The organism is Aliivibrio fischeri ATCC 7744 = JCM 18803 = DSM 507 (genome assembly GCF_023983475.1).
Classification (GTDB): Bacteria; Pseudomonadota; Gammaproteobacteria; order Enterobacterales; family Vibrionaceae; genus Aliivibrio; species Aliivibrio fischeri.
Map to the genome: position 1 here is coordinate 919999 of NZ_CP092712.1, position 57671 is coordinate 977669.

Consider the following 57671-nt stretch of genomic DNA (forward strand, 5'->3'; position numbering starts at 1 on the left):
GTACATGCTTTCGCCCATTACGTTATCACGAGTAAGTGATACGTTTAGACGGTCATAGTTGCGTTGGTTTTGAACCATAGTAACGTCAACAAGCTTCTTCCACATTTCTGCGCAGAACTCATCGCCGCCTTGAAGTTTAACAACATAACCACGCGCTGTTACTGCAAACTCTTCGTCTTCGTCATACAGTTTTTTAGATTCACGGTAGAAACCTTCAAGATCAGACAGCTCCATAGAAACTTCGCCTTTCTCTTTTTGGATACGCTCAAGGTTTGCGATAAGCATACCGAACTGAGTACCCCAGTCACCGATGTGGTTAGCACGAGTAACGTTATGACCTAAAAACTCAAGAGTACGAACAACAGCATCACCGATGATGGTTGAACGTAAGTGACCAACGTGCATTTCTTTAGCAACGTTTGGTGCAGAGTAGTCTGCAACGATGTTTTGTTGTTCTTCTTTAGCAACACCTAAGCGTTCGTCAGCTAATGCTGCTTCTGCTTGTTTTGCTAGAAATTCTTCTGATAAGAAAATATTGATAAAGCCAGGGCCTGCAATTTCAGTTTTGCTAGCGATGCCATCAAGATCCAAAACATCCAGTACTTTCTGAGCAAATTCTCGTGGGTTTGTACCTAGTCGCTTAGCTACGCCCATTACGCCGTTAGCTTGGTAGTCACCAAATTGTGCTTTTGCAGATTGACGTACTGCGGCAGGGCTGCCTGCTGGCGCACCGGCTGCTTCTAACGCTTGAGAAACTTTGTCGTTAATAAGTGATTGAATATTCAAAGAGGTTATCCTTCATATCGCTGTTAAACAGGAATGCTATTGCATGGAAAGCAAAATAATCGCTAATAATAGCAATAAAACAGGGGATATTTAATAGTTTCTGTTATTTTTTATTGCAACTTAGGGGCTATTTTTCGAAAGGTTCTAAACATCAAGTAAAGAGGTTGATACAATTCGGTTTCTCTTTTTTACCGTTAGGTTGCCTTCATGTCATTACTATTATTAAAACAGCAACAATTAGAGCCTCAACAACTGATTAATGCATTACCTTCATTTATGGAGAAGATCCAAGCATTACTCGATGTACTAGAGATCGATTTAACTCAATATCAAGCGGATCACATTGCACTAAGAATCAATGATCGAGACGTGGCAGAAGCAGCTCATCAAGCGTGGCTACAACAAGCAGAAGAATGGTCAAATAATGAAATTAACGGCCGTCCTATTATTGCTTTGGGTTTTAATCAAGCGTTAACTATCAACGGTTGGTCTATTGAATGTTTAGAGTTGCCATATCCAGGTGATAAAAGTTATCCGCAGCAAGGGTGGGAACATGTAGAGTGGGTTATCCCATGTGATGTGGACTCTCAAGAAGCGTTTTTGGAATATGTATTTAAAACGTTCCCATCTCTAAAAGATAAGTGGGATAACTTGGCATCTATGGGCGTTAAAGTAAAACAGAGTTGTCCATCAGGTGATGCAGAGCGTATTGCAAATTACACCGTAGCATTCAAATACCAAGGAGTGTGTATAAAGCTTCATCCTCACAGTTTAAAAGCAGTTATTGAGAGTGAACAGGCATAAGATAAGCAGGCTTTAAAAACATAAAAGGCATCCAATCTAGAGTTTGGATGCCTTTTTGATTATGGAGTGAGTAGTTATGGCTTACATAATTCAGCAACCACTTTTAATCGACGCTCTGGTTCGGCAACAAATGGATTGCTTTCATCCCAAGCATAGCCAGCTAAAATGGCGCAGATCATTTGTTTAATTTTAGGATTCGGATTTTCATGAAAAATGACATCTTGGAATGTCCCTTCATACCATCCTTCTACGTAACAACGGAATGCATTCACTCCTTTCATTAAGGTATCGGAGTAATCTTGCTGCCAATTAACGTCTTCTTGATTAAATTGCTTAATTAATAAGTCAGCAGCGAGCTCTGCCGATTTCATTGCAATCGTGACACCAGAAGAGAACACCGGGTCCAAAAATTCACCGGCATTACCCAGTAAAGCAAAGTTTTTATCAAACAGCTTACTGACATTGGCAGAATAACCCATGATTTCACCACAAGGGTTCGGGTATTCAGCTTGGTTTAACAGATGCTTAAGATTGCTTTCTTCTTCTGCAAGTTGTTTTAATGCCGTTACTTTATTTTCTGAATATGCATCAAAGAATTCAGGCTCTCCAACCACACCAAAAGAGCAGGTCCCATTACTGAATGGAATTAACCAATACCACACTTGTGTATTTGTTGGATGAACAGAAACTAAGATTTTATTTCTGTCGTAGTTTTCGTCAGAAATATTGTCTTTGATGTGTGTGAAAATAGCACGGCGTGGTGGCAGACATGAAGGCTCTTCTAATTCCAATAATTTTGGTAGAACACGACCAAAGCCACTCGCATCAAGAATGAAATCAGCTTGAATTTGGTAAGGCGTTCCGTTTTCATCCAGTACCGATAACAGAGGCTTTTCTGCATTTACATTAACGTCAGTTATCTCATGTTGATAGCGAATTTCAACGCCTTGTTTTTTTGCACAATCAGCTAAAACTTTATCAAAATTGCCACGTTGTACTTGGAATGTGGTTCCTGCGCCGTCAGTAAATTTATCGGTAAAATCAAAAGAAGTAAAAGTGTCATTATAATGAAAAGCGGCGCCATCTTTGAATTGAAAACAAGCATCTTCAACTGCTTTTAGCATGCCTGCATTTTTAATGGATTCCATGCACGCAGGTAAAAGACTTTCACCGATAGAAAAGCGAGGGAAAGTCGATTTTTCAAGAATAATGCAGTTGATATTGTGTTTGTTTAATAGTGCAGCAGCAATAGAGCCAGAAGGTCCAGCACCAATAATAGCCACTTGAGTTGTTTGTGGTGATTGCACAAGCGCTCCTTTAAAGACAAAAGCACCACTTTAGGTGTCGGTAACCTAAAGTGGTGAGGATATTATTATATTTATAGGTGATTTTTATTTAAAACAGACTTACTTAGCTCGAAGTTCAAGTAATGTATGCCCTAAACCAATATTGTCAGTTTGCTCTGCTACAGCAAATCCAGCCTCTTCAATAATTTCTAAGAAATCACTGCAACGGTAGAAACGGCTATTACCATTGGCCAAACAAGTGAAATAAAGCGATGTCGCATTTAAGCTAAATGAAGCGGCATCGTATTTTTGCGCATCCCAAAATAGCTCTAAAATATATACTTTCGCGTCAGTGGACATGGCAGCACGAACACGTTTTAAAATGCTTAAAATTTCCATTGGTGAGAAACAATCTAGGAATTGGCTCATCCACCATACGTCTGCACCTTGAGGTAATGGTAGAGTCTTATCAAGCATATTAGTAGGGTGGCCATTAATACGGTCGGCAAAACCTTGTTCTTTGGCATTTTTTAACGCCATTTCGATTTGTTGTGGAAGGTCAATGATTGTTACTTCAACATCGTTATCGTAATTACAGCATTGCAGTGCCCATTTACCTGTATTACCGCCGATATCAAACAGGCGTTTTGGTTTTTGGCTTAATACTTTTTCTAATAAGATTGGGAACGAACGGTCAGAATAGAAGTGATCAAACTTAAACCAGCTCTCTTTGGCTTTTTCTGGTAATCGAGACAAACCTTCATAAATTGTTGGCCAGTCACCTAACTCTTTTAAGCCGGCAGGTGTTCCTTCTTGAATTGCTTCAGTAAGATGCATCATAGCGGCATAACAAACATCAGCTGTAAAATCTAAGTTAGCGTTCGTCATCCCATCGTGTAATAAGAAGTGACCAAGGTTTGCAAGAACATAGTTTGGTTTATTCCAAGTAACAATGTGCGCACTTAATGCCATATCAAGTAAGACTTTCACGCCATATTCAGATACACCGGTTTCTTGCGCTAATTGCTCAGCATCTAAACCTTGATCTTGAGCTTTATCTAAAGCCGCTAGAATACCAAGATCTCTAAGCGTTCGAGCTGTATGAAAAACAATAGGAGCAAACGAAAGTTTTTGAGCTTCTGTTTTTGCTTCTAATGCGTTAAATGGGTCATTTTTATATTGAGTCACAGAGATTAACCATAGTTGAAGATGATAAAATGATCATATCAGTGGTAATGAGTGAAACTTTGTTCAAAAGCAAGAAACCACTGATATATAAGAGAGAATGATATTAATCGATTATATTTGATACGGTATTACCGTTAAATTCGACTTTAAAAGTATTAAATCTATTTTTCCAATATAACCAATGATCGCTATTTAAATTAGGTGTTTTGTGTTCTGGTGGGAAGCCGATGGCATATTTCACGCCTTCTTTTGTCATGCCTTTCTTAACCACACCTTCTTTAATTCCTTGTTGATCAAGTGCACTCAATTTTTTTACTTCTGCAGTATTACACTCAGTACCAAAATAGTTACTTAAGTATTTTGCAAAATCAGGAGATGATTTGTGTTTATCTAAAATATATTCTCTGCCGCTACTATCAATTTTAAACGTAAGGCGTTTAGTGCTAACGTTGACAATATCAACTTGAGTACAAAGAGGAATCAATCCATCTTGTTGAAAATTAACAGAATAAAGTTTTGAACGAGCGTCATCAGGGTGAAGGTTCACAAGAGTATAAACGGGTTTATTGGTAAGGAATAAATCATCACCCGTATTTTTATCAGTAAGAGTCATGACACTCGCGCAACCCGATAAAAATATTAAACCGGAAGTCGCTAATAATGGTTTTAAAAATGACATGGTAGTCCCTTAAATTTCGCTATATATATTTATTTACCGTATGACTCGCATTATTGTATTTGCGCCAAGTCACTGAATTCATATATCCTATACGAGTAGGCTAACAAATTGTAATATTTTTACGACTAGATGGATATCATGACATACGCAAATTTTAATATTATCGATTGGCACGCAATTTCTGCAGGTTTGGATAGCAAAAATGCGTGGTTAGAATGGCGTGAAAATAATTTCACTTGGCCTGAAAATGAAAAAGCGCCAGTCGATAAAATACCAGCGATGGCTCGAAGAAGAATGAGCTCGTTAAGTAAATTAGCCGTGCAAACCGCATTAACATTAGCGGAAGAAAATGACATTGATTATTTGGTTTTTTCTAGTCGACATGGTGAGTTAACTCGAACCGTGGCTCTTTTAGAAGATATTTTGAATGGAGATGATGCTTCTCCAATGGCTTTTTCTCAATCAGTTCATAATACTGCCGCAGGTCTATTTACCATTACGGTCAAAAAAGCCATTCCAGTTACTTCTATTGCTGCTGGAGAGAATACCTTCCATTCTGCGGTTATTGAAGCCGCTGCGTACTTAGCTGAAAATCCAAATGATAAAGTACTTATCATCGATTTTGATGAGCCTTTGCCTTCTCATTACCAAGAGTTTGAAAAACAAAATTATCAAGGCTATGCACTTGGCTTAATAATGAGCGCTGGGGACGTTTTTTCTCTTCAATGGAACAATAAACCTACAATTAAATCTTCTGGATTGCCTCATGGGTTGCAATGTATAGCTAACTTAGTAGGATCACATTCTCAATGGATAACGGAGAGTTCTTCAAAACAATGGATATGGAATCGAAAATAGTCTTATGACTTTACTTCAACGCACTGATAAATACTGGCGAATTTTAGCTACCGGTTTCTGTTTCTCTTTGTTCGGGGTCGGTGCGCTTTGTTTGACATTTATTGTTTTTCCATTGCTTACATTTACTGCAAAAGATAAAAAACAACGTGAAGTTCGAGTGCAATCGATTATCCAACGTAGTTTTTTTATCTTTTGTAAAACAATGCACTATAGTCGTGCGATTAAGTATCAATTTGATGGTGCAGAGCTTCTTCAGAGTGACAGAAATTGCTTAATTGTCGCTAATCACCCAAGCTTAATAGATTATGTTTTAATTGCTTCACAATTGAAGCAATGCGATTGCATCGTAAAAGCAGCCTTATGGCATAATCCGTTTACACAAGGGATTGTCAGAGCGGCGGGGTACATTCCAAATCAAGAACCAGAAGCGTTTTTAGAAGAGTGTTCTGAAAAATTAAACTCAGGTAATGTATTGTTGGTTTTTCCTGAAGGAACGCGAACAACACCGGGTAAAAAATCAAAACTTCAACGAGGCGCAGCGCAAATTGCGGTTCGTAGTCAAAGTGATATTCGTATTATTCATATCACAGTAACACCCAGTTTTTTAACTAAAGAAGCAAAGTGGTATCAAGTTCCTGATGTTCGTCCTTTTTTTCATATACAAGTGAAAGAGAGAGTCGCCATCACTCCATTTATCGAAGACGCTGACGCTTCATCTTCAGCGGCTCGAAATGTAAATCGATTTTTAGATACAGCTTTGTATCCACAAAATGAAGTCAACACATCAAAAGAAAATAAGTAGGTCATTGATGGAAGTATTACACAACGAAATTAAACAATTAATTATTGACGCTCTTAACCTAGAAGATATCTCTGTTGATGATATTGAAACCGAGGCACCGCTATTTGGTGACGGCTTGGGCTTAGATTCTATCGATGCTCTAGAGCTAGGTTTAGCAATTAAGAAAAAGTACAACTTAGTGTTAGATGCTGACGATACTCAAACTCGTGAACATTTTGCGTCAGTAGCAAACCTAGCCGCTTACATTAATGCAAACAAAGCGTAAGAGAGTAAATAATGACAGACGTAAATAAAGAGCAAGTATTAGAGCAAGTAACTTCTGCATTAGTTGAACTGTTTGAAATTGATGAAGCAGATATTACCCCAGAAGCTCAGCTGTATACTGACCTTGATTTAGATAGTATCGATGCTGTCGATCTTGTTGTTCATTTGCAGAAAGTGACGGGTAAAAAAATTAAACCAGAAGAGTTCAAAGAAGTTCGTACTGTCGACGATGTAGTTAATTCTGTAGCTGCACTGTTAAAAGGCGAATAATGCGTTGGCTGACAGCGCTGTCAGCCATTGCACTCTTAGCATATCCGCTAGCGGTCTACTATGGTCTCCATTTTGGTGGAATAAAGACAGTAGCAGGCGTACTAGCGGTGTTGTTTTTAGTGCGTATGGTCGGTGGTAAACAAGTACCGATAAAAGAACTCAAATACATCGCTATTATCAGTGGTGGAGCGGGGATAATTCTTGCTTCTCTTGGTTGGATATTTAAAACCGAAGGCTGGTTTACCTTCTACCCTGTAATAGTCAATGTCGTTATGTTCGTTATGTTTTTTTGGAGTTTATTTCAATCCCAAAGCATGATTGAACGTTTTGCTCGTCTACAAGAACCTGATTTACCTGAAAGTGGCGTTAAGTACACCAGAACCGTAACTAAAATTTGGTGTGTATTTTTTATTATTAATGGCTCTATCTCTTTTTCTACCTGTTTCATGGATATGAAGATGTGGATGCTATACAACGGATTTATTAGCTACTTGCTTATTGGAACTTTGTTCATAAGCGAATGGTTAGTGCGCCAATGGATAAGAAAAAAAGAAGTATGAAAACAGTCTCTCTTTCGCAATTAGTATTACAAGATAAAACAGACCACATGGTGTGTTTTGATGAGCTGCACTCATATATTTCTTATTCTCAATTTCAAAAAGACGTTCAGAAAGCGTGTGCCTTTTTTCAGCAGCAACCTCACACTAAGTGGGCATTGTGTTTTGATGATAGCTATTATTTTGCGGTTACTTTTCTTGCATTAGCCCATGCGGGTAAACATCTTATTCTTCCTGGTAACCATCAACCAGCAGCATTGGCCGAATTATCTCAGCATTTTGATTCCTTAATTCATGATGACATTATCAAGGTGATGCCATGCAGTGAGCATGTTGCCTATCATGATATAAAAAGTGGCCATCTAGCTACATTATCACCACTTCCTCTTCATGAGGTTGCGCTTACTTTGTTTACTTCTGGCTCAACCGATACTCCCAAGCCCATTGCTAAAAACCTTCAATTGCTTGATAACGAAATTCAACAATTAGACAGTTTATGGGGCGAAAAACTCGGACAAAGTGACATTTACAGCACCGTATCACACCAACATATCTATGGTTTATTATTTAGGGTGCTATGGCCATTAACGGCTGGTCGTGCCTTTAGTCGCCATAACTTTATCTACCCAGAGCAAATTTTATCTCATCGACCTGATGATAAAAAAACGCTTATTTGTAGTCCAGCATTGCTTAAGCGCTTAGTTGATCATGAAGGACACAATACTTATCAGATGGTTTTCTCATCTGGTGGGCCGCTTGCTATTGAAGGGGCTGAGCAAAGTGAGAAAAAACTCTCACAGCGTCCATTTGAAGTTTATGGTAGTACAGAAACAGGTGGTATTGGCTACCGTCAGCAGTTTGAACCAAGCTCTTTATGGCGCTTTTTTCCTTCTCATCAAGCCCGTTTAAACATTGAGCATTGCTTAGAATTGCTCTCTCCCTTCATTGATGAAGAAGAGTGGTACGCGACCAGCGATTATTGTGATTTGCTTGCTAATGGTCAGTTTGTTCTAAAAGGTCGCGTCGATCGCGTGATCAAAATTGAAGAAAAGCGTCTCTCTTTAACGGAAGTTGAAAAACGATTAATGCAGTTAGAGTGGATTAATGAAGCAGCAGTGATCCCGATGGAAGAAGAAAAACGCACCGTATTGGGCGCAGTGATTGTTCTATCAGAAGCGGGAACTAAACTTATGAATCAAGGCTCTAAGGGTAAGTTCTGGTTGAGATTGCGTTCAGAACTACGAGAATGGTTAGAACCAGTTGGTATTCCTCGTCGTTTTAGAAATGTTAGTGAAATTCCATTAAATAGCCAAGGTAAACGTCAAATGCACGATTTAAAGCAGCTATTTAATGATGCGAATAATTAAAAAAGATTAGATTATGATAAAACGTAAGCCAAGTATCCTTACAACAAAAGATATCTCAGTAAATGAAGCGCAACCAAGTGTGCTTATTTCTATGCGTGTGGATGATGATATCTTAGATTTCACCGGACACTTTCCAAATCATCCTTTGTTACCCGGTGTTACTCAAGTTGATTGGGCTATTCATTACGCGAAACATTACCTTAATGCACATTCAAACTTTAAAGGAATGGAAGTGCTTAAGTTTCAAGAACCTATTTTACCGAATATGGAAGTAGAACTTGAGCTTAAATGGGATATTGAGAAGAGTAAGCTGTATTTTACTTACCGCTCAAATAAAGGCGATACAGTAAGCAATCACGCTTCTGGTCGTATTGTGTTAGGAGCGTAATCATGACTAACTTTCGCCCTTGTTTTTTAATTCCTTGTTATAACCATGGTAAAACCATTCCTGCCGTTGTTGAATCATTGATGTCGTATGGTTATCCAATGATCATCGTTGATGATGGCAGTGAGAATGAAACAAAGCGTATTTTAGAAGAAGTAACGCAACAGCATGAGTCAATTACCTTAATTACATTAGCTGAAAACCAAGGTAAAGGTGGTGCTGTGATTGCTGGTATCGAAAAAGCCTATCAGCAGAGTTACAGCCATGCGATTCAAATTGATGCTGATGGTCAACATGATCTCGAAGCGCTACCTAAATTAATTGCGGAATCTCAAGAACACCCAACGGCACTGATTTCTGGACAACCTATCTACGATGAGAGTGTACCTAAATCTCGTTTGTATGGTCGCTATGCTACGCATATTTGGGTGTGGATTGAGACACTTTCTTTTGCGATTAAAGACAGCATGTGTGGTTTCCGCTCTTATCCTATCGGTCCAACGATTAACGTATTAGAGCGAGCGGTTATTGGCCGACGAATGGATTTTGATACCGAAATCATGGTTCGTATGTACTGGAATGAAACCGATATTCGCTTTATCAATACTCGTGTTATTTACCCAGAAGATGGCATTTCTCATTTTGATGCATTATGGGATAACGTGAAAATCAGTTGGATGCACACCAAATTATTTTTTGGCATGTTGCCTCGTATTCCTTCATTACTAAAACGTAAACCTGTTCAAGAAGATCATTGGTCGTCTCATGCTGAGCGCGGTACGATTTTAGGTATTCAATTTTTACTTTGGATCTATTCAACGTTTGGTCGCAAAGTATTTTCGCTATTACTTAAACCAGTCATGGCTTATTACTACCTACGTGGTGGTTCAGTCAAAGACGCTTCAGATGACTTCATTCAACAGGTAAATGCTTATGCTCGAATTAAAGGCATTCAATTACCTGAAAAGCTAACCACTTATCGTCATTTGGTCTCTTTTGGTGAAACCATGTTAGATAAGCTTGCGGCATGGCGTGGTGATTTTTCAGATAAAAACCTAACGGTTCATGGTATTGAGCATTATCAAACATTAGCTCAGCGTGAAAAAGGTATTGTATTACTGGGTTCTCATTTAGGAAATCTAGAACTATGTCGTGCGCTTAGCCGTCGTCATACTCACCTGAAGATTAATGCGTTAGTTTTTACTGAGCATGCAGAGCGTTTTAATACGGTAATGAAAACCGTTAATCCGCAATCAGAAGTGAATGTTATTCAGGTGTCTAAAATAGGGCCAGATACCGCCATTTTATTACAGCAAAAAATTGATGATGGTGAGTGGATTGTTATCGTTGGTGATAGAACGTCAGTCACTAAAGAGAATCGAGTGATTTGGGCTGATTTTCTTGGTAAGCCTGCGCCATTCCCTCAAGGGCCATTTATGTTGGCTTCTATTTTAAAGCAACCAGTATATTTAATGTTTGGGCTTCGTGACGATACACAAAAAGATCCGTTGTTTGATGTGTACTTAGAACCGTTTTCTGAACAAATCATATTACCTCGTGGTAAACGAGAAGAGGCTTTGCAAGAAGTCGTACAAAATTATGCTCAACGCCTAGAGCATTTCACATTAAAAGCACCATCACAATGGTATAACTTTTTTAATTTTTGGCAGTTAACTGGAAAGAAAGATGACAACTAATTCAATTACATTTGGTAAAGGACGTCTGACAATTGAAGACGTTGTTGATATTGCAAATGGTGCAAATGCACAACTTAATAACTCTGATGAATTCACTGCCAAAATTGACCGTGGTGTTGAGTTTTTAGAGCGTTTATTAAAAGAAGAAGGCGTGATCTATGGTGTGACAACGGGTTATGGTGACTCTTGTACTGTAGCAATCCCAATGGATTTAGTGGATGAATTACCGCTACATTTAACGCGTTTTCACGGTTGTGGTTTAGGTGAAAATTTAGATGAACAACAAGCACGTGCTGTATTAGCGACTCGTTTATGCTCTTTATCACAAGGGGTATCGGGTGTTACTCATGATTTGCTTAATCAAATCGTCACTCTAATTAATCACGGTGTATCTCCACGTATTCCTCAAGAAGGTTCTGTGGGTGCCAGTGGTGATTTAACACCATTATCTTATCTTGCAGCTGCGCTTATTGGTGAGCGTGAAGTGATCTATAAAGGCGAAATCCGTGCAACTGCAGAGGTATTTAAAGAGTTAAATATCACACCAATCAAGCTTAAACCAAAAGAAGGTTTAGCGTTAATGAATGGTACATCAGTGATGACAGCATTAGCGTGTTTAGCGTATAAGCGTGCGGAGTACTTAGCGCAAATGGCAACTAAGATCACCGCAATGGTATCAGTAGGGATGCAAGGTAATGACTTCCACTTTGATGAAGCGTTATTTGCGGTGAAACCACATCCAGGTCAACAACAAATTGCGGCTTGGTTACGTTCTGATCTACACAACGAAACACCACCAAGAAACAGTGATCGTCTGCAAGACCGTTACTCACTTCGTTGTGCTCCACATGTAATTGGTGTACTTCAAGATAGCCTACCGTTCTTGCGTCAAATGATTGAAAATGAATTAAACAGTGCGAACGATAACCCAATTATCGATGGTGATAATGAGCGTGTTCTTCACGGTGGTCATTTCTATGGTGGTCATATTGCAATGGCAATGGACATGCTAAAAACCGCAGTAGCGAACATTGCTGATTTATTAGATCGCCAAATGGCACAGCTAATGGATTACAAATTCAATAACGGTTTACCATTTAACCTGACGGGTTCAACAGGGGCTCGTAAACCAATTAACCATGGCTTTAAAGCAGTTCAGATTGGTATTTCAGCATGGACAGCAGAAGCGCTTAAAGGAACCATGCCTGCAAGTGTTTTCTCACGTTCAACAGAATGCCATAACCAAGATAAGGTGAGCATGGGTACGATTGCCTCTCGTGATTGTTTACGTGTTTTACAGTTAACAGAGCAAGTGACATCAGCTTCATTATTAGCGGCAACTCAAGCGTTAGTATTGCGTGAAAAGCAAGGTGAGCTTGATGATACTCAGTTAAGTACAGAGCTTAAAACCATGCGTGATGCGGTATTAAGTGAATTTGCTTTTGTCGATGAAGACCGACCATTAGAGAACGATTTACGTAACTTTATGGCGAAGATTCAGCAACAGCACTGGACGCTATACTAAGGTTAAATGTTGTGACTAATACAAATGAAGCTAAGCCAGTGAATGTATTAAGCGCAGAAGTGATGATCACAACCGCCTTTCAGGATGCGGATCCGATGGGGGTTGTGTATCACGGTAATTATTTCCGATTTTTTGAAAAAGCACGTCATGAAATGCTTGAAAAAATCGGTTATAGCTATCGAGATATGATGGCGTCAGGCTATGTTTGGCCCATCATTGACACTCGTGTTAAGTACGTTAAATCCATTCCTTACGATCATAAGATCCGAGTGGAGGCGACACTAACGGAATGGGAAAACCGCATGCGTGTTGATTATGTTATTTATGATGCAGAAACCAACGTACGAATGACTAAAGCCCATACAATGCAAGTAGCGGTAAGCATAGAAACTGAAGAAATGTGCTTTGTTTCTCCTCGTGTATTTACCGATAAAGTAGAGGCTTATCATAATGCTTAATGTTAAACGTTATTGGTCATTATTGGTGACATCGTTTGTTATGCTTTTTAGCGTAAATAGCTTTGCATTTAGTGTTGATGACTTGCAGCAGCAACTCGCAAAATCGACGCTTGTTCGTGGTGATTTTAAACAAGTAAGAACTATGCAGATGTTTGCACAGCCACTATCGACATCAGGTACTTTTTTGTTGGATCATGAAAAGGGGTTATTGTGGCAACAAACAACGCCTTTTCCGATTGCGTTGACTTTAACGCAGAACAAACTTCGCCAATCCATTAATGGTGACACTCAAGTCATGACGGATTCAGATAATCCAATGGCGTTTTATTTTACTCGTCTATTTCTATCTTTATTTAAAGGCGATACGGAATCCATTAAAGCAAATTTCACTTTGCAATTAACGGGTGAAAAAGACGCTTGGACACTCATACTCACTCCAACCAAAGCCCCAATTGACAGCGTATTTAAAACCATAAAAATTGAGGGTAATGACTATTTAAATCGAGTGGTATTAAGTGAAGTGCGAGGTGACGTAACTGAAATGGTATTTACTAATCAGTCGACAGAACCTGCGACCTTAACAGAAGAAGAGTTACGTGTTTTCGAATTCTAATTGGATAAAGCCACGAGTTTTAGCTCTGGTTTGGGCATTGGCTCTATTAGGAATAGCTGGGGTATTTGGTTATCAATGTACAACCAAAGGTGCACTGCCAATAGAAACTAATATCTTGGCATTATTACCTGATAATCAACAAGATAAAGTTGCTCAGCAAGCGTTTGATAATATTGCTAACACCATGAGTGACAAAGTGGTGTTTGTAGTTAGCCAAACCCAAGGTGACAGTAAAAAACTGATTGAAGCGGTTGATCAGTTTAATGAAGAACTGGTTGCGTTACCTATGTTTGACTCGGTAACGGCAACGATAAGTCCTGAGCAACAACAAGCGTGGGGGAAATTTTATTTTCCTGCTCGCGCTCAGTTACTGACAGCACAGCAAACCCAACAATTAGAACAAGCACCAGAACAGCAAGTTCAAAAGGTATTACACGCACTATACAATCCTTTTTCAGGTGTGACGGGAGGGGAGTTAGAGAACGATCCTTTCTTGTTATTTCGAGATTATTTATCAGGGTTAACTCAAAGCTCAGGTAATGTTCAAGTAGAGAACGGCTATCTGATTGCCAAACACGATGATAAAGAATACGTTGTGATCACCGCCGATCTATCAGGATCATCATACCAACTCTCTTTGCAGCAGCAATTACCTCAACTATTGTCACTTGAAAGCAAAGTATCAAAAACATTCTCGGTTAATATTCAACATACAGGTGTGATCTTTTATGCAGCCCATGGGACAGAAAGTGCCAAAGGAGAGATCAGCACTATTGGTCTTGGGTCTCTTATCGGGATAATTGTTCTTGTCTTTTTGGTTTATCGTAGCACTTTGCCTTTGGCACTGGCTTTACTTTCCATTTCAACGGGACTTGCTTGTGCCTATGTATTGACGGTCGCTTTATTTGGAACGATTCACCTCTTTAGTTTGGTTTTTGGTGCCAGCTTAATTGGGGTTTCTATTGATTATGCATTTCACTTTTTAACCGATCGACTTCATGCGGGTAAAAAATGGAATTCAGTGGTGGGTATTCAACAGTTGTTTCCTGCCATTACCTTGGGATTAATTACCAGTTTAATTGGTTATTTAGGTATGCTTATTGCGCCTTTCCCAGGATTACAGCAATTATCCTTATTCTCCGCCATTGGTTTAACAGCAGCTTATTTTACCGTGGTATGTTGGTATCCAGTACTGGCAAGTAAACCAAATCAATATAACCGAGTACCGATGCAGCGAGCGCTGAGTCAGTGGCTCTTAGTGTGGCAACAACCGCTTATTCGATTAGTCTTACCATTAAGTTTATTGATTGCTGCAAGCTTTGGTGTCTATATGGCGAAATATGATGATGATATTCGTCAGCTTCAAGCTTTACCACATGCACTGCAACAGCAAGAGAGAGAGATAAAAGCGATTACAGGTGTCGGTGGCTCTCAGCAACTATTGCTTGTACGAGACAGTTCTGAAGAAGGATTACTGCAAAAGTTAGAAACCATATCGACTAAACTGGATAAACGTGGTGATTTCGGTGGCTATCAATCCATAAGCCGTTATGTACCGTCACAAAAAAGACAACAAGAAAATTACCAATTAGTTAAACTCCTGTATCAGCAACAATCTGAGTATTATCAAAGTGTCATACAGCAAAAAACAGCGCTGGATTTTTCACAACAATATCAGCCTTTGACTATAAATGGCTTCTTAGCGTCACCAATATCAGACACGGTTGGTTTTTTATGGTTAGGTAAAATCGATGGTGTATTTGCTTCGGTGATTACTTTCAATCAAGAAGTGAACAGTAGTGAGTTACAGGCATTTGCAGCGGATAATCACATTACTTATTTAAATAAAGCAGAAGAGATCTCTCGTTTATTTGCCGATTATCGACATCGTATTACCGAGCTATTATTGTTTGCTTATGCCGCTATTTTCTTACTGTTGTTACCTCGCTATAAAATGAAACAGGCGTTTTTAATTGTATTGCCACCATTTATAGCGGGTTGCGCCGGTTTAGCTGTAACCGTTTTAACTGGCGTACCGTTGAATTTGTTTAACTTACTCGCCTTGATGTTGATTTTAGGGATAGGAATAGACTACACCTTGTTTTTCGCAGAGCAGAATAAGCAAAGTGATGATTCACATAAAGAAAGCACGTTATTAGCGATTTCTTTATCTGCGTTAACGACGATTTTGTCATTTGGTTTATTGGCCTTGAGTGAAACCCAAGCGATTCATAGCTTCGGTATTACGGTACTAACCGGGATTATCGTTGCTTGGTTACTGGCTCCGTTAAGCCAACAAAATAAAGAGAGTAAAGGGCACATCAATACGTATTCGGAGAAAAAAGATGCATCATAAGGCCATAAAAGTCCACCATCTTATAGCGCTTGTTCTATCCTTTCTTTTGATGGGATGTGCAGCTAAGCCAATAAAGCAACCGAATCAAGTTGAAGTGTCACAAGGACAATTTGTTACTTTACCTCAGCCTGAAGAGTATGGCAGTGACTTATCACTTAGTCAGTTAATCTCAGTAGAATGGCAAGGAAAAAAGAATCAGCTTCCTGTTCAACTGCAACTGACAGGTAATGACTTGGTATTAGCTGGCTTTGCCTCATGGGGTTCTCGTTTATTAAGCTTAGATTATGATGGTCAAACGTTAGATACTTACGTAATGGCAGGGCTAAGTGACACACTACCACCGCCAGAACAAGTGCTATTTAATGTCATGATTACCTTGTGGCCACTGGAAGCATGGCAAGGAAGTTTAACTAGCATTGGCTGGCAACTAAACGAACATGACAATCATAGAACATTAGTGAATGAATCAGGAAAAACGATCCTTGATGCTCGTTATGATGACATCACAGACAAATTAAGTGGTGAAATTGTGTTAACAAGTCCAGACTTTGGTTATGTCATAAAAATTAAAACGTTCTCGCATTCAAATACAACAACTCAAAATAATAACGGATAAATTAAATGAGTGACTTTCCTTTATATATACATGCGTGTGGCTCACATTCAGCCATGGGTAAAGAGGTTGATGAAATCCATCAAGTATTGAGTGGAAATAAAGCACCATCAATGCATAAAGAGACTGGTTGGCTCAATGATGGTAAAGCAACAGTAGTTGGTAAGGCATTAGGTGAATTGCCTTTAGTTCCTGAGCATTTGTCTCATTGGGATACAAGAAATAATCAGCTAGTTCTGTCAGCTTTACAGCAAATCGAACCCCAAATTAAAGCCGTAAAAGAGAAATACGGTTCAGATCGTATTGCTGTTATTGTTGGCACAAGTACCTCAGGGATCTCTGATGGTGAAGTCGCTTTAAAAGAGAAGATGGAGCAAGGTGTTTTTCCTGCAGGTTATAGTTATAAACAACAAGAGTTAGGAAACCCTGCAGATTTTATTGCTCAATACCTTAATATCGATGGACCAACGTATGCTATTTCAACCGCTTGCTCCTCAAGTGGTCGTATTTTCTTATCAGCAAAGCGTTTACTAAAAGCAGGGTTTGTTGATGCAGTAATTATCGGTGGAACAGACAGTTTATGCCGTTTAACGCTTAATGGATTCAATAGTCTAGAAGCATTATCAAATGAGTATTGTTTGCCGTTTAGTCCTAATCGAAAAGGGATAAACATTGGTGAAGCGAGTGCGTATATGTTGTTAAGTGCAGAGCAAAAAGACTCTGATGATCCAATTGCTCTACTAGGAGCAGGAGACAGTTCGGATGCTCACCATATTTCAGCGCCACACCCAGAAGGGAAAGGAGCGATTGAAGCGATGAACAAAGCACTTAATGATGCAGGGTTAACGCCAGAAGATATTGGTTATATCAATGCTCATGGAACTGCTACGCCGTTGAATGATGCGATGGAATCTAAAGCGGTTCATGCTGTATTTGGTGATTCTGTACCAGTGAGTTCAACAAAGCCGTTAACGGGTCATACATTAGGTGCCGCAGGTATCATTGAAGCAAGCATTTGTTGGCATATTTTAAAGTATAATTTACCGCTACCTAAGCAGATTAATGACGGACAGCAAGATGATGCACTGGCTGATATTCAGCTTGTGGTTGATCAACCACTAAGAAAAAAAGCCGTTATTAGTAATTCATTTGCCTTTGGCGGTAATAACATCAGTTTAATTTTTGGATGTATTTGATGAGTAGTATTCCTCCTTTAATCGACCTTTTGCCCCATGATACTCCATTAGCTCTGGTTGATGAGTTGATTGAGGTAAATGACTTATCGGTTCATTGTCAGGTGACAATCGGTGAGAATAATGTATTTTTTAATCATGAGACGAAAACCGTTCCCGCTTGGGTTGGTATTGAGTTCATGGCGCAAAGTATTGCGGGTTGGTCTGGCTATCATGCGTGGAAAAAAGGCAATAAGTCACCAATAGGCTTTTTGCTTGGCAGCCGTAAATACCAAGCTGAGTGCAGCGAGTTTCAACAAGGCGACACACTCGACATTTTTGCAGAGCAAGTACTAGAGAATAATGGCATGGCCGTATTCAGTTGTTATATTGAGTACAAAGGACAACAGTTGGCATCGAGCCAATTAAACGTGTTCGTGCCAACAGAAGAAAAATTAGAAGAGCTCTTAACGCCAAAGCAGTAACGCAGTAGTAGAGGACATCATGAAAAGACAAGTATTAGTGACAGGCGCCAGTAAAGGCATTGGTCGCGCAATTTCAGAGCAACTAGCAAAGGATGGCTTTTATATTGTTGTTCATTATATGAGTGATAAAGCTGGCGCAGAGACAACGTTAGCAGCAATTCAAGAGCACGGTGGTGAAGGGCGCTTAATTCAGTTTGATATTAGTGACCGTCCACAATGTAAAGAGGCACTTGAGAGCGATATCGAAACTCATGGTGCATATTATGGTGTGGTAAGTAATGCCGGCATTACTCGTGATACCGCTTTCCCTGCGATGACAGAAGAAGAGTGGGATGGCGTAATTCACACCAATTTAGACAGTTTTTATAATGTACTTCACCCTTGTGTTATGCCGATGGTTCAAAAGCGAAAAGGCGGTCGAATTGTGACGCTTGCATCGGTGTCAGGCATCATGGGTAACCGCGGTCAAACGAACTACAGCGCAGCAAAAGCAGGCGTCATTGGTGCAACCAAATCTCTTGCTTTAGAGCTAGCAAAACGAAAAATTACAGTAAACTGTGTTGCACCTGGCTTAATTGATACAGGCATGGTTGATGAGCATGTAAAAGAGCACGCATTGCCACAAGTACCACTTCGTAGAATGGGTGAGCCAGAAGAAGTCGCAGGTTTAGTAAGTTACTTAATGTCAGATGTTGCGGGTTATGTGACTCGCCAAGTAATTTCAATTAATGGTGGTCTAGTATGAGTCGTCGCGTAGTTGTAACCGGTATGTCAGGTGTTACCGCTTTAGGTAGTGATTGGAACACCGTAGGCGAAAACCTACGTAAATGTGAAAATGCCACTCAATACATGCCAAGCTTTGAAGTCTATGACGGCCTTAATACGAAGCTAGCAGCACCTATTGATGACTTCACGCTACCAAAACATTATACCCGTAAGAAAATTCGCTCTATGGGACGTGTTTCTTTGTTATCTACCGTTGCTTCAGAGCAAGCCTTAGAGCAAAGTGGTCTTATTGGAAATGACATCTTAACCAATGGTCAAACCGGCATTGCCTTTGGTTCCTCAACTGGTTCTACCGATGCCGTTGGTGCCTTTGGTGTGATGCTGAATGAGAAATCAACTCGCGCTATTACGGCAACAACCTATGTGCAAATGATGCCACATACCGCAGCGGTTAACGTCGGTTTATTCTTTGGTTTACGTGGTCGAGTTATTCCAACCAGTAGCGCATGTACCTCAGGAAGCCAAGCCATAGGTTACGCTTATGAAGCGATCAAACACGGTTATCAAACGGCAATGGTTGCAGGTGGTGCTGAAGAGTTATGTCCAACAGAATCAGCGGTATTTGATACTTTATTTGCAACAAGTTTAAAAAATGATGCGCCAAAAACATCCCCAAGTCCATATGACCAAGATCGTGATGGTCTTGTTATTGGTGAAGGTGCTGGTGCCTTAGTTCTTGAAGAATATGAACACGCTAAAGCTCGTGGCGCAACGATTTACGCAGAGCTAGTTGGTTTTGCAAGTAACTGTGATGCAGCCCATGTAACACAACCACAAATGGAAACCATGCAACTGTGTATGGAAATGTCATTAAAAGATGCCAACTTAGCGCCAGAGAAAATTGGTTATGTTTCAGCGCACGGTACCGCGACAGAACGTGGTGATATCGCAGAAAGTACAGCAACAGAGAACGTATTTGGCTCATCGATGCCAATCAGTTCATTGAAGTCTTATTTTGGTCATACATTAGGCGCATGTGGTGCGATTGAAGCGTGGCTATCCATTGAGATGATGCGTAACAATTGGTTTAGCCCAACATTGAACTTAAATAATGTAGATGAGCGTTGCGGTAAGTTAGATTACATTACAGGCACTGGTCGTGAAATTGAGTGTGATTACATCATGAGTAACAACTTTGCTTTTGGTGGTATTAATACATCACTTATCTTTAAGCGTTGGACTGAAGAGTAGCGCTGCCTAAATAACAAATAATAAAAAACCGGTGAAGAAATTCACCGGTTTTTTTGTGTCTTTAAAAAGCAAAGCTAAATTAGTTTACCCAGTCACGTAGTGTGAAAGTTAGCTCGTGCTCTTGGCCTTTAAGGATAAGACCTTCTTTAGTTAGTGTAATGTCACTCCAAGTAGATAGAGTGCTAGACACAGCTTGTTCTGTAGTCATCACATCACCCATACACATTTTCATTGTCATTCCCATTTTCTCAATGCGGAATTGACCTTCTTCATTTAGCTCAGCTTGGCCAAAGAAGTTGTTACAGCCAGCATTACCATTTGCTGTCATCTTTTCGCCGATTTCAAGACGTGGAGCTTCCATTTTTTCTGGAGTAGTGATGTCTTTACCATCAACTTGAGTTAACTGCCAGTTGTGGTGTTGAAGCATGTCTGCAGAGATTTGTGCGTCAGTGTTGTTATCACCATTGCTTGCACAAGCAGCCATTAATACAGGAAGAGATACAGCAACTAATAATTTTTTCATTTTAACTCCTAGAGAGATTTATTAGGAACTACCTAATATTCAATTCATTTTAGTATAAAAATTTAAAAATGCCTAATGTCAAAAGTACGTAAAAAACGGTGTTCAATTAGTTTGTGTTTTAAAAATAAGAATGCGATATGAGCAGGATTTCAATTATATTTAAGATGAATAGGTAGAAGGTAGGGGAGGAAAAGGAAAAAACAAAGTACCAGATAGATTAAAGCCCCGATACTGGTAATATCAGGGCTTTAAAGGGTTTGTTATTTCAATTGGTAAGAAAGAAATAGCAATAATGCAAAAGAGTAAAACAGACTCGAATTAGATGCGGATGAAGTCCATGTGCTCAACTTTAGGCTTAAACGCGTGACGTTGAACGTCTTGCGGTTTAACCTTAACAACAGCGCCATCGATTACTAGCTCAATTGCTTCGTAAAATGCTGGCTTGTCCATTTGGTTGATCACTGCGTCATGGTCTAGTGCGATAGAAACTGGCGCTTCTGTACCACCATAAACGATTGCTGGGAATTGGCCAGCGTGACGAAGGCGGCGGCTCGCACCCTTACCTTGTTCAGTACGTACTACTGCTTCAAATTTCATAGTCTTTACTCTCAAATAGTAAAATAAATAAATGCCGTTAAGCTTAGCGACCTAACTTAACAGACTTTTCGTTTCGAAAAACGAGCGCGGATAATAGCATTCACTCGGTTAACTCACAACCTATTTTCGTGAATTTACCAAGAGAATTTGCTAATCTGGCTCTTAAAAACCGATACTATCAAATCAAACGGAGTTGATATGAAAAAAATAGCGATATTGGGTCTATTTTCTTGTTCTTTAATGGCCAATGACTTTTCTGGCGAGATAGAGCAGCGACAAAATAATTTTCAGCACTTAGATGCAACCGCCGATCAATTGGATTACGCGTTTGATAATGAAGTGGTGGATTGGGATAGAATTATACCATTAGCTAAGAGCGCCTATTTAACGGTACAAGAGCAAAAAACACTGTTTCCAGAAGGCAGTGCAGATAACAGCCGAGCAAGAACCAAAATTTGGCAACAAAAGCCAGAGTTTGAAGAAAAGTTCACGGTACTTGCAGAGCAGTTTCAATTATTAGATAAAGCGGCGAAAAATAAAGATGAACAAGCAGCAAGGGAAGCACTCAGTGGCGCTTATTCTCAATGCCGCTCATGTCATATGAGTTATCGTTCTCTATGGTAAGCGTGTTTTAAAAACGTCTACTCTTCAAATATTTTGTCGCGAATGGACCAAAACTTACCTTGTTTACGAGCAATCACAAAGCTAGGTGGACGAAAACGGTGTTGGTTATTCGCGATTTTTGTTGCCGCAGTTTCTTCAAATGGACGATGTCTATCAACAAGATGCGGACGAACAAAACTCTTTAAGAATAGCTCTTTCTGCTTTTTGGTGGCTAATTGCCACACTTCATGAATTTCAGAATCATCATCCCCAAAATAGGTGACTTTTATTTGTGGTTTATTAAATTGGTTTTTTCCTGCGGTTAATGTCAGGTCGATACAATTTAAGATCCGTGCATCTTTTAGTTTTAGGGCTTCTTTCAGCTTCTTATCTGGGTCAACTAAAATGGCATCGCATTCATGGCATACACGAGCTGCTATATCATTATCAGCGCCGCATTCATTACAATATTTAGCTCTAAAACGATAACCGCACTCTTCACGTGTGCCTTCATCATCTTCAAAATAACCTTGGCAGCGACGGCCAAAATGCTCAAGTAAAAAGCCGTTACTGTCTAACTTACCCCAGAAATTATTATTAAAGCCGCAAGCTGGGCAGGGGATAGTAATGATTTCACTGCTGCTATCGGGTTTAGGGTCGCCAACTTCTGGCTGATATAAATCATAACAGTTGCCTGCATAATCTAAGACCGTACACTCGATTTTACCTTCAGCAAGACGAAGTCCACGACCGACAATTTGTTGGTATAAACTCACTGATTCTGTTGGACGCAAAATTGCGATCAAATCAACATGAGGCGCATCAAAGCCGGTTGTTAATACCGACACATTCACTAAAAATTTCGTTTCTTGGTTTTTAAACCGTTGAATGATGGCATCACGATCAGCCAATTTAATATCACCAATAACCAATTCAGACTCGGTTGGTGGCAATAAAGAAAGGATCTCTTGAGCATGACGAACGGTAGCAGCAAAGATCATCACGCCTTTTCTGTCTTTAGCGTATTCCACAATTTGCTGAACAATTTGTGGGGTCGCACGTTTGGATTCTTCAATCACCAAATCCAACTCTGACTCTTTGTATTTGCCCGTAGAAGCCGGTTTTAACTGTGAGAAGTCATAACTTAATACCGGCGCATCTAAGAGTTTGGCTGGCGTTAAGAATCCTTCATCTAATAGATATTGAATAGGGAGTTCAAAAATACAATCACGGAAAAAGCGAGGCGTATCGGTTTTTACCTGCCCACGAGTGTGATACTGATAAATCCAACCAATCCCTAAACGGTAAGGGGTCGCGGTTAAACCAAGCACCTTGATACCTGAATTTTGAGTTTGTAAGTGCTCAATAACTTTGCGGTAACTGGTGTCTTTGTTATCTGGCACACGGTGGCACTCATCAATAACCAATAACGAAAATTGATCTTTAAATTCATCAAGATTACGAACCACAGATTGCACAGAGGCGAACACCACTTGTTTATCGGTTTCTTTTCTTCCTAAGCCTGCAGAGAAAATAGCACCTTCTAGACCATAACCTTCATATTTCGCATGGTTTTGTTCAACAAGCTCTTTAACGTGAGCAAGTACCAACACACGACCTTTCGCTATTCGTGCTAGTTCTGCAATCACCAAACTTTTCCCTGCACCTGTAGGCAGTACAAGTACCGCCGGCGTCGTATGTTTTCGGAAATAATGGATAACCGCTTTAACAGAATCTTGTTGGTAAGGTCGTAACGTATACATGGATATATAAACAGTAGTTAAGGCAAAAAGGCATCATATCAGAATATATAAGATTACTCTTTGTTTTCTTGCTAAGATTAAAACCGTTCTTATATATTGCATTGGTTATTCAACATTAACAAAGGAAGTTTATTAAATGTCAGTGCTTAAACGCATTCATGTCACTCTATTTTTTGTCGCTATTCTTGCTGGGTGTGGTTCGCTTCCTAATGAGGTTGAACACACTAATGAATCAGTATCAGCACCATTAAGCAGCACACTTTCTGAGTTAAGTTCCGCTTACCAACCTCAACCATCAACATCAGAAACCAGTGCAGTGTTGCTGCAAGATTCTGGTTGGGATGCATTAGCGCAACGTTTGGCATTAATTGAGACAGCAGAGCACAGCATTGATATTCAATATTATATTTGGAACTCAGATGCCTCGGGTCATTACCTTGCAAGTCGTCTATTAGCGGCAGCAGATCGTGGTGTTAAAGTGCGTGTCATGTTGGATGATATCAATCTCAATGAACGTGAAGATCTACTTGTTGCGTTAAACGCGCATCCTCACGTTGAGATCCGAGTATTTAACCCCATTCCCACTCGTCGTGGCGTCACAAAGTGGGTGAACTTCTTAGGGGATTTTTCTCGTTTAAATCGTCGTATGCACAATAAATCATTCACTGTAGATGGCGTGTTTTCTATTGTTGGTGGACGTAATATTGGTGATGAGTATTTTGATCTTTCTAATGAGATTAATTTTCGTGACCGTGATGTGTTAGTTCGAGGGGCCGTTGTTCGTGATATACAAACCAGTTTTATCGAGTATTGGGACAGCCGTTGGTCTTACCCTGTGGATTTATTAGCAAAAGAAGCTTCGCAAGAACCACTCTTACAAAAACAACCAGTGTTAGATGAGATTGATGCACCTGTTTATAAAAACTACCCAGCGTTACCAGAGGGAAATAAAACAGCGCATCAATACTTAACTAATCTAATGGATAAAATGACTTGGGTTAATGCTAAGTTCGTATTTGATCGCCCAGTACCGCTTGATAAAGACAATACCGATGAGCCAAAAGAGACCGCAAAAGCACTCGGAAAATTAGCCAGTGAATCGAAGAAAGAGATCTTATTAGAATCAGCGTACCTTATTTTTGATGATAACCAACTTAAAGGATGGCAAGCGCTGATCAATACAGGCGTTGAGATAAAAGCACTTACCAACTCAATGGCATCGAATGATTTAACCACTAATCACTCAGGTTACGCAGGTCGCCGTAAAGACATGCTTGAGCACGGCATCCAACTTTATGAATTAAAGCCAGAAACCGCTCTGTGTGAAGAGTCGACCAAAGACGTTTCTAAATGCGCACCAACATTACCTTATGGACTTCATGCCAAGTCCGCTGTTTTTGATGACAAAATCGCAAGTATTGGCTCTTTTAACTTCAATTTGCGTTCAACGTACTTGAATACAGAATCGATTTTAATTATTGAAAATCAAAAAATCGCAGAGCAACTCACTCAAGATATCGAACACGCTATGGATGAAGAAAACAGTTGGCACCTAAAACTGCAAGAGGGTGATGTTCGTTGGTATTCCGGAGATAAAAGTTGGGAAGATGAACCAGAAACTGGCCGTTGGGAGCGCTTTCAATCTGGATTCTTACAGTTATTACCAATAGAAAAGTACTTGTGATTTAGTTTTGGAGTAGGGAGCTTGTGGTAACTTCTTGTGATATTACCACAAACCCTAACGTTCGATATTTACATCATAAATAGATGTTAGAATGACATTCGTCCGCCGACAGTCCAGCTATATTCTGTTTCTGTCATACCATAATAAGTATCATGAGGGGCGAAAGCAGAGATTTTGGCATACGGATAGATGTGCCATACAGGACGCATTGTTCCGATTGAGAATTCCAACTCACTTGCTTGTCCTTGGTTGAAATCAAGCATATCCGATCTGTCTTCTGCATAATGGAATTCATACTTACTCGTAATATAAGTATGTTGAAAGTATTTGGCAGCAGAAACATAACCTGAATATTTATTTGCGTTATCAACAGTAATCCACGTAAATCCATTGCGGACAAACTCAGTTGTCACGCCTATTTTTGTCGAGTACCCATCAAAAAATCGAGCTGCTGAGAGATCTACAAAGTGAGTTTTTGTTTTTACACCATCAATGCCAGCTATTTCAGACATTAACCAATCGTCTTTTAAGCCGTATTCATAATAAGAAGCGAGCTTCCAATTTTGATTAACAAATTGATGATAACCAATACCTAAGCCAACCCAGTTATCGTTATCTCCACCTATGTATAAATAGGTGTTTTTAGTTACTGCGGCGGTAACGCCAACCTCTACGACATCCTTTTCAATTGATAAATCAATTCCAGCAATAGCTGAACCACAGAGCATCATTGCGCTGCAAGTCATTGAAATGGTCTTCATTTTGTAACCTAGAAAGGTGCTCCTAGTACGTAACTAGGAGCGAGGAAGGATTAGTTTAAGCGAGAGCGGATCGAATCACGGATAGAATTACGATCAATATTTTGGTCAGTATTTTCCATTAGAGGACGTAATCCACCTTGAACTGTATCACGACCAATGATGATTGATTCACCATCAATAACGATACCAAAATCGCCTTCATACTTACCTTGGCGAATAATGCTTACATAATGCTCATTGCCGTCTTTATCTTGAATCATCATAGATTGACCATGCCAATTCACACTCGTGATTGTGAACACATTGCCGTTAGCATCCGTAATGGTGTTACCAGAGATGGTGTAGCTTGCTTCAGGGCCATTATCAATTGGTGGCATTTCAGGACCACTCCATACAGGAGGTAATCTATCTGGAGTACTCGTTCCAGTATCTATTCCCCAATCAGGTGTGTTATCGATATCAGGAACAGATGGTGTTGGAAGACCAAAATCAGGATCAGCAAGTCCCCAATCAGGTGTATCACCAACATCTAAACCCCATTCAGGAGAGTTATCAATATCAGGAATAACAGGGGTTTGCGGGTTTGTTTGCCCTGAACCACTAGAGTCACTTGAAGAAGAACAACCAGACAACAATAAAGCACCTGATACTACAACGGCTAAAAGAGATTTATTCATAATGTATCACCTAAAGTCTTATCAAAATTTACTGACGCTTAAATTGGTCAGTGTAGAAAATATCACCCTTTCCTTTGGCGCAATGACAGAGACTTTGTGGGCACATCAACAACCTAGTACCACTGAACAAAAATCAAAACCACGCTATTTGCAAATCCATGCGAGTTATTTGTTGAGAGAGATTATGGTAATTCGAGGAGGGGATATCTAATGATGATTGCTTTAGATAGTTATAAGCTTAGCTTATTATTAACTTGTTAATTATGCCTATCAATAACTTATTAGAAGAAAAAAGACTATTTTTAACGGTCAAAAATTAAAAATGAAGGAAATGCGAAATGAATAAAGCATCAAAATAGTTAAAGAAAAACACTGATAAACGATACAATAGGTGAGTTGCAAGATGGCAGCATAAAAGACTCATTCACATAAAACCGTAAAGTAGCCCTATATGCCTAAAGATTTTAGTGTCACCACAGAATACGTTCTCGACAAGACCTTCTTTGCAGAATGTTATGATCAAACTAGTCAGCCGATTACCTTTCCAAAAGCCTATTTAAAAGGAATACTCTTTTTTCTTTTTGGTCTGGCGCTATTAAAACTTGAGTTATTGCCTAATGGTTACATTGGTTGGTTCTTTATTGCGTTAAGTATTATTGAGGCGTTCAGTATTTATTTTAAGAGAACGTGGTGGCTATGGCGACAATCCATCAGCTCGCTCTCTGGCAGTAAAGTCGTGTTTCAGGTTGATGCAAATGGGGTGAGTTATAAAAGTCTTAAAAACACCAAAAACTCCCGCACTATCGCTTGGAGTGACATCGACCAAGTTGAACAGAGTGATTTAGGGCTTATTTTCCATATTGGAAAACAGCGCCAATATGTCAGTAAATCGTGCTTAAATGAGGAAGAAATCTCCTTTATTTTAGAGCAGCACGAAACATCAAAAGCAAAGTAATCTAAGCCGCATTTTACTGCGGCTTTTTAGTACCTATCTAACTCTCGAATCCTAAATATTACAGCCATTAAAATTGATTTTGATTCGCTGTGATGCGAATAATACCTCTAATCACATCATATTTTGATTTGAATAGATGAGTTATTCGCATCATTAAATGATTTGAATAATTGTGCTATTCGCATCATACTGTGATTAGATTAAGCTAAATTGGATCAGAGGAAGGCATTATGTGGATATGGCAGCAAGATAAATGGCCTCACTTTTATTGGAATGAACAAGTTATTGAACCGTTATTAAGGTCGGTAAGATTCAATCAAGGGATCTTGATAGGGAAGATGACGAGTCAAGACCAAGAAAAAACCATGCTTGATACATTACTCGCCAATATTGTCCACTCAAGCGCAATTGAAGGTGAAACGTTAAATGCGTTTTCGGTGCGTTCTTCATTAGCCAATAAATTAGGGTTAAGTGAAGAAAGACCTTTTCCAACTACAGAGCAGACTGATGGCCTTGCCGAGATCATGCTTGATGCGGTAGAAAACTTAGATACTCTTTTAACGCTCGATCGTATTTTACACTGGCATGATCGCTTATTTCCTCAAGGTTACACCATGTTTAACCCTGTGGTGGGGGGGCAATTGCGTGGCGATGCACCTATGCAAGTGGTATCTGGCCGCATTGATCGTCCTGTGGTTCATTTTGAAGCGCCAAGCCGAGATATTCTTGATGCTGAATTGAATCAGTTTATTGATTGGTTCAACACATCAAAAAGCGATGCTTCGTTAGATCCTCTATTAAGAGCGGCAATAACGCATTTGTGGTTTGTGACGCTTCATCCGCTTGATGATGGTAATGGAAGAATCACTCGTCTACTTACGGATCTCGCATTAGCTCAAGCAGAACAACAATCAGTTCGATTCTATGCCATGTCGGTTGGTATCTTGGCGAATCGCAAAAGCTATTATGAGATTTTAGAGCAAACCCAAAAAGAGGAGTTAGATATTACCGCTTGGCTACAATGGTTTTTTGAAACTCTTGATAGCACGTTTTCAGAAGTTTTTAACGAGATAGATAGAACGGTTTTTAAAACCAACTTTTGGCGCAAGGTTGATCAAACTAAGCTGACAGAAGAGCAAGTCAAAGTGCTTAACCGAATGTTAGATGGAGATTTTGAAGATGGCATTAACACTTCTCAATATCATAAAGTAGCCAAGGTAAGTAAGCCCACTGCGACTCGGCATTTAGCAATGTTAGTTGAACTTGGTTGTTTGGTTAAAACAGGGGCTGGTGGTCGTAGCACTCGTTATGTTTTGGGGGAGTAGGAGGTTTGCTCTGACTCATTTCGGCCCCATTTCTTCTTTCAGGCGATTAACTACCCACTTCACCAAAGTGTTATTTTGTAATACCAGTAACCTGTTTACGTATGTGGGGTCACATCAAATCACCAATTCTTATAGGAATGAGCCAGTGTTCAGATAGTGATCTTACATAAATCTAAAAACATAAGGTTCACAATACCTGCTCACCCTATTTCACTTGTATAATTGTGATTGGTATAATATTCCTCGTCTATACCAAGTAAGGTCCTTCAATGATTTCGGTTCGAGTATTAAAAGCAAAAAACGGTGATTGCATCCTGCTATCTTGGGTTCATAATGGAACTAAGCGAAACATTCTTGTTGATGGTGGTAAGCCCTCTGTATACAAAACAGTCGCACAGAAAGGTGAGCTTTATAAAGCACTCAAGAAACTTAGAGACAACGGTGAGCGTGTAGATAAGCTGATCCTAACTCATGTTGATGATGATCATATTGGTGGACTTATCAAAGGGTTTGAAACTGGAGAGTTGCTTACCGATTTGTGTGACAACATATGGTTTAACTCAGGAAGGTTGATTAAGCGAGATTTTAACGTCGAAAGTATTCCGAGTAATGAATTAAGTCTTGAGAGAAAGAACAGCAAAGATGGGGAAACAAGTGTAAAGCAAGGAGTTACGTTAGAAGAACGTATAACAGAACTCGGTATATGGGACGAGGAATTGATTGTTTCTGGACATTCAATTGAGTTTTATGGTGCGAAAATTACTGTGTTGTCTCCTACATTAGAAAAGCTGTCAAGGTTACTACATAAGTGGGAAAAAGAAGCTCCTAGAAGTGTAACATCAGCGTCTGCAAAAGATTATAAATCCGGTATTGATGAGTTGACTAAAGATGATGTTTTTGAGGGAGATACATCTATTCATAACGGAAGTTCAATAGCTTTTATCTTTGAATATATGTCGAAAAACATTTTGCTTCTAGGAGATGCGCATGACGATGTTATCTGTGATTCTTTGTCAGAGATGGTCAGTAGCAAAGGGAATAAAGGCTCTGATGAAAAAAAGCTAAAAATTGACTGTGTTAAACTTTCGCATCATGGAAGTAAATATAATACAAGCTATGATTTTTTGCGCCTGATCGAGTGTAAGAATTTCATAATATCTACAGATGGTAGCTTACATGGCTTACCGAATAAATTAACACTAGCAAGAATAATTAAAACAATAGATAAGCCTAGCTTGATATTTAATTACCCACAACTTATCAAGAAAATCTTTACTAAAGAAGAGCTAGAAACGCTAGCAGGCTCAGGTGTTGTAATTAAAAGTTGTGAAGATCACTTAAATGTATGAATTAGCATTACAAGCAATTAAGAATTCCACTGTAAAGGTTATGGAAGGAAGTGGCGTAATAATTTGCCCATTCACTGATGAATACTCCTATATTTTTACTGCAAAACATGTGATTAATGAGATAGATATTGACGATATTCATATTGAAAGTGTGAATGGTCTTGATATCAGAGTCTTAGATAAACTAGAACATAATGACATTGATCTTGCCATTCTAAAGGTATCTAAAGTAGCTGAAGGTATACATTTTTATGAGAGCAATTACAAAAACTTCAGTCAGAATTTGAAGCTTTATGGATATCCGGAGCAAAATAGACATCAAGAAAAAGTCATAGATCAATTAGGTTCATACAACTGCGAGCTTCATGATATAGGCGATGAGAAATATATTTTTTTGTTAGATGGTATTGCGCCAATTGATGATGTCGAAGGTTTTTCGGGAGGTGGTATCTTCTCGATTGATCGAGAAACAGGGAGCTTTAGTATTTTGGCTATTGAGATTGGTATGAGAACTCCTGAGTCTTCAAACAGTCAAGTAGATGCTATAAAGATTGATAGATACATCCAAATCCTCAATAAAAATAACTGGCAATTAGTGATACCAAGTTATCTTCGAAACTTTGAAATATATAGAAATATAATTTTCGAAGATGTTGATTTAGAGAATGATGAAAGCCTAGATGGAATTAAAGGATTTTTACGTACCATATTAGAAGAATATGGGGTAACTAACTCGTTGACGATTAATCCAAACTCAATTTTAGAAAAGTTCGAGAATAAGATATTAACGTATGAACAAAAGAAGAATGATTTGTACAATAGATGCTTATGGAGGGGGTTCTTAGAATTCTTATCGATATACCTATCTCTAAACCCGCCGTTAGACTCCGATTCTTGCAATGAAAACTATTTGGATGAGTTGTTTGTAAAATTTAGATTTGTCTTTGACCATAAGAACGTTAATTTTAAAAAACTATTTAGAACATATATTTTAGAAACTGACTTTGGTCCGCTAAATGAATTGTCAAAAATACTAATCTTCTCGCCACGAAGCGCTAGTGTAGGAAACCCTATATTAGACAAAAAAGTTTCTAAAATGACGTTAACTGACATATCTAGTTCAATTGGTAGTCAGAAGCATAGGATAGAAGTTGTAAACCGGAACCGTAACATAAGAAATGACATATTACATTGGCCATCAGTCAATGACAAATGCCTGTCCGATAATGAAGATGATTATAGTCGTTACACCGTATTTGATAGCGAACAAGTGAAAGAGAGTTTAAGTAATAGTTATGGGGAGTTTTTAGCTGATGAAGAATGATATATCTTTCGAAGAAAATCATAGTTTTTCGGATTTAGTACCAGATTACGATATAAGAAAATTTGTTTTGTCTTGTAATATGACTACGTCAGCTATAGTAAATGCATTTTGTTTAGTGTTCGAAAAAGAAAGTGATTTAAAAGAACAGTGGGAAGATATCGCAGATGTTTTAAATTATGAATACCTAAGTACCAATGAAACCACTGAGTTTGAAAGGTGGAACAATTACTTGATATTTGTAATTACAAGTGAAGTATCCCTAGAAACAAAATATGAAATTGAGAATGATAAATTTTACATGCGTAAACTAGTTATAGAGCTTTCAACTGAAAGTGAAGAGATGTTAAAGGAAAAAACTATAGCATTTTTAAATAATAGGTTGCTTCTTCGAAATTTTGATTTGTCGAACAATAGTTCTAATAATGATAAATGGAAAGAATTATTGGGAAAATACTCAAAGTCAATTACTAACGAGAACATTACGTTTGGTCGAGATAGAATTTCAAAAGATGCTAGGGTTGATTGGATAAATAAAATGTTAGGTCAATAATAATGAAGTTAAAAAAAGTTGAAATACAAGCATTTAAGTCCTATTTACAAAAAGAGGATGGCACCTTTGATTTTACTAGTAGTGATAGTGAAAACCCTGCTAACTTCATTTCTCTGTTTGCACCTAATGGATTTGGGAAAACATCGTTCTTTGACGCGATAGATTTTGCTATAACTAAAAAAATAACAAGATATGTTCGTAGTGATAAGCTATCAAAGTTAAACCTTGAGGAGTGTAGACAGCATAATGCTCAAGGAGAAAAACAGTTAGTAATAAGAAATAAGAATGCACCGCTAAATTTAAAGACATTAGTGAGTGTTTTTACAGACAGAAGTGAAAGACCATTTATATCTTCATATAAAAATAGTCAGAGAAATAGCTCAGATCTTAGAATTCAATCCAAGAGTAATATCAATAATTATTTTGAATCGTCAATGCTTTACCAAGAGTCTATAGATGCATTTTTGCGAGAAACAAACTCTGAAGACAGATTTTTAAAGTTCTCAGAGATTGATGATGAGTTAGTTGAAATCAATCGCGTAAGGACGTCTATTCTATCTGTTAAGTCTGAAATTTCAAACAAGGAAGAACAGCTTGTTGCTGAGAAGCTGAAATTAGAAAAAGAAGAAAAAGCACAACTGGAAATTCTCAATAATGTAGATGAAGTTAACCGAATTATTAGCGAGTTAAATAAATCTAATATAAATATAAGTCTGCCGTTAATATCAGCCCCTTACAGTGAAAATAGTCACTTAGCACTTTCATCTCGAATGAAAGAGTTACACAATAGCTTCGAAAAAAAATCGAATATTGATAAAGAAAAAGTATTAAATTTTGAGTCGCAATTATCAAAAATTGAACTTGCTATATCTATGTATCAGCAATATCTCTCATTTAAAGAAGAGAGAGAAAAAATTATACTTCTAAATGGTGATATAAGTAAGTTAGATGGGGTGATTCAAACGAAGACTAAATTAGATAATGATATTAAAGATGCAGAAAGTGCACGCAGTGATTTAATTCAAACCTGCGAAGATGCAACAAAATTCACGGAAGAGTATTTACAAAAAATTAACATTGAGCGAGAGCTTAAGGAGCATGAAAAGATCTTAAGCTCTAGGTCGGAAAGGCTTGATAATAATAAGAAGAAATTATCTAAAATAATATCGGAAAGAGTTGCACTAGAAAAAAATTTAAGTGAAATAAAATCAAAAAAATCTCAGATAAATGATACATATATTAAACTTAATAAGCTCATTAAGGCCGAGAGAGATTCCAAATTAAAGTCTGAACTTTTGAATAAGGAATTTGACACTTATATTGAAAAAATAAAGTCAATTAAAGAAGAAGTTGACGAAATTAAATATTTCAAAATTAATGATGTGCACAAGTTGGTAGCAAAGGAAAATATTTTACAGGAAGGTAAGGATTTACTTCGTGAGATAAGTAATGTATATCAAAATCTAGAAGATGAAATTTCAATTATTGATAGAGATATTAATTACAAGTACCAGAAACTCAATGAAGTTAGAAAACAAAATTCGGATATTCTGACTTTAATTGAAAAAGCTAGTGTTCTAATTTCAGAAACTCAGCAAAGTCACTGTCCTCTTTGCGATAGACCTAACGATAGCTATGAAGAATTGTTAGCTAGGATTAGTAATAACTCAGCTCTCTCAGAGTTAGAGAAGTCTTTAGTCGTCGACTTTAACAAGCTCAATGATGATAAATCAAAGTTAGAGAAAAGTTTGAACTCTTCACTTGAATCGTTTAAAAAGTTTATTTCTAGTTATATCGTATCAGCAAAGAAAGAAATAGATTTTCTGGATGAAAATAAGGCTAAAAAAGAGATTGAAATTATAAATTATAAAGAGGAGCTTTCTAAAAGCAAACAAGAATTGGACATCCTGAACACTTCCGTTATGTATATGTCAAAAGAAGAGTTCAACCTCCATCTAGATGGCAGAAGGTCTGCATTAATACAGCGTATTGATGAGCTATCCACTAGTGCAGAAGTGCTGAAAAAAGAAATTGAAGATGAAAATGTGAGCGTAGATGACATAAATAGATTGCAAGATATAGAAAACAGACTTTCAGTATCCAATGCAAAACTATCTAGTTATGTAAAGCTTAACGAATTCATTACTAACTCAAGATTGGAACAGAGCTCATCTATAGCTGAGATTACAGAGTTAGCGATAAGTTTGATTATCGAGCTTGATGCTAAGCTAGCGAAGTACATAGCTGAAAAAAGTAAGTTATTGGATGCGGAGAAAAAAATTGTTCTTCATGTCGAAAAAAGCCCTTATGGTAAATTAGAGCGAAGAGAAAGAGGTGATAAAATCCATGTTTTACAAGAAGAGATGGATGTAATTATAAAGACTATTCCATGGTTTTTTAATATTCTGAATGATTATGATTCAACTAGAAATGAAGACTTGACTTCCTTCGTCAGGTTAAGAATTGAAAATATGATCAATGATATTTCTTTGAAGGATATTAAGAATCAGAATATGTTGGCGTTAGTGTCAACGGTTAAAGATATTTCTAAAGAGTTGATCGGTTATTCAGATATCACAGAAATCCAATCAAAATTATGTGGAATAGGTTGTAAATTAAAAAAGCTATACAGTATTTCTATTGAGCTAGAGAATGATTCTCTATCTTTAGGAAAGGAAATTAGTTCGAGAGTTGACGCTTTCTTTAATACGGATTTAATTAATAAAATATATCAAAGTATTGATCCCCATCCAGAATATAAGGAAATTATTTTCACCTGTACGGCAGAAGATAAACCAAAATTATTAGTGTCTGCTCGAAGTACAAAAAGCAACCAACTTATGTCTCCAACATTAAGTTTTAGTTCGGCACAAATCAATGTACTAGCGCTAAGTATTTTTCTTGCTAGAGCGATAAATGCTAAAGATGACGAAGGGAATGATGTAGATTGTATCTTAATTGACGATCCAGTTCAGTCCATAGACGCTATAAACACACTAGGGCTGATTGATACTCTTCGGATGATTAGTGTTAAGTTTAATAAGCAGATTATTCTTACAACGCATGACGAAAACTTCCATGAGCTGTTAAAGAAAAAAATTCCACAAGATAGCTTTTCGTCTAAATTTCTCAGACTTAAATCTTTTGGTAAAGTTAGTCAAGATAGTTCTATTGAAGGATATTGATTAATATAACGTATGAGCGGTCAAAAATACTGCTCATTTCATAATATAGTGGTCAAATGTAATCATCCCACAAAAAAGGGATCTAGCCTAAACCAGATCCCTAACATCAAGCCGCATTCACTGCGGCTTTTTACTGTCTATCTCAACCTAATTTTTAAGGCTCTTCAGAAATCGGTTTTGGCTTGTAGTGCTCTGAATTCAAACCAAAGTACTCAGGTAAACTTGTACCTACCGAGATAGAAGACCAAGTACCTGTCACGATACCGATGAACATCGCAATCGCAAAGCCTTCTAGTGGACCGCCACCTAATAACCATAAAGAACCAACAGTGATTAGGGTTGTACCTGATGTCACCATAGTACGAGAGAAGGTTGCCGCAACCGCTTCGTTATTGATCTCTTGGATAGATAACTCAGGCTTGGCAATTAACAGCTCACGGATTCTATCTGCAATGATGATAGAGTCATTTAACGAGTAACCTAAAATCGCCAAAATAGCGGCTAGGGTGGTTAAGTTAAACTCCATTTGAGTCGCAGCAAAGAAACCCAGTACAAACACGATATCGTGGGTTAGGGCAAACAAAGAGCCAGAAGCCAAACGCCATTCAAAACGGTAGCTTAAGTACGCTAAGATAACCAAAACCGACACCAATAACGCCATGCCACCTTGTTCAGTTAGCTCTTGGCCTACTTGTGGACCAACGATACTGGTATTTAATACTTGAACATCGGTATGCAGAGGAGCAAGTACCTCAGTCAGTGGTGGAAGCTCAGTACCATGTGGTGGAATCGCATAACGTAGAACCCAACGACCCGGCTCACCAGAGGCAATAACAGCAACATCTTGTTTAAAGCCTGCATCCAATAACGGCGCAATTTCACTATTGGTGATTTTGCTATCCATTTGAACTTCACTCACGATACCGCCAGTAAAATCCAAGCCCCAGTTAAGGCCTTTGGTTGCGATCATAGTTAATGCGAAAATCATTAAACATACCGAAACCACACTCGTCATGTGACGCCATTTTGTTGCATTTTTCATATTTATAAACATAACTTAAACCCTAACATCATGACGAGAATCACGACCCCAAACTAAATTGATAATGGCACGTGACGCGAAGATGCCGGTGAACATACTGGTTAATAGACCTAAGCCCAGTGTTAATGCAAAGCCTTGGATAGGGCCGTTACCTATGGTGTATAGAACCACTGCGGTAATCATGGTGGTGAAGTTGGCATCGAAAATGGTACCAAATGCACTACTAAAGCCTCTATCAATGGCTTGAGCCAATGTTCGACCTTCTTTCTGTTTATCTTTAATACGTTCAAATATCAGTACGTTGGTATCAACCGCCATACCTACGGTCAGTACAAGACCTGCAATACCCGGAAGGGTAAGAACCGCACCCGGAATAAGAGCAAGCAGACCAAATAGCATTACCATGTTGCCAATAAGTGCAATGTTGGCAACCCAGCCTAAACGACGGTACCACACCGCCATAAATAGCAGCGTTAAACCAAGACCAAGACCTAAAGCAGCAAAACCGTTTTGGATGTTTTCAGCACCTAGCGTTGGACCAATAGTACGTTCTTCAACGATGGTTACAGGCGCAGTTAATGAACCAGCACGTAGAAGTAGAGCAAGCTCTTGAGATTCTTGAAGCGAGCCAGAACCTGTGATTCTAAAGCGGCTACCTAGCTGACTTTGAATCGTCGCAACACTGATGATTTGGTTACTTTGCTCTGTATTACCTGCACTATCACGGCTGTATTCGTTGTATGAGGTTGCCATTGGCTTGCCCACATTGTGACGAGAAAACTCAGACATGATTTTGCCGCCTGAACTATCAAGAACAATGTTTACTTCTGCCATGCCCATTTCACCAAGACTCGCACGTGCATCAACAATGTGATCACCCGTTAGTACTGGTTTTCTGCCTACACGAACTGGTTGGCCGTTTTGGTCAGGAATAACCATTGTGCTGCCAGTGCCTTGTTCTTTTACTGCGTAGAAAGCAAGACTTGCTGTCGCACCGATAACGTTTTTCGCCGCTGCTGGATCTTGAACACCTGGAAGCTCGATACGAATGCGGTTTTCACCTTGACGCTGAACCAGTGCTTCGGTAATACCTAACTCTTCAATACGGCTACGCATGGTTTGAAGGTTTTGCTGTACTGTTAGATTACGTACGGCAATTTTTTCATCTTCTTTTAGCGTTAATTTAAGATCAAAACCATCATCATTGGTGATTTGCCAAGTAGGGTAGTTTTTATGAATGAATTGACGAGCAGCGTGGCTTGCTTCTTCTGAAGGTAAGTGAACCACTAGCGTATCGCTGTCTACTTTTTGTAAGCGAACTGAGCGAATGCGTTCTTCACGTAGCTCTTGTTTTAGCGAGTCAGCTAATTCGTTACGTTGTGCTTGGTAAACTTGGTTTACATCCACATCCAGTAAGAATTGCACACCGCCACGTAAATCAAGACCGAGTTTGATTGGTTCAAAGCCCATGTTTTGCAGCCAAGCTGGTGCAGCAGGTGCAAGAGACAATGCTAGTGTGGTGCCTTTTTGGCTTTCATCAATCACTGAACCTAGAATATCTTTAGCGGCAACTTGTTGTGCTTCATCTTTCAAAATAACGATGGTTTTATCGCCTTTTTGTTCGATGCGTTTTACGTTAATGCCTTGCTCGGTTAGGGTGTTTTGTAGTGATACAACCGATGGAATGTGTCCATCTTTATTGGTGATTTGCACGGCGGCATCTTCACCATACCAAGTCGGGATCGCACTCAATAATAGAATAACAAGGGTCGTAATAAGTACGATGTATTTCCATTTAGAATAATGGTTCAGTCGTTGTATTGGTTGTTTTCTTTGCATAATAATTTCACCTCACATACGACAATGCGTATGCGAAAAAGTCACAAATCTAGCTAGATCAAATGCTTATATAGATTGGTATAAGTACAGAAATAACTAAGTGATAAATCGATGGATTTTGAATGTGAAATTAAGCCGCAGGGAACAGTCGATGACTGTAGAGGAGGTTACTTTCTTTCCAAGCAGAGACTCGAGAAACCGATGAATAGCTGTATAACGCCCAATCAACACTTGGTTTTGGTTTTTCTTGATAACCAATGGTTAATTGTTCTGAAGGGATCGCTGGGATCTCTAATGCTAATTCATAAACAGGGAAAACTTCTTCTGGCTCATGGCGTGCTAGGTTTGCCATACGAGATGAGTTACCTACACCAAGATTAACATTATGGCCTTGAGAAGAATTTTGAGAATGGGAAGAGAGCGTATTGCTTGGAGTGTCTGCGACATTGCAAGTTAAGAAGTCAACTTGATGCGTTAATGACGGGTCTAAAGTTAGGTTCACTTGAATAGTAGAGTGCTGCTCAATGGTAAAATTGGCAATCACGTTGTCACTGTTTTGCTGATATGAAGATGCCTGAGCAAGCGAACTTACCCCTAAGCATAAACAGATGATCAGTAATCGAAACAGTTGTACCACGAAAAATCCAGTGATGTGTAATAGACCATCGCATCGTATTCGATGAATGGCCTTACTGGCAAGTGAAATTAACGGATAAATAAAAATTGATGTAATTTTTGTTGTTTATTTCGCTTATTTTCTTGATGCATTCTTGGATTCAAAGCGTTCAAGTACATGATCAATAAAGGCTCTTAAGCGTTTTGGTAGCAATTTATTTTGAGGAAACACCAAGCTAATTGCCACCCGTGGTAAATCCCAATCAGGCAAAATTCGTACTAATTCACCATTGTTAATGTGCTCACGGCAGATGAATTCAGGTAATGAAGCAATACCTAATCCACTCAAGCAGGCGGATTTACAAGCGGTAACTGTATTGACTTTTAAGCGGTAGGGTAAGTTAACTCGAATCGCTTTATCGACCTGATTAAAGTACAGATTAGGCACTTTAACTGCGTTTACCACTCTGATTTGATGATGAGGTGCTTGGAGATCTTCTGGGGTCTGAATATGGCCATAGTTATTTAAATACTCAGGACTAGCGGCAATGATACGCTCTGAAAAATCAATGGTTCTTGCAACTAAAGAAGAGTCATTGATTTCTCCAATTTGTACGTATAAGTCGATACCATCACCAATAATATCCACCTCACGGTTGGTCATTTCAAGGTTAATCGAGACTTCTGGATAACGTTTTAAAAAGCTATTGATGTAATCAGACATAACGTTATGTCCAATCTCTACTGGCATGGCTAAATTCAGATGACCACGAATGAGGTTTTGGTTTGCGGTGAGCTCTAATTCGGTTTGTTGCATGATATCGAGTACTTTTACGCTGGCTTGATAAAAGATTTCCCCTTCTTGAGTTAGCCCTAACTTTCTTGTTGAACGAGTGATGAGCTTCACACCTAGGTGTTCTTCAAGCTCTGCTAATTTTCGGCTTACTGTTGATTTTGTCATTCCAAGATTGGTGGTAGCTTGGGTAAAGCTACCAGAATCAACAACTTGGTTTAATAGTGTGATGTTATTTAAATCCATCATAAGGGCGCAACCTAATCATTAGTAAGAATTATGCAACAGTGTTTCCTTTTTTTCCTATCTAATCAATTAATCTTTTTAGTTTTATACTCTGTATCCACAATATTAGAATTTTATAAAGATAGGTAAAGCCTCAGTGACTGAATTAAAAAAGAAGAAAAATAAAGCACCGTTAATCGCAACAGTCATTTTTATTTTATGTGGCGCCTTGGGTGCCGGTTATTGGTACGGCTACGGTCAGTATTTCCAATCAACGGATAATGCGTACCTTCAAGGCGATATCACGACAATCAGCTCAAAAGTAGGTGGTTATATTCAACAAACCTTAGTTGAAGATAATCAGAAAGTAAAAGCTGGGGATTTACTGGCAACCATTGATGACCGTGATTTCTTGGCTGAACAAGAAAAAGCGGAAGCCAATGTGGCTGTTAATGCGGCAGCAATTACGAATTTAAATGCAGAGCGTAAATTGCAAGATATTCGAATTCGTCAGGCTGCGAGCCAAATTGAGTCGGCACAAGCGGATCTTGAGCGTGCTCAACAACAAGTAAAACGTACAAAAGCGTTAATTAAAAAGAATTATTCTTCGCAAGATGAATTAGATAACAATGTGTCACACTTGAAAGTGGCGATTGCGAATCTAGATGCAGCAAAAGCGAATTACCAAGCATCGAAAGAGCAAATCAACGTAATTGAAAGCCAAATCGGTCAAGCAAATGCAATGCTAAACCAAGCAAAAACGGCGTTAGACCAAGCGAATTTGAATTTATCTTATACTAAGATTTACGCGCCAATTGATGGCATCGTTGGTAAACGCAGCTTACGTGAAGGTCTATTAGTTCAAGCTGGAATGCCATTACTTAGTTTGGTTCCAACCAAAGAAGTGTGGATTGAAGCGAACTTTAAAGAAACACAGCTAGAAAAAATTCATCATGGTCAAAAAGTGTTTGTGGATCTTGATGCTTACCCTGATCTGCATCTAAAAGGGATTGTAGAAAGCTTCTCGCCAGCAACAGGTGCTAAATTTGCGCTTCTGCCACCAGAGAACGCAACAGGTAACTTTACGAAAATTGTGCAACGTGTGCCGGTTAAGATCAGCATTTTAAATACTGATTTACTGGATGGTAAATTGATCCCGGGTCTGTCTGTGGTTGCGACTGTTGATACCCGAGGTTAAGCATGAGTCAATCGGTAAGTATTCCTGAAGGTGAAGTGGTTGAAAAACCACTTGAACCTGAGATCCCACGTCGTCATTGGATAGCATTATTTGGTGGTTTGATTGGTGCCTTTATGGCGATCCTTGATATCCAAATCACCAACTCATCTCTAAAAGACATTCAAGGTGCATTATCGGCAACCATGGATGAGAGTTCTTGGATTTCCACCTCTTATCTTGTTGCTGAAATGATAGCGATCCCATTAAGTGGTTGGCTGTCTGTAGCGCTAGGTAAACGTCGTTATCTAACATGGACAACCGTCGTATTTACCGTTGCTTCATTACTGTGTTCTTTTTCATGGAACATGGGCTCGATGATTGTGTTTCGTGCCATTCAAGGGTTTAGTGGCGGTGCGTTAATTCCTCTGGCGTTTTCTCTTGTGGTTCACTTATTACCTGTGAACAAACGTGCGGTGGGGATGGCTCTGTTTGGGGTAACGGCGACCTTTGCTCCTTCTATTGGTCCAACGCTTGGTGGTTGGTTAACTGAGCATTTCTCTTGGCACTACATTTTTTATATCAACCTACCACCAGCAATCGCTTTATTGTGCATGGTGAATTACGGTCTGGATGATGAGCCATTAAAGCTAGAAAGCCTATTGAAGGCCGATTGGCTTGGTATTATCACGATGGCGATAGGTTTGGGTTGTTTAGAAGTGGTACTTGAAGAAGGGAACCGTGAAGAATGGTTTAGCTCAAGCTTTATTATTACGCTATCTATTATTTCAGTTATCAGCCTAACCTACTTTATTATCAATGAGTTGCAGCATAAAAAACCATTGGTTAATTTGCGGCTGTTAAAGCAAAGTCAGTTTGCCATGTCGTGTATTGCGTATTTGATTTTGGGTATGGCTTTGCTGGGTTCTATCTATGTGCTGCCAATGTATATGATCCAAATTCAAGGTTATAACGCCTTGGAGATTGGTGAAGTGTTAATGTGGATGGGTTTTCCTCAATTATTGATCTTCCCATTAGTGCCGAAATTAACGCAGATCATTAAAGCAAAATATTTGGTGTTCTTTGGTTTCTCTATGTTTGGTATTAGCTGCTTTGTAAATACACACATGAGTTATTTGTTTGGTGGTGATCAGCTCATTTTCTCCATGATATTACGTGCGATTGGCAGTCCGTTTATTATGGTTCCTTTGTCGTTGGTGGCAATGGAAGGAATTCAAAAGCAAGAAGTGGCTGATGCATCAACCATTACCAATGTTTTACGAAACCTTGGTGGTGCGTTCAGTATTGCGTTTATTGCTACGCTATTGGATAACAAAACTCGTGAGCATTTAGGGCATATTAAAGAAACCCTAACCAGTGTGAGCACGGATGGTTGGTATCAATTAAACCAGAGTGCGGCGATGTTTGTGGCTAAAGGCAGCGATCCTGCGACGGCGATGCAGCAAGCAAAAGCATCTCTCACCATGACAATGCAACGCGATGCAGCGATCATGGCGTATAATGATGTCTTTTTTATGATGTCCTGCTTCCTTGCTTTTGCTGCTATTTTGATGTTTTTTGTTAAATCGAATGGCAAGCCTGATCCTATGGCAGGCGGCGCACACTAACAAATCTGGGTTGATGCTCGCATCTTTAAAAGGTTTGGGTATAATGCGCCAGAATATTGAAATGAGGTTCTCATGCGTTTAGATAAATTTTTGTGCGAAACATTAGGTGCCACTCGTAAAGAAGCAACTCGAATCATTAAAAGTGGTACGGTTACTGTTGATGGCGTGAAAACAAAAGTAACATCTGTAAAAGTAACAGATGATTCAACCGTTGAATGGGATGGACGTGAACTGAAATTCCACGGTCCTCGCTACATTATGCTATTTAAACCAGATGGTTATGTATGTTCTCATGAAGACAGTACGCACCCATCGGCATTGTCTTTATTAGATGAAGTGAATCTTGAGAAGCTGCATTTCGCTGGTCGTTTAGATGTTGATACAACCGGTTTAGTGCTTATTACGGATGACGGTCAATGGTCTCATAAGATCACATCACCTAAACGTAAGTGTGCGAAAACATACCGTGTATGGCTTGCTGATCCAATCGGTGCTGATTACGCTGAGAAATTGGAAGCGGGTATTCAGCTTAAGAGCGAAAAAGATCTGACGATGCCAGCTGTAATGGAAATTGTTGATGAAGAAGAACACGAACTTCTATTAACTATCCATGAAGGTAAATACCACCAAGTGAAACGTATGTTTGCTGCTTTAGGCAATAAAGTTGAAGGTTTACACCGTGCTCAAATCGGTGGTTTAGGTTTGGATTATTCTCTAGAACCAGGTGAGTACCGTTACTTAACTGAAGAAGAAGTTGACGCGGTATTTGGCGAATAATTAATCAGCCTTATCAATCCAATATTAAAAACGGCGTGGCATTTATGTCTCGCCGTTTTTTTGTGTAAATTTTATGCAAAGAGCTCGAATATAAAAGGCATGTTGTAAGAGGGCGTGATACTATAATAAATCAAATAAATATCTGATCATTCTTGTTTGAATCGATATTGTTTGAACTCCTGTCCTGCTGTTTTATTTTATTGGTATCGCTGTTATGTCATCCTCTGAAACTGCTCTTTCTGAGCCCCCAAAATTAAGCATACTATTAGTTATTATTTTAGGTGCAATTTCTGCACTAACTCCATTAGCTATTGATATGTATGTACCTGCGATGCCAAGTATTGCTTCTGACTTAGGCGTAACCGCTGGCTCAGTACAAATGACATTAACCGCTTATACTGCGGGTTTTGCCATTGCCCAATTGATTCATGGTCCATTAGCTGACAGTTATGGTCGACGCCCAGTCTTGATTATTGGCACGGTTTTATTTGCTATTTGTGCGGTTATTGGTGCGTTAGTCGGTGGCATTGAATCATTAATGTACATTCGTGTTCTGCAAGGTGTTGCTGGTGCGGCTTCTGCTGTGGTAGTTCAAGCGATTGTTCGTGATATGTTTAATAAAGAAGATTTCGCACGAATGATGGCATTCATTACTTTGGTGATGACTGTAGCGCCTTTGGTTGCCCCTATGGTGGGTGGACACATGGCGGTGTGGTTTGGCTGGCGTTCTATTTTCTGGTTGTTAGCGGCTTTTGCTGTGCTGATTATTTTGGCTATTTTATGGCGTATTCCTGAAACCTTAACTGATGAGAACCGTTCTCCGTTTAGGTTAATGACGTCTCTACGAAATTACCGCTCGTTATTTAAAAACCCTGTCTCTCTTGGTTTAATTTTTTCTGGTGCGTTCTCTTTCGCTGGTATGTTCTCATTTTTAACCGCTGGCTCGTTTGTTTACATTGATATTTATGGTGTGAGTGTTTCGAACTTTGGTTATCTGTTTGGCCTTAATGTGGTGTTCTTAATTATTATGACCACGATCAATGGCCGCATTGTTAAGAAAATGGGCTCACATAACATGGTGAAATTGGGTATCTCAATCCAATTATTCGCGGGTATTTTGATGGTTGTAGGCCAATTACTCGATTGGGGTTTATGGGGTACTGTGGTTCCAGTGGTTTTATTTGTTGGTTGTATTTCTACCATAGGTAGTAACACCATGGGTTTATTATTAAGTCATTACCCTAAAATGGCAGGTACTGCTTCGTCATTAGCGGGTACATTACGTTTTGGTACTGGTTCATTGGTTGGGGCGTGTATTGCAATGTTCCCTTCTGATTCGGCTTGGCCTATGGTAAGTTCCATGGCAGCATGTTCTATATTATCTTTTGGTTGTTATTTTGTGTTTGGACGAAAAGCGTAAATGAGTAAAGAAAAAAAAGCAGTTGATTATTATCAAGAAATTCAACGAGTAATTAATAGTGCTCTTGGTGATCTACAAGAGTCTAAAGACAGTGGCCGTTTACCTAAAAACCCGGTAAGTGCGAATCACTTTTTAATTCGTTGGGTAACAACTGCAATTAAGTCTCAACGTTTTGCACATTGCGTTGCAAAAGATTTGATGACTTGGCAAAAAGAGGGACGCACAAAAGGGACGGGTACTCAATTACCGGTGCGTTTTGAACAATACTCTCGTTTATACGCTGAGTTAGCGCCTGTTGAGCAAGCAAAATCTATTTCTAAATCTGCGATTATGGCGTGGAGTGAATCACTAGAAGAGAAAGAATGGTGTGTAACAACAGAATATGAAGTATTAGAAAAAGCATCGCTGTTTTCTGATGGTGATCATTCATTTATCATTTGTTCTACTCAACTTGAATCATGCTTTGATGCTGAAAGTGAAGAGTTAATTAAACCACTGACTTGTTATGTGCGTGGTAATCACCATGAGTTTGTTGAATCGGCTTTTGAGCATGGTTTAATGGTGCATAAGCGTTCAGATTACAAATCAAAAGTGAAGTATCATGGAGAGTATTTAATTTACCCTCATAACCACGGTACTCAGTTAGGTGAAATTCCATTTTCATTTAATGTGAAAAAATAATCGATTATCGAGATTGAATGGGCTCTTAGTAGAGCCCATTTTTTATTTTTCCTATTCTAATACCAATCTACATAAGTATTTGATCATTCTTGCTTGTTAAAATCGATTATATCAGCGTTATAAATTTTGTAATTAGAGCCACTAGTTACTGTAATTTATGCCTTGCTATAATCGATTCTTCCTACGCAATTATCTGAACAACTACTTATCCAGAATGGTATAACTTCTTTTATCCTTTTTCTTCTTTCTCGGCTTTTTTACATATCGCTTTTACCATGCCTTTGAAAATAAAAAGGTGTGCAGGAAACATCGCAAACCAATACATTAATCCCCAAAACCCTTTTGGGTGCCACCAAGCACGAACATCTAACTCTCTGGTGTTGTTTTCAAGCTCTTTTATTGAAAATTCGAGTCGTCCTAACCCTGGGGCGGTCATTCCAAATAATAGGGATAAAAATTCGTTGTTTTCACAGCGGATCACTTTCCAAGAATCAATGTAGTCACCCAGTTGTAACTGTTCTGATTTTGGTTTTCTTCGTATAGGAAAAGATCCACCAAGCAGCGGGTCAAGCCACTCTCTGGTTCGCCATAGTCCATTCGCAAAAAAGTACCCCTCAGGCCCACCAAGTCGCAGTATCACTTTCCACAGTGAATTAGCCGATGCGTTGGTTGTAAAACTGGCTCCGGCTTGTTTAGGGTAGTAACCGTAATCGGGTTGCCAGCGACGCAGTGCACTTGGATCAAATCCCCATATTTCGCCTTGTAGACTATTAGTAGAAGTATGATTAGCCAATTTCAATGCTTCAGGAAGTGGGGTGAGTGTTTGGGGCATGAGTTGCTGTATTTTTGAATTATCTGCAAGCAAATCATGGTCTATTCCTGCGAGAAGCGCACGTCCTAACTCTGATGGAACTGAGGTAATGATACCAAGCCATAATCCGGCAAATTTGGGTGAAACAAAACGGGTTGGAATAATTTTAATGGATTTATTAAGTCGTTTAGCCAGAAGGTTAAAGAGCTGAAGATAGGTGACCGTATCTGGCCCTCCCGCTTCTAGGGAAAGTGAATCATTAACTTCGATATCAAGAGATTGAATGAGGTAATCATTTAGATTATCAATGGCGATAGGATTGGCTTGAGAATGAATCCATTTAGGACAGAGAATGATGGGTAAGTGGTTGATAAAATCTGTCATGATCTCAAGGGCGGCAGAGCCTGCACCGATGATAATACCCGATTGAATTTCGATGGTAGTGATGCCAGTAGAGCGAAGAATTTCCCCGGTTTTTTGTCGAGCCAGTAAATGCTGTGACTGATGATTCTCTGGTTGTAATGCACTTAAATAGATTATCCGCTTCAGTTGGGATTGCTTAGCGGCATCTGCAAAATTTTGAGCTAAGGAGATTTCGTAATTAATAAAATCATGGCCGTGTGACATCCCATGTACTAAGAAATAACCAATATCACACTCAGACAAGAGTGGGTCGATTGTCGTTTTATCTTCTAAATCAAGGTATTCACAACGTAAATTAGGGTGTTGTTGAACTCTATCGGTCAAATAACTGATATTACGAGCACAGGCAATAACCTGATGCCCTTGCTCTAATAACAATGGAATTAACTGAGATCCTATGTACCCTGATGCACCAACAATAATTATCCTATGAGTCATTTGTAAGAATCCATCCTTTTCCTAATTGCTTTTTTTATTAATACTATTTGATTCTAGTATAATTTATGACCGTCTACTTAATTTAATCATTACTTTTGAGACATGATGAAATGAATAAGTGAACTGGAAAATTTATTTAATGAAATCAAAAAAATAGATTTAAGAATTGGGTGGATAAGTGGCAAAAGTTAGCATTATGTTTGATATCTGTGTCGAACTGCGAGTTAGACCATAAAAAGCTTTAAGAAGTAAGGGGAATAGTGTAGATTCTGTTACCGATATCACAATACATCTTTTGAGAGGGGATATGTTAAAGCTGACAAACCTGAATAAAGGTTATTTGGATGGTGGCGAGTTTCATCCAATCCTTCAAGGGGCAGAATTAACAATTGAGCAAGGAGCTCAGATAGCATTAATGGGCGAAAGTGGCTCAGGAAAAAGCACCCTCTTAAATCTTATCGCAGGCCTAGATAGTGTAGACAGTGGTGAAATTAATATCGCTGGTTTTTCAATGCACGCCCCTGAACAAAGTTCTCGAACTTCTTACCGTAGAAACAATATTGGCTTAGTATTTCAACAGTTTAACCTTCTTCCTACGTTAAGTGTGGCTGATAACATTCGTTTTTGTCGCCAACTTAAAGGGTTAAGAGACGATGATGCGTTATGGCGTCAAATTATCTCAGCTCTTGATCTTATGCCTTTACTTGGTCGTTACCCTGAAGAAATCTCTGGTGGACAACAGCAACGAGCTGCGATTGCCCGAGCTTTGTATATGGAGCCAAAATTATTACTTGCGGATGAGCCAACAGGTAGCCTAGATGAAAAAAATGCAGAAGCAGTAATGCGTTTGTTAACACGATTATCTCGTGATCTTCATTGCACACTTTTATTGGTGACTCACAGTGAGAAAGTGGCAGAGCATATGGATGGTTTAGTGAAACTTCAGGGAGGCTTACTGAATGTTATTTCCGGTAGCTAAAGCGCTTCTTGGACACTACCGTAAACATCCGTTGCAAATCTTTTTAGTGTGGCTTGGTTTAACACTCGGAGTTGCTTTACTTGTTGGTGTTCTAGCGATAAACCATCACGCGAAAGTCAGTTATAGCGAAGGCGAAAAGCTTTTCTCAAACCCTTTTCCTAATCGTATTCGCTCTATTCAAGATAATGTTGTTATCCCTCAGGCGTTTTATATTAACTTACGTCGGGCTGGCTACACCTCTTGCATGCCTATACAAACCTTGCATTTAGAAACCAATGAAAAGATTGATATCTCTATGGTTGGTATCGATCCTATTGCGTTAATGCAGATTTCATCAGGGAACTTAGCAAACACGGACAATATGTTGTCTTTAATGCGTCCTCCGTTCCCGGTATTGATCAGCCAGCCTTTAGCTTCGTATTTTAGCTTAAAAGATGGCGATTATATTGAGTTAAAAAACCAATCCAATATTGGCCCCGTTATTGTTGATAAACAAAATCGCTTGGCGGGCTCTCGACTGTTTTCAGATATCGCACTGACTAAGATGCTAGGCCACAAAGCGGGTTTTAATATCATTTTATGCGGAGCAATGTCAGAGCAAAAAAAAGAGCGTTTAGAGCGGATGCTTCCTCGTGGATTGCAACTTGAAACGCATAAAGAATCGGGCTTAACGGCGTTAACGAATGCTTTCCACACGAATTTACTCGCGATGGGAATGCTCTCTTTTATCGTTGGTCTCTTTATTTTTTATCAAGCTATGTCGCTCTCTTTTGTGCAGAGACAGCCGTTGGTTGGGACGCTACGTCAAATTGGCGTATCCACAAAAGAGCTTATTTTAGCCATGAGCCTAGAAGTGATTATTTGGATCATTATTGGCTGGATAAGTGGTAACTTTTTTGGCTTATTGTTGGCAAATGAATTAATGCCGACGGTATCGAACAGTTTATATTCTTTGTATAACGCTGAAGTGGATTTATTAATCTCATGGAGTTGGGATTGGAGTTATCAAAGTCTACTAATGGCCGTATTAGGGTGTGTATTAGCTTGTGGTTGGCCGTTGTACCGTCTTTTAACCATTGAGCCAATTCGTTTAACTGCTCGTCTATCTTTAGCTCGTTTTGCAGGTAAAGAGTTTGAAGTTCAAGCTATCATCGCTTGTGTGATTTTGGTTGCTGCTTATCTGATAAATTTATTACCCCATAGCCACAGAAATGGGTTTATGTTGATTGGCTTCTTAATGATAAGTATTGGGTTGTTAACCCCGTTTATTATTTGGAAGTTTTTTGATTGGCTCTCTTATACATTGCCATCAGCAAAAGCACGTTGGTTCTTCTCTGATTCAGCAGCAAGCTTAAGTTATCGTGGTGTGGCGGCAATGGCCTTTATGCTTGCGCTAGCGTCTAATATTGGCGTAGAAACCATGGTGGGCAGTTTTAGAGCAACCACTAATAATTGGTTAGAGCAACGCTTGGCTGCTGATATTTATATTGAACCAAGTAAAGCATCGGCTGGACGAATCAGTTATTGGTTAGAAAAACAACCTGAAGTGAAATCTGTGTGGCGTCAGTGGAAGATTGATTATCAAACAGAATTCGGCAATTTAGAGATCATCAGTACTGGTTCTACTGAGGGTGAGAAAAATGCGTTAACCATGAAAGTGGCGATTCCTGATTACTGGTATTCGCTTCACCATGGACGCAATGTATTAATCAGTGAATCCATGTCATTAAAATGGGACTTAAAACCGGGTGATTACATCGATCTTCCTGCTCCTATGGGGAACAATTGGCAGATTTCTGGGGTGTATTATGATTACGGAAATCCGTATAACCAATTGTTACTCTCTCATGGGACATGGTTAAAAGCGTTTGGTGGTCAGGGTAAAACTGGGATTGGTGTGGTGCTAACGGATCAATCAAAAAGAACCGAATTAATTGGACGAGTATTAAAACAGTATCGATTGTCCGCAGAGCAGGTTAGCGATAATAATAATATTCAAATACAAGCAATGCGTGTGTTTGATAGAACATTTATTGTTACGGGAACCCTTGGTAATCTGACGTTAGTTATCGCTGTTTTCGGTCTGTTTTTTGCCACGTTGGTTGGTGAAATATCACGACAAAGACAAACTGCATTACTGCGGTGTTTAGGGCTATCGGGTAAAGAATTGGTGCTGCTTGGTGGCTTACAATTGTTGGTTATTGGCTTATTTACGATTCTTATTGCATTGCCTTTGGGGTTAATACTCTCACAACTATTGATTGATATTGTAATGAAATACGCTTTTGGTTGGACGATGGAGATCCATTATTTTCCTAAAGAGTATGCAACCACTTTCTTGTGGACCTTACTGGCATTGACAGTTGCTGGTGCTGGAACCATTTGGAGAGTCACTAAGCGACAAGCCATTACTTCATTAAGGGAATCTTTGTAATGCAAAACCAAAATAAAAAGAACAGTAGCTTGATAATATCAGTGCTGATTTTAATTGCTATTTTAGGTTGTGCTCTCGCTTATTACTTTAATTGGAAACAGGTTAACGTTGAAAGTAGTAGTGAGACTAATACGATTTTCTCACATACTGATGGTGCTTTTTTTGAACCTGTTTTACCTGACACTCCCATTGTTTTTCCTAAAGATTATCAAGAACATCCTGAATATCAGCATGAAAAATGGCTAATGACAGTGAATGCTAAAAATCAAAATGGGGATGCGATAGGTATACAATGGAGTATGTTTAGAGTCTCTAATGATGATAGAGAGACTAAAGGTTGGCTTGATCCTCGCTTATACATTGCCAAGGTTGTGATTACGACTAAAAATGGTAAATGGGTTGCTGAACGCTTGGCTCGAGGTGGTATTGGGCAGGTCGGAGTAAGTCAACGTCCATATCGCGTTTGGATTGATGATTGGGAATGGCGTAGTTTAAGTCGTTCTCCATTTCCAGGAACATTTGCAGCATCTTCTGATGAGTTTTCTTTAAAGCTATCACTAAATTCAAATACCCATCCTGTACTTATGGGGGAAAACGGTTATTTGAAAAAACACGATTTCCTTCCTATTGCTTCTTATGAATACATAGAACCATTTATTTCTGTGCGTGGCTCTGTAACGTTTGATAATAAGACGTATACCATTACTGGCCAAGCGTTATTAGAGCACGAGTGGGCGAGTGGTTTTTTTGATGAAAATCAGTATGGCAGAGATTGGTTTGTTGTTAATTTGGATAACCAAACGAAGTTAGTGGTGACGCAATACCGATACCAAGATCATCCTCCATACCAATTTGGCGTCTTATTGAGAAAGAATGGCAGTTATACGTTACTTAGTGAAGAAGATCTCACTTTACAAACTTTGCCTGCTCGCCAACTAAAAAATGGTCGAAAAGTGCCGCTACAATGGATTATAAATATTCCAAAATACGATATTAATTTAACCACTCAAGTAATGAGAAATGAACAGTGGTTAGATGCATTTATTCCTTATTGGCAAGGACCAATAACAACAACGGGTTCACATCAAGCTTCTGGATTCATGCAATTAGCTGGATATTAATTGAATTGAATATAGACGATGCGAATAAAACGCTGTAAAACGCTTAACACTTCGGATTTTCCGATGTATAAGCTCTGAACAAGCGATTATTCTTGATATTGATCAACGGGTAGACTTTTCTTATTCGTTTTTCAGTAAACCATAATTATAAGCAAGGACATCTTATGAGTGATGTTATTAAGAATTTTTTCAAATTAGAATCTGCCGGTGGGATTCTGTTAGTGATCGCAGCTGCGATTGCTATGATGATTGCAAACTCTTCATTAGCACCAATGTACGATACATTTTTACATTCTTATATCGGTGGAATGTCTGTATCACATTGGATTAATGACGGCCTAATGGCTGTTTTCTTCCTATTGATCGGATTAGAAGTAAAAAGAGAATTATTAGAAGGTGCGTTAAAATCAAAAGAAACTGCTATCTTCCCTGCGATTGCAGCGGTAGGTGGTATGTTAGCGCCAGCTTTAGTTTACGTTGCATTTAATATGGGCGATCCTGAAGCTCTATCTGGTTGGGCTATTCCTGCGGCAACGGATATTGCGTTTGCATTAGGCATCATGGCACTTCTTGGTAATCGAGTTCCTGTTAGCTTAAAAGTGTTCTTACTTGCTCTAGCTATTATTGATGATTTAGGCGTTGTTGTTATTATCGCTTTCTTCTATACAAGTGATCTATCTGTTCTTGCTCTTGTTATTGGTTTTGTAATGACAGGTTTATTGTTCTTACTGAATGCAAAACACGTATCCAAGATCCGTTGGTACTTACTGGTTGGCTTTATCCTATGGGTGAGCGTATTGCAATCAGGTGTTCACGCAACGTTAGCTGGTGTGGTTCTTGGTTTTGCTATCCCTCTTAAAGGCAATAAAGGTGAGCGTTCACCACTAAAACACATGGAACACGCATTACACCCTTATGTTGCGTTTGCTATCCTTCCTGTGTTCGCATTTGCTAATGCTGGTATCTCTCTAGATGGCGTGTCACTTGATAGTTTGACGACAACCTTACCTCTAGGTGTTGCTTTAGGCCTGTTCCTTGGTAAGCCTCTAGGTATCTTCAGCTTTAGTTACCTTGCGGTTAAATCAGGTGTTGCGAAACTGCCAGCTGGCGTAAATATGAAGCATATATTCGCAGTATCTGTGCTATGTGGTATCGGCTTTACTATGTCTATCTTTATTTCATCACTGGCATTTGGTGGGGTGAATCCTGAGTTTGATAAACTGGCTCGCTTAGGTATCTTGATGGGCTCTACATTGGCAGCGGTTGTAGGTTATGTGTTGTTAAGCATCTCATTACCAAAGAAAGCAGCATAAACCTGCTATCTTAGAATAAGTTTTGATAAATACCTCGCAAATAGCGGGGTATTTTTTTGGATAAAAAAAAGCCCAAACAATAAATTGAATGGGCAAAAGGAATATAAGGAATTATGAAAAAGCTATAGTTGATAAGATAAAACTTGGCGGCCTGCTAAATTTTAGAATTCATCATCAACGGGTATAAAATCAGACTAGCGATTTTTCTCTTAGTTCAATAAATATTCGATTTTTTTTAAATTATTTTTTTGGGCGCTTATCGGTAAGAAATAGTGGTCCAGATAAAGAAAAACCCGTTACCTATAATGCTAAAATTAGCGAGATAACGGGCTTCTTGAATATATCAAGAAAAAGCAGTGGAATTATGAACATAAATTCAGACTGCCGCTTTTTCCAATAGTTCAAAAAAAGTGAAGATAATTCCATTTTTTTTGTAAAAACCATTTCTACACCTCCAACCACTCACTATTTTGACAAAAATTGTCATAAATGGGATGCGAACTGGAGAAGAACCTTTTATCCTACAAGGTAATTATTAGAAGGAAAGTTGAATATGATCATCAAACCTAGAATTCGTGGATTCATTTGTACAACCACTCACCCTGTTGGTTGTGAGCAAAACGTAAAAGAGCAAATCGCATTAACTAAAGCTCAAGGCCCAATTGCTAACGCACCAAAACGTGTATTAGTTGTTGGTTCTTCAAGTGGCTACGGTCTATCTTCTCGTATTACAGCTGCTTTTGGTGGTGGTGCATCAACCATCGGTGTATTTTTTGAAAAAGCGGGTACAGAGAAGAAACCAGGCACAGCTGGTTGGTATAACTCTGCCGCTTTTGACAAACTTGCAAAAGAAGAAGGTTTATACTCTAAAAGTTTAAATGGCGATGCTTTCTCTAATGAAGCAAAACAAAAAACGATTGATCTAATTAAAGAAGATTTAGGTCAAATCGACATGGTTGTTTACTCATTAGCATCTCCTGTACGTAAAATGCCTGAAACAGGTGAAGTTATCCGTTCTTCACTGAAACCTATCGGCGAAACTTACACAGCAACAGCGGTAGATACAAACAAAGATGCAATCATTGAAGCATCAGTTGAGCCTGCAACAGAGCAAGAAATCAAAGATACAGTGACTGTAATGGGCGGCGAAGACTGGGAACTGTGGATTAACGCATTATCAGAAGCAGGTGTTCTAGCTGATGGTTGTAAAACCGTTGCATACAGCTACATCGGTACTGAGCTTACATGGCCAATCTACTGGGATGGTGCTCTAGGTCAAGCTAAGATGGATTTAGATCGTGCAGCAACGGCGCTAAACGAGAAACTATCTGCAACAGGTGGTACAGCAAACGTAGCAGTACTAAAATCTGTAGTGACACAAGCAAGTTCTGCAATTCCTGTTATGCCACTGTACATTGCAATGGTATTCAAGAAAATGCGTGAAGAAGGCGTACACGAAGGTTGCCAAGAGCAAATTCTACGTATGTTTAGCCAACGTCTATATAAAGCAGACGGCTCAGCAGCAGAAGTTGATGAGAAGAACCGTCTACGTTTAGATGACTGGGAACTTCGTGAAGATATTCAACAACACTGTCGTGATCTATGGCCTCAAGTAACCACTGAGAACCTAAAGGATCTAACTGACTATGTTGAGTACAAAGAAGAGTTCTTAAAACTATTTGGCTTTGGTGTTGATGGTGTTGATTACGACGCTGATGTTAACCCTGAAGTAAACTTTGATGTTGCTGATATCTAATACTAATCTACATAAGTATAATCAGTAAATAAAAGAGAAAAGAAAACCCCAGAGTGAATGTTCATTCTGGGGTTTTTTATTGGTTCCAATAAATGGGTTCTAATAATGAGTGTATATTATGCTAGAAGTATCATAATGGTGCCGGCAACGGTCATTAAGATATTGGCAATCGCATAAGTACCAGCGTAACCCAGTGCAGGGATGGTGCTGCGTGCGTGTTCGTTAACTACGTCCATTGCTGGACCACAAGTACGAGCACCGATAATCGCACCAATTAATAAAGCACGGTTCATATTAAGAATATAGGCACCAACAAGGTAGGCTAAAATTACTGGTATCACACTGACAATAAACGCAGCAGCAAGTACTTTTAAGCCATCTTCAGAGAAGTATTCATTAATATTGCCACCAGCACTTAAACCAATACCCACCATGAACACTAATAAACCAAGGTTTTTAGTCATATTAAGTGCCCCTTGTGGTACATAACCAAAAGTAGGGTGGTTTGCTCTTAAGAAACCTAATGTAATACCTGAAATCAATAGACCAACGGCATTACCTAAACCAAATGTAACTTGGCCAAAGCTCATTGTTATCATCCCGAACATGATGCCAAGGATAAAGAAGCTACAGAAAGCTAATAAATCGGATACTTGACTATGAATTGAGATAAATCCAATCTTGTCTGCTAGGTAATGAACTTTGCTTTTTTCACCACTCACTTGAAGAATGTCACCTTTCGCTAATACGATATCGTGTTCAATTGGCATTTCAATTTGTGCACGAACCACACGGTTAAGGAAACAGCCGTATTCAGAAAGATTTAATTCTGAAAGGCGCTTACCGGCGATATTATCGCTTTTAACTACGATCTCTTCTTCTGCAATGCGTAAATCCAATAAGTTACGGTCAAATACTTCTTTTCCGTTTCTAAAGCTTGAATCGAGACGAGCATGACTATCTGGATAACCTACAAGGGCAATTTCATCACCTTGTTGCAAAATGTAGTCACCATCGGGGTTCGCTAAAATACCGTTACGACGGATACGTTCAATGTGACAGCCCGTTTGGCGGTGAATACCTAGCTCACGTAAGTTTTTACCATCTGTCCAGTCGATTAGCTCTTGGCCAACACGATAAGCTCGAATGATTGGTAGGTATACTTTTCTCTGTCCTGCACTTCCTATTCCACGTTCTTGAGCAATTTGCATTGCACTGTCTTGTAGATTTTGTTTTTGCAATTTCGGAAGTAAACGAGCCAAAAGGATAAGGCTAGTTAAACCGATTAAATATGAGAAAGCATAACCGACACTTAAATTGTCTATTACCTTACTAAAATCGACACCTTCAGGCAGGGCTGCTAAACCAGAATTTAATGCATCTTTTGCACCCACTAATACAGGCGTTGCTGTTAATGCGCCAGCCATCATGCCTGTTGATAAACCGTAGTCTAAACCGAAGTAGTGGCCTGTTAAAAAACTGAGTGAAACAGCAGAGACTAATACAACAAGTACAAGTAGAAGGTAGTGTTTGCCATCTCGTAGGAAGATACCAAAGAAGTTTGGTCCAGCCTCGATACCAACACAAAAGATAAATAGCATAAAGCCAATATTGAGAGAGTCAGCGGTAAAAGTATAACCAAGACTTCCCATAAAGAGGGCGGTGATAAGAACACCAATAGAACTGCCTAGTTGAAAACTACCAATCCTAAGTTTAGCTATGAATAAGCCAAGAGCGAGAACAACGAATAAAAGTAAGATATCGTTTTGCGATAACAATGTCGCAACATCAATGTTCACTGTATTTTGCCTGAAATATGGAGTAAGAAAGTGTGACGTAAGTCTAACTTAAAAATGGCGAATGTATAACCATATTTAGAAATAAAATTAAAAAAAAATCACCGTTTGGGAGCGGTGATTTAATTTTATAAATTAGCTATTTGAAATTAATCAAAAAGACCTAAATTTTCTTTTGCGTACGCTTCAAATTCAGTACAGCCGCCAATGTGTTTTTCATCGATAAAGATTTGAGGAACCGTTTCTACTGGTTTACCTACTGTCTTTTCTAAGTCTGCTTTTGAGATACCTTCAGCGTGAATATCAACGTAGCGGAATTTAAAATCATCACGTTTTTCAGTTAGCGTTTCAGCGTGCTCTTTAGCTCGAACACAGAATGGACAACCAGGACGACCAAAAATAACAACAAACATAGCTTTCTCCAAAAATTATTAGCGGATATGGTTCGCAATCAATAGGTTAACTATGCCTATCAATATGAATTAAGTAAAGATGATTATACCTTTTAGATTGATAGATAAAACCTATTGGTAACGTTCATCTTTTCCATAGCGAGAATCTTTAAGTGCTTCTTTAACTCGTTTCAGGTTGTCTCTAAAACCAACACCACGGCGTAATGTGAAGCCAGTTGCTAGAACATCGATAACGGTCATTTGAACAACACGACTTGCCATTGGCATATATACGTCAGTGTCTTCTGGCACATCTAAACAAATAGCTAAAGATGCCATTTTTTCAAGAGGTGAATCCTTTGCAGTAATCGCAATAACCGTTGCGCCGTTTGATTTAGCAAGCTCTGCTATTTCAACCAAGCTTTTAGTTCGACCTGTGTGTGAGATTAACACGACTACATCATTCTCTGTGCTATTGATGCAGCTCATTCGTTGCATCACGATGTCGTCAAAACAAGCAATAGGAATGTTAAATCGGAAAAATTTGTTCATGGCATCGTGCGCTACAGAAGCTGA

The 57671-nt window shown here is 38.9% G+C and carries 53 protein-coding genes (2 of these 53 only partly in view); 36 read left to right on the forward strand and 17 right to left on the reverse strand.

All coding sequences use genetic code 11. The features are described from left to right. On the reverse strand, nt 1-786 hold the start of the coding sequence (gene argS, locus AVFI_RS04375; RefSeq protein ID WP_005418328.1) for an arginine--tRNA ligase. The gene continues 948 nt to the left of window position 1, outside the view; the window shows 786 of its 1734 coding nt (coding positions 1-786); it begins with the start codon at nt 784-786; the stop codon falls past the left edge of the window. A 207-nt stretch (nt 787-993) separates the two neighbouring features. On the opposite strand from argS, the gene AVFI_RS04380 reads away from it, so the two are divergent. Further along, nucleotides 994-1590 (forward strand): VOC family protein, encoded by a 597-nt coding sequence (locus tag AVFI_RS04380; RefSeq protein WP_065596151.1) that lies wholly within the window; start codon nt 994-996, stop codon nt 1588-1590. A 74-nt stretch (nt 1591-1664) separates the two neighbouring features. Here AVFI_RS04380 and AVFI_RS04385 read toward each other — a convergent pair whose 3' ends face one another. The 3 genes from AVFI_RS04385 to AVFI_RS04395 form a co-directional block, all read right to left on the reverse strand. After that, nucleotides 1665-2897 carry an NAD(P)/FAD-dependent oxidoreductase gene (locus AVFI_RS04385; RefSeq protein WP_065639458.1) on the reverse strand — a complete coding sequence of 411 codons (1233 nt, stop codon included), beginning with the start codon at nt 2895-2897 and terminating at the stop codon, nt 1665-1667. A 99-nt stretch (nt 2898-2996) separates the two neighbouring features. Next, nucleotides 2997-4064 (reverse strand): methyltransferase, encoded by a 1068-nt coding sequence (locus tag AVFI_RS04390; protein ID WP_011261512.1) that lies wholly within the window; start codon nt 4062-4064, stop codon nt 2997-2999. 103 nt (nt 4065-4167) lie between these two features. After that, complete coding sequence (locus AVFI_RS04395) at nt 4168-4743, reverse strand: YceK/YidQ family lipoprotein (protein ID WP_054775284.1); 576 nt, start codon at nt 4741-4743, stop codon at nt 4168-4170. 138 nt (nt 4744-4881) lie between these two features. On the opposite strand from AVFI_RS04395, the gene AVFI_RS04400 reads away from it, so the two are divergent. From AVFI_RS04400 to AVFI_RS04480, 17 genes are all read left to right on the forward strand, one after another. Continuing rightward, nucleotides 4882-5601, forward strand: coding sequence for a beta-ketoacyl synthase chain length factor (locus AVFI_RS04400; RefSeq protein ID WP_188863394.1), 720 nt, complete (start codon nt 4882-4884; stop codon nt 5599-5601). 4 nt (nt 5602-5605) lie between these two features. Next, a complete protein-coding gene (locus AVFI_RS04405) occupies nt 5606-6403 on the forward strand; it encodes a lysophospholipid acyltransferase family protein (protein ID WP_005418336.1) in 798 nt (265 codons plus the stop codon). A gap of 7 nt (nt 6404-6410) precedes the next feature. Continuing rightward, entirely contained in the window at nt 6411-6668 is a 258-nt protein-coding gene (locus AVFI_RS04410) for a phosphopantetheine-binding protein (protein ID WP_005418338.1), read from the forward strand. An 11-nt stretch (nt 6669-6679) separates the two neighbouring features. Then, entirely contained in the window at nt 6680-6937 is a 258-nt protein-coding gene (locus tag AVFI_RS04415; RefSeq protein WP_005418340.1) for an acyl carrier protein, read from the forward strand. Continuing rightward, the gene (locus tag AVFI_RS04420; protein WP_005418342.1) at nt 6937-7497 is read left to right on the forward strand and encodes a COG4648 family protein; all 561 of its coding nucleotides are present in this window, start codon (nt 6937-6939) and stop codon (nt 7495-7497) included. The genes AVFI_RS04415 and AVFI_RS04420 overlap by 1 nt, the downstream gene beginning before the upstream one ends. Continuing rightward, on the forward strand, nt 7473-8861 hold the full coding sequence (locus AVFI_RS04425) for an AMP-binding protein (RefSeq protein WP_188863393.1): 1389 nt from the start codon (nt 7473-7475) through the stop codon (nt 8859-8861). Before AVFI_RS04420 ends, AVFI_RS04425 begins: the two co-directional genes overlap by 25 nt. A gap of 13 nt (nt 8862-8874) precedes the next feature. Beyond that, nucleotides 8875-9249 carry an ApeI family dehydratase gene (locus AVFI_RS04430; RefSeq protein WP_054775285.1) on the forward strand — a complete coding sequence of 125 codons (375 nt, stop codon included), beginning with the start codon at nt 8875-8877 and terminating at the stop codon, nt 9247-9249. A gap of 2 nt (nt 9250-9251) precedes the next feature. Then, nucleotides 9252-10943 carry a glycosyltransferase family 2 protein gene (locus tag AVFI_RS04435; RefSeq protein ID WP_017018449.1) on the forward strand — a complete coding sequence of 564 codons (1692 nt, stop codon included), beginning with the start codon at nt 9252-9254 and terminating at the stop codon, nt 10941-10943. Further along, nucleotides 10933-12468, forward strand: coding sequence for an HAL/PAL/TAL family ammonia-lyase (locus AVFI_RS04440; RefSeq protein ID WP_054775286.1), 1536 nt, complete (start codon nt 10933-10935; stop codon nt 12466-12468). Before AVFI_RS04435 ends, AVFI_RS04440 begins: the two co-directional genes overlap by 11 nt. A gap of 62 nt (nt 12469-12530) precedes the next feature. Beyond that, complete coding sequence (locus tag AVFI_RS04445; RefSeq protein WP_155650294.1) at nt 12531-12926, forward strand: acyl-CoA thioesterase; 396 nt, start codon at nt 12531-12533, stop codon at nt 12924-12926. Beyond that, the gene (locus AVFI_RS04450) at nt 12919-13539 is read left to right on the forward strand and encodes an outer membrane lipoprotein carrier protein LolA (protein ID WP_155661761.1); all 621 of its coding nucleotides are present in this window, start codon (nt 12919-12921) and stop codon (nt 13537-13539) included. Before AVFI_RS04445 ends, AVFI_RS04450 begins: the two co-directional genes overlap by 8 nt. Then, nucleotides 13523-15895, forward strand: coding sequence for an MMPL family transporter (locus AVFI_RS04455; RefSeq protein WP_188863392.1), 2373 nt, complete (start codon nt 13523-13525; stop codon nt 15893-15895). Before AVFI_RS04450 ends, AVFI_RS04455 begins: the two co-directional genes overlap by 17 nt. Continuing rightward, nucleotides 15885-16511 (forward strand): DUF3261 domain-containing protein, encoded by a 627-nt coding sequence (locus AVFI_RS04460; RefSeq protein WP_188863391.1) that lies wholly within the window; start codon nt 15885-15887, stop codon nt 16509-16511. The genes AVFI_RS04455 and AVFI_RS04460 overlap by 11 nt, the downstream gene beginning before the upstream one ends. A gap of 5 nt (nt 16512-16516) precedes the next feature. Continuing rightward, entirely contained in the window at nt 16517-17704 is a 1188-nt protein-coding gene (locus AVFI_RS04465) for a beta-ketoacyl-[acyl-carrier-protein] synthase family protein (RefSeq protein ID WP_054775287.1), read from the forward strand. After that, on the forward strand, nt 17704-18165 hold the full coding sequence (locus AVFI_RS04470; RefSeq protein ID WP_188863390.1) for a hotdog family protein: 462 nt from the start codon (nt 17704-17706) through the stop codon (nt 18163-18165). The genes AVFI_RS04465 and AVFI_RS04470 overlap by 1 nt, the downstream gene beginning before the upstream one ends. 19 nt (nt 18166-18184) lie before the next feature. Then, nucleotides 18185-18910: a 3-ketoacyl-ACP reductase FabG2 gene (locus AVFI_RS04475; RefSeq protein ID WP_054775288.1), complete on the forward strand. Its 726-nt coding sequence runs from the start codon at nt 18185-18187 to the stop codon at nt 18908-18910. Continuing rightward, complete coding sequence (locus tag AVFI_RS04480) at nt 18907-20142, forward strand: beta-ketoacyl-ACP synthase (protein WP_054775289.1); 1236 nt, start codon at nt 18907-18909, stop codon at nt 20140-20142. The genes AVFI_RS04475 and AVFI_RS04480 overlap by 4 nt, the downstream gene beginning before the upstream one ends. A 79-nt stretch (nt 20143-20221) precedes the next feature. Here AVFI_RS04480 and AVFI_RS04485 read toward each other — a convergent pair whose 3' ends face one another. After that, nucleotides 20222-20665, reverse strand: coding sequence for an META domain-containing protein (locus AVFI_RS04485; protein ID WP_188863389.1), 444 nt, complete (start codon nt 20663-20665; stop codon nt 20222-20224). 318 nt (nt 20666-20983) lie between these two features. After that, nucleotides 20984-21262, reverse strand: a complete 279-nt coding sequence (gene rplY / locus AVFI_RS04490) for a 50S ribosomal protein L25 (RefSeq protein WP_005418367.1) — start codon at nt 21260-21262, stop codon at nt 20984-20986. Nucleotides 21263-21460: 198 nt separating this feature from the next. Between rplY and AVFI_RS04495 the strand changes: the two genes are divergently transcribed. Further along, nucleotides 21461-21886 (forward strand): cytochrome c, encoded by a 426-nt coding sequence (locus AVFI_RS04495; RefSeq protein ID WP_054775290.1) that lies wholly within the window; start codon nt 21461-21463, stop codon nt 21884-21886. A gap of 17 nt (nt 21887-21903) precedes the next feature. Here AVFI_RS04495 and AVFI_RS04500 read toward each other — a convergent pair whose 3' ends face one another. After that, nucleotides 21904-23628 carry a DEAD/DEAH box helicase gene (locus tag AVFI_RS04500; RefSeq protein ID WP_188863388.1) on the reverse strand — a complete coding sequence of 575 codons (1725 nt, stop codon included), beginning with the start codon at nt 23626-23628 and terminating at the stop codon, nt 21904-21906. Nucleotides 23629-23764: 136 nt separating this feature from the next. Between AVFI_RS04500 and AVFI_RS04505 the strand changes: the two genes are divergently transcribed. Next, a complete protein-coding gene (locus AVFI_RS04505) occupies nt 23765-25312 on the forward strand; it encodes a phospholipase D family protein (RefSeq protein WP_188863387.1) in 1548 nt (515 codons plus the stop codon). 86 nt (nt 25313-25398) lie between these two features. Here AVFI_RS04505 and AVFI_RS04510 read toward each other — a convergent pair whose 3' ends face one another. Together AVFI_RS04510 and AVFI_RS04515 are read right to left on the reverse strand one after the other, a co-directional pair. Further along, nucleotides 25399-26073 carry a hypothetical protein gene (locus AVFI_RS04510; protein ID WP_054775291.1) on the reverse strand — a complete coding sequence of 225 codons (675 nt, stop codon included), beginning with the start codon at nt 26071-26073 and terminating at the stop codon, nt 25399-25401. Between the two features lie 50 nt (nt 26074-26123). Then, nucleotides 26124-26750 carry a hypothetical protein gene (locus AVFI_RS04515; RefSeq protein WP_054775292.1) on the reverse strand — a complete coding sequence of 209 codons (627 nt, stop codon included), beginning with the start codon at nt 26748-26750 and terminating at the stop codon, nt 26124-26126. Between the two features lie 451 nt (nt 26751-27201). On the opposite strand from AVFI_RS04515, the gene AVFI_RS04520 reads away from it, so the two are divergent. The 6 genes from AVFI_RS04520 to AVFI_RS04545 all read left to right on the forward strand — a co-directional run bounded on the left by AVFI_RS04520 (nt 27202) and on the right by AVFI_RS04545 (nt 35438). After that, nucleotides 27202-27705, forward strand: coding sequence for a YcxB family protein (locus tag AVFI_RS04520; RefSeq protein ID WP_065597755.1), 504 nt, complete (start codon nt 27202-27204; stop codon nt 27703-27705). A gap of 230 nt (nt 27706-27935) precedes the next feature. Then, nucleotides 27936-29030, forward strand: a complete 1095-nt coding sequence (locus AVFI_RS04525; protein WP_188863386.1) for a Fic family protein — start codon at nt 27936-27938, stop codon at nt 29028-29030. Between the two features lie 269 nt (nt 29031-29299). Further along, nucleotides 29300-30379 (forward strand): ComEC/Rec2 family competence protein, encoded by a 1080-nt coding sequence (locus AVFI_RS04530; protein ID WP_188863385.1) that lies wholly within the window; start codon nt 29300-29302, stop codon nt 30377-30379. Next, nucleotides 30372-31703 (forward strand): ABC-three component system protein, encoded by a 1332-nt coding sequence (locus tag AVFI_RS04535; protein ID WP_188863384.1) that lies wholly within the window; start codon nt 30372-30374, stop codon nt 31701-31703. Before AVFI_RS04530 ends, AVFI_RS04535 begins: the two co-directional genes overlap by 8 nt. Further along, on the forward strand, nt 31693-32253 hold the full coding sequence (locus AVFI_RS04540) for an ABC-three component system middle component 1 (protein ID WP_188863383.1): 561 nt from the start codon (nt 31693-31695) through the stop codon (nt 32251-32253). The genes AVFI_RS04535 and AVFI_RS04540 overlap by 11 nt, the downstream gene beginning before the upstream one ends. 2 nt (nt 32254-32255) lie before the next feature. Then, nucleotides 32256-35438: a sbcc family protein gene (locus AVFI_RS04545; RefSeq protein WP_188863382.1), complete on the forward strand. Its 3183-nt coding sequence runs from the start codon at nt 32256-32258 to the stop codon at nt 35436-35438. Between the two features lie 154 nt (nt 35439-35592). Here AVFI_RS04545 and secF read toward each other — a convergent pair whose 3' ends face one another. The 4 genes from secF to AVFI_RS04565 form a co-directional block, all read right to left on the reverse strand. After that, nucleotides 35593-36492 (reverse strand): protein translocase subunit SecF, encoded by a 900-nt coding sequence (secF, locus tag AVFI_RS04550; protein WP_005418420.1) that lies wholly within the window; start codon nt 36490-36492, stop codon nt 35593-35595. Nucleotides 36493-36495: 3 nt separating this feature from the next. Continuing rightward, nucleotides 36496-38319, reverse strand: coding sequence for a protein translocase subunit SecD (gene secD, locus AVFI_RS04555; RefSeq protein WP_065604099.1), 1824 nt, complete (start codon nt 38317-38319; stop codon nt 36496-36498). 130 nt (nt 38320-38449) lie between these two features. Beyond that, nucleotides 38450-38956, reverse strand: a complete 507-nt coding sequence (locus AVFI_RS04560) for a hypothetical protein (protein ID WP_054775302.1) — start codon at nt 38954-38956, stop codon at nt 38450-38452. A 114-nt stretch (nt 38957-39070) separates the two neighbouring features. Further along, a complete protein-coding gene (locus AVFI_RS04565; protein WP_188863399.1) occupies nt 39071-39973 on the reverse strand; it encodes a LysR family transcriptional regulator in 903 nt (300 codons plus the stop codon). A gap of 136 nt (nt 39974-40109) precedes the next feature. On the opposite strand from AVFI_RS04565, the gene AVFI_RS04570 reads away from it, so the two are divergent. From AVFI_RS04570 to AVFI_RS04590, 5 genes are all read left to right on the forward strand, one after another. Next, a complete protein-coding gene (locus AVFI_RS04570) occupies nt 40110-41150 on the forward strand; it encodes an HlyD family secretion protein (RefSeq protein WP_026029232.1) in 1041 nt (346 codons plus the stop codon). A gap of 2 nt (nt 41151-41152) precedes the next feature. Further along, nucleotides 41153-42754: a DHA2 family efflux MFS transporter permease subunit gene (locus tag AVFI_RS04575; protein WP_017018426.1), complete on the forward strand. Its 1602-nt coding sequence runs from the start codon at nt 41153-41155 to the stop codon at nt 42752-42754. A gap of 72 nt (nt 42755-42826) precedes the next feature. After that, a complete protein-coding gene (gene rsuA / locus AVFI_RS04580) occupies nt 42827-43531 on the forward strand; it encodes a 16S rRNA pseudouridine(516) synthase RsuA (protein WP_054775304.1) in 705 nt (234 codons plus the stop codon). Nucleotides 43532-43745: 214 nt separating this feature from the next. After that, on the forward strand, nt 43746-44951 hold the full coding sequence (locus tag AVFI_RS04585; RefSeq protein WP_054775305.1) for a Bcr/CflA family multidrug efflux MFS transporter: 1206 nt from the start codon (nt 43746-43748) through the stop codon (nt 44949-44951). After that, complete coding sequence (locus AVFI_RS04590) at nt 44952-45632, forward strand: DUF2913 family protein (protein WP_017018423.1); 681 nt, start codon at nt 44952-44954, stop codon at nt 45630-45632. 229 nt (nt 45633-45861) lie between these two features. Here AVFI_RS04590 and AVFI_RS04595 read toward each other — a convergent pair whose 3' ends face one another. Continuing rightward, a complete protein-coding gene (locus AVFI_RS04595; RefSeq protein ID WP_065640713.1) occupies nt 45862-47304 on the reverse strand; it encodes a DUF2867 domain-containing protein in 1443 nt (480 codons plus the stop codon). 307 nt (nt 47305-47611) lie between these two features. On the opposite strand from AVFI_RS04595, the gene AVFI_RS04600 reads away from it, so the two are divergent. The 5 genes from AVFI_RS04600 (at nt 47612) to fabV (ending at nt 54907) form a co-directional block, all read left to right on the forward strand. Next, nucleotides 47612-48283, forward strand: coding sequence for an ABC transporter ATP-binding protein (locus AVFI_RS04600; RefSeq protein WP_005418445.1), 672 nt, complete (start codon nt 47612-47614; stop codon nt 48281-48283). Beyond that, nucleotides 48264-50717, forward strand: coding sequence for an ABC transporter permease (locus AVFI_RS04605; RefSeq protein ID WP_065639481.1), 2454 nt, complete (start codon nt 48264-48266; stop codon nt 50715-50717). Before AVFI_RS04600 ends, AVFI_RS04605 begins: the two co-directional genes overlap by 20 nt. Then, complete coding sequence (locus AVFI_RS04610; protein ID WP_054775306.1) at nt 50717-51838, forward strand: carotenoid 1,2-hydratase; 1122 nt, start codon at nt 50717-50719, stop codon at nt 51836-51838. Before AVFI_RS04605 ends, AVFI_RS04610 begins: the two co-directional genes overlap by 1 nt. A 164-nt stretch (nt 51839-52002) precedes the next feature. Next, on the forward strand, nt 52003-53151 hold the full coding sequence (nhaA, locus tag AVFI_RS04615) for a Na+/H+ antiporter NhaA (protein WP_017018416.1): 1149 nt from the start codon (nt 52003-52005) through the stop codon (nt 53149-53151). Nucleotides 53152-53704: 553 nt separating this feature from the next. Then, nucleotides 53705-54907, forward strand: a complete 1203-nt coding sequence (gene fabV / locus AVFI_RS04620; RefSeq protein WP_005418452.1) for an enoyl-ACP reductase FabV — start codon at nt 53705-53707, stop codon at nt 54905-54907. Between the two features lie 116 nt (nt 54908-55023). Here the strand turns inward: fabV and AVFI_RS04625 are convergent, their stop codons facing one another. The 3 genes from AVFI_RS04625 to AVFI_RS04635 all read right to left on the reverse strand — a co-directional run. Next, a complete protein-coding gene (locus AVFI_RS04625) occupies nt 55024-56706 on the reverse strand; it encodes an aspartate:alanine antiporter (protein WP_005418453.1) in 1683 nt (560 codons plus the stop codon). Nucleotides 56707-56852: 146 nt separating this feature from the next. Beyond that, nucleotides 56853-57116, reverse strand: a complete 264-nt coding sequence (locus AVFI_RS04630; protein WP_005418461.1) for a GrxA family glutaredoxin — start codon at nt 57114-57116, stop codon at nt 56853-56855. A gap of 111 nt (nt 57117-57227) precedes the next feature. Next, nucleotides 57228-57671, reverse strand: partial view of a MurR/RpiR family transcriptional regulator gene (locus AVFI_RS04635; RefSeq protein ID WP_011261554.1) — the 3' portion only. The gene runs 414 nt beyond the window's last position; the window shows 444 of its 858 coding nt (coding positions 415-858); its start codon lies off the right edge, out of view — the gene reads right to left on this strand; it ends in the stop codon at nt 57228-57230.

What these genes read in the sequence shown, in the direction of transcription:
- AVFI_RS04380 (WP_065596151.1), top strand. Translation starts at nt 994, where the DNA reads ATGTCATTACTATTATTAAAACAGCAACAATTAGAGCCTCAACAACTG.
- AVFI_RS04395 (WP_054775284.1), bottom strand. Translation starts at nt 4,743, where the DNA reads ATGTCATTTTTAAAACCATTATTAGCGACTTCCGGTTTAATATTTTTA.
- AVFI_RS04400 (WP_188863394.1), top strand. Translation starts at nt 4,882, where the DNA reads ATGACATACGCAAATTTTAATATTATCGATTGGCACGCAATTTCTGCA.
- AVFI_RS04405 (WP_005418336.1), top strand. Translation starts at nt 5,606, where the DNA reads ATGACTTTACTTCAACGCACTGATAAATACTGGCGAATTTTAGCTACC.
- AVFI_RS04410 (WP_005418338.1), top strand. Translation starts at nt 6,411, where the DNA reads ATGGAAGTATTACACAACGAAATTAAACAATTAATTATTGACGCTCTT.
- AVFI_RS04415 (WP_005418340.1), top strand. Translation starts at nt 6,680, where the DNA reads ATGACAGACGTAAATAAAGAGCAAGTATTAGAGCAAGTAACTTCTGCA.
- AVFI_RS04420 (WP_005418342.1), top strand. Translation starts at nt 6,937, where the DNA reads ATGCGTTGGCTGACAGCGCTGTCAGCCATTGCACTCTTAGCATATCCG.
- AVFI_RS04425 (WP_188863393.1), top strand. Translation starts at nt 7,473, where the DNA reads ATGGATAAGAAAAAAAGAAGTATGAAAACAGTCTCTCTTTCGCAATTA.
- AVFI_RS04430 (WP_054775285.1), top strand. Translation starts at nt 8,875, where the DNA reads ATGATAAAACGTAAGCCAAGTATCCTTACAACAAAAGATATCTCAGTA.
- AVFI_RS04435 (WP_017018449.1), top strand. Translation starts at nt 9,252, where the DNA reads ATGACTAACTTTCGCCCTTGTTTTTTAATTCCTTGTTATAACCATGGT.
- AVFI_RS04440 (WP_054775286.1), top strand. Translation starts at nt 10,933, where the DNA reads ATGACAACTAATTCAATTACATTTGGTAAAGGACGTCTGACAATTGAA.
- AVFI_RS04445 (WP_155650294.1), top strand. Translation starts at nt 12,531, where the DNA reads ATGATCACAACCGCCTTTCAGGATGCGGATCCGATGGGGGTTGTGTAT.
- AVFI_RS04450 (WP_155661761.1), top strand. Translation starts at nt 12,919, where the DNA reads ATGCTTAATGTTAAACGTTATTGGTCATTATTGGTGACATCGTTTGTT.
- AVFI_RS04460 (WP_188863391.1), top strand. Translation starts at nt 15,885, where the DNA reads ATGCATCATAAGGCCATAAAAGTCCACCATCTTATAGCGCTTGTTCTA.
- AVFI_RS04465 (WP_054775287.1), top strand. Translation starts at nt 16,517, where the DNA reads ATGAGTGACTTTCCTTTATATATACATGCGTGTGGCTCACATTCAGCC.
- AVFI_RS04470 (WP_188863390.1), top strand. Translation starts at nt 17,704, where the DNA reads ATGAGTAGTATTCCTCCTTTAATCGACCTTTTGCCCCATGATACTCCA.
- AVFI_RS04475 (WP_054775288.1), top strand. Translation starts at nt 18,185, where the DNA reads ATGAAAAGACAAGTATTAGTGACAGGCGCCAGTAAAGGCATTGGTCGC.
- AVFI_RS04480 (WP_054775289.1), top strand. Translation starts at nt 18,907, where the DNA reads ATGAGTCGTCGCGTAGTTGTAACCGGTATGTCAGGTGTTACCGCTTTA.
- AVFI_RS04485 (WP_188863389.1), bottom strand. Translation starts at nt 20,665, where the DNA reads ATGAAAAAATTATTAGTTGCTGTATCTCTTCCTGTATTAATGGCTGCT.
- rplY (WP_005418367.1), bottom strand. Translation starts at nt 21,262, where the DNA reads ATGAAATTTGAAGCAGTAGTACGTACTGAACAAGGTAAGGGTGCGAGC.
- AVFI_RS04495 (WP_054775290.1), top strand. Translation starts at nt 21,461, where the DNA reads ATGAAAAAAATAGCGATATTGGGTCTATTTTCTTGTTCTTTAATGGCC.
- AVFI_RS04500 (WP_188863388.1), bottom strand. Translation starts at nt 23,628, where the DNA reads ATGTATACGTTACGACCTTACCAACAAGATTCTGTTAAAGCGGTTATC.
- AVFI_RS04505 (WP_188863387.1), top strand. Translation starts at nt 23,765, where the DNA reads ATGTCAGTGCTTAAACGCATTCATGTCACTCTATTTTTTGTCGCTATT.
- AVFI_RS04510 (WP_054775291.1), bottom strand. Translation starts at nt 26,073, where the DNA reads ATGAAGACCATTTCAATGACTTGCAGCGCAATGATGCTCTGTGGTTCA.
- AVFI_RS04515 (WP_054775292.1), bottom strand. Translation starts at nt 26,750, where the DNA reads ATGAATAAATCTCTTTTAGCCGTTGTAGTATCAGGTGCTTTATTGTTG.
- AVFI_RS04520 (WP_065597755.1), top strand. Translation starts at nt 27,202, where the DNA reads ATGCCTAAAGATTTTAGTGTCACCACAGAATACGTTCTCGACAAGACC.
- AVFI_RS04525 (WP_188863386.1), top strand. Translation starts at nt 27,936, where the DNA reads ATGTGGATATGGCAGCAAGATAAATGGCCTCACTTTTATTGGAATGAA.
- AVFI_RS04530 (WP_188863385.1), top strand. Translation starts at nt 29,300, where the DNA reads ATGATTTCGGTTCGAGTATTAAAAGCAAAAAACGGTGATTGCATCCTG.
- AVFI_RS04535 (WP_188863384.1), top strand. Translation starts at nt 30,372, where the DNA reads ATGTATGAATTAGCATTACAAGCAATTAAGAATTCCACTGTAAAGGTT.
- AVFI_RS04540 (WP_188863383.1), top strand. Translation starts at nt 31,693, where the DNA reads ATGAAGAATGATATATCTTTCGAAGAAAATCATAGTTTTTCGGATTTA.
- AVFI_RS04545 (WP_188863382.1), top strand. Translation starts at nt 32,256, where the DNA reads ATGAAGTTAAAAAAAGTTGAAATACAAGCATTTAAGTCCTATTTACAA.
- secF (WP_005418420.1), bottom strand. Translation starts at nt 36,492, where the DNA reads ATGTTTATAAATATGAAAAATGCAACAAAATGGCGTCACATGACGAGT.
- secD (WP_065604099.1), bottom strand. Translation starts at nt 38,319, where the DNA reads ATGCAAAGAAAACAACCAATACAACGACTGAACCATTATTCTAAATGG.
- AVFI_RS04565 (WP_188863399.1), bottom strand. Translation starts at nt 39,973, where the DNA reads ATGGATTTAAATAACATCACACTATTAAACCAAGTTGTTGATTCTGGT.
- AVFI_RS04575 (WP_017018426.1), top strand. Translation starts at nt 41,153, where the DNA reads ATGAGTCAATCGGTAAGTATTCCTGAAGGTGAAGTGGTTGAAAAACCA.
- rsuA (WP_054775304.1), top strand. Translation starts at nt 42,827, where the DNA reads ATGCGTTTAGATAAATTTTTGTGCGAAACATTAGGTGCCACTCGTAAA.
- AVFI_RS04585 (WP_054775305.1), top strand. Translation starts at nt 43,746, where the DNA reads ATGTCATCCTCTGAAACTGCTCTTTCTGAGCCCCCAAAATTAAGCATA.
- AVFI_RS04590 (WP_017018423.1), top strand. Translation starts at nt 44,952, where the DNA reads ATGAGTAAAGAAAAAAAAGCAGTTGATTATTATCAAGAAATTCAACGA.
- AVFI_RS04595 (WP_065640713.1), bottom strand. Translation starts at nt 47,304, where the DNA reads ATGACTCATAGGATAATTATTGTTGGTGCATCAGGGTACATAGGATCT.
- AVFI_RS04600 (WP_005418445.1), top strand. Translation starts at nt 47,612, where the DNA reads ATGTTAAAGCTGACAAACCTGAATAAAGGTTATTTGGATGGTGGCGAG.
- AVFI_RS04605 (WP_065639481.1), top strand. Translation starts at nt 48,264, where the DNA reads ATGTTATTTCCGGTAGCTAAAGCGCTTCTTGGACACTACCGTAAACAT.
- AVFI_RS04610 (WP_054775306.1), top strand. Translation starts at nt 50,717, where the DNA reads ATGCAAAACCAAAATAAAAAGAACAGTAGCTTGATAATATCAGTGCTG.
- nhaA (WP_017018416.1), top strand. Translation starts at nt 52,003, where the DNA reads ATGAGTGATGTTATTAAGAATTTTTTCAAATTAGAATCTGCCGGTGGG.
- fabV (WP_005418452.1), top strand. Translation starts at nt 53,705, where the DNA reads ATGATCATCAAACCTAGAATTCGTGGATTCATTTGTACAACCACTCAC.
- AVFI_RS04630 (WP_005418461.1), bottom strand. Translation starts at nt 57,116, where the DNA reads ATGTTTGTTGTTATTTTTGGTCGTCCTGGTTGTCCATTCTGTGTTCGA.